Origin of the sequence: Streptomyces sp. NPDC048002 (assembly GCF_040653275.1) — a bacterium.
Classification (GTDB): domain Bacteria; phylum Actinomycetota; class Actinomycetes; order Streptomycetales; family Streptomycetaceae; genus Streptomyces.
The window spans coordinates 78,663-121,694 of the sequence record NZ_JBEZNL010000001.1 but is presented as its reverse complement, the minus strand read 5'-3'; the positions used below and the strand labels follow the sequence as shown (position 1 = coordinate 121,694).

At 72.1% G+C, this 43,032-nt stretch carries 45 protein-coding genes (1 of these 45 cut by a window edge); 31 read left to right on the top strand and 14 right to left on the bottom strand.

From position 1 onward, the window contains the following. The 5 genes from AB0E07_RS00555 to AB0E07_RS00535 form a co-directional block, all read left to right on the top strand. A partial coding sequence (locus AB0E07_RS00555; protein WP_362244825.1) for a TraR/DksA family transcriptional regulator occupies window positions 1-617 on the top strand: 617 nt, incomplete at its 5' end. 61 nt (window positions 618-678) lie between these two features. After that, complete coding sequence (gene lspA, locus AB0E07_RS00550) at window positions 679-1,293, top strand: signal peptidase II (protein WP_362244823.1); 615 nt, start codon at window positions 679-681, stop codon at window positions 1,291-1,293. A 43-nt stretch (window positions 1,294-1,336) separates the two neighbouring features. Next, complete coding sequence (locus AB0E07_RS00545; protein WP_362244821.1) at window positions 1,337-2,281, top strand: RluA family pseudouridine synthase; 945 nt, start codon at window positions 1,337-1,339, stop codon at window positions 2,279-2,281. Then, a complete protein-coding gene (locus AB0E07_RS00540) occupies window positions 2,278-2,748 on the top strand; it encodes a GNAT family N-acetyltransferase (RefSeq protein WP_362244819.1) in 471 nt (156 codons plus the stop codon). The genes AB0E07_RS00545 and AB0E07_RS00540 overlap by 4 nt, the downstream gene beginning before the upstream one ends. Before the next feature lie 88 nt (window positions 2,749-2,836). Continuing rightward, window positions 2,837-4,411 carry a Na+/H+ antiporter gene (locus tag AB0E07_RS00535; protein WP_362245720.1) on the top strand — a complete coding sequence of 525 codons (1,575 nt, stop codon included), beginning with the start codon at window positions 2,837-2,839 and terminating at the stop codon, window positions 4,409-4,411. A gap of 67 nt (window positions 4,412-4,478) precedes the next feature. On the opposite strand, the gene AB0E07_RS00530 is transcribed toward AB0E07_RS00535, so the two are convergent. Further along, on the bottom strand, window positions 4,479-5,591 hold the full coding sequence (locus AB0E07_RS00530) for a mechanosensitive ion channel domain-containing protein (RefSeq protein ID WP_362244817.1): 1,113 nt from the start codon (window positions 5,589-5,591) through the stop codon (window positions 4,479-4,481). Between the two features lie 95 nt (window positions 5,592-5,686). On the opposite strand from AB0E07_RS00530, the gene AB0E07_RS00525 reads away from it, so the two are divergent. Next, a complete protein-coding gene (locus tag AB0E07_RS00525) occupies window positions 5,687-6,259 on the top strand; it encodes a dienelactone hydrolase family protein (RefSeq protein WP_362244814.1) in 573 nt (190 codons plus the stop codon). A 13-nt stretch (window positions 6,260-6,272) separates the two neighbouring features. Here AB0E07_RS00525 and AB0E07_RS00520 read toward each other — a convergent pair whose 3' ends face one another. The 4 genes from AB0E07_RS00520 to AB0E07_RS00505 all read right to left on the bottom strand — a co-directional run bounded on the left by AB0E07_RS00520 (window position 6,273) and on the right by AB0E07_RS00505 (window position 11,087). Continuing rightward, window positions 6,273-7,934 (bottom strand): alkaline phosphatase D family protein, encoded by a 1,662-nt coding sequence (locus tag AB0E07_RS00520; RefSeq protein WP_362244812.1) that lies wholly within the window; start codon window positions 7,932-7,934, stop codon window positions 6,273-6,275. 93 nt (window positions 7,935-8,027) lie between these two features. Continuing rightward, entirely contained in the window at window positions 8,028-8,867 is an 840-nt protein-coding gene (locus tag AB0E07_RS00515; RefSeq protein WP_362244810.1) for a thioredoxin domain-containing protein, read from the bottom strand. An 81-nt stretch (window positions 8,868-8,948) separates the two neighbouring features. Beyond that, on the bottom strand, window positions 8,949-9,644 hold the full coding sequence (locus tag AB0E07_RS00510) for a hypothetical protein (protein ID WP_362244808.1): 696 nt from the start codon (window positions 9,642-9,644) through the stop codon (window positions 8,949-8,951). A 96-nt stretch (window positions 9,645-9,740) separates the two neighbouring features. Further along, entirely contained in the window at window positions 9,741-11,087 is a 1,347-nt protein-coding gene (locus AB0E07_RS00505) for a DUF2252 domain-containing protein (RefSeq protein WP_362244806.1), read from the bottom strand. 181 nt (window positions 11,088-11,268) lie between these two features. Here AB0E07_RS00505 and dnaE point away from each other — a divergent pair, with 181 nt between their 5' ends. After that, window positions 11,269-14,808: a DNA polymerase III subunit alpha gene (dnaE, locus tag AB0E07_RS00500; protein ID WP_362244804.1), complete on the top strand. Its 3,540-nt coding sequence runs from the start codon at window positions 11,269-11,271 to the stop codon at window positions 14,806-14,808. A 105-nt stretch (window positions 14,809-14,913) separates the two neighbouring features. Here dnaE and AB0E07_RS00495 read toward each other — a convergent pair whose 3' ends face one another. Next, the gene (locus AB0E07_RS00495) at window positions 14,914-15,078 is read right to left on the bottom strand and encodes a hypothetical protein (protein ID WP_362244802.1); all 165 of its coding nucleotides are present in this window, start codon (window positions 15,076-15,078) and stop codon (window positions 14,914-14,916) included. 224 nt (window positions 15,079-15,302) lie between these two features. Between AB0E07_RS00495 and AB0E07_RS00490 the strand changes: the two genes are divergently transcribed. From AB0E07_RS00490 to AB0E07_RS00475, 4 genes are all read left to right on the top strand, one after another. Continuing rightward, complete coding sequence (locus AB0E07_RS00490) at window positions 15,303-16,520, top strand: NYN domain-containing protein (protein WP_362244800.1); 1,218 nt, start codon at window positions 15,303-15,305, stop codon at window positions 16,518-16,520. A 107-nt stretch (window positions 16,521-16,627) separates the two neighbouring features. Then, window positions 16,628-17,602 carry an ABC transporter ATP-binding protein gene (locus AB0E07_RS00485; RefSeq protein WP_362244798.1) on the top strand — a complete coding sequence of 325 codons (975 nt, stop codon included), beginning with the start codon at window positions 16,628-16,630 and terminating at the stop codon, window positions 17,600-17,602. 85 nt (window positions 17,603-17,687) lie between these two features. Continuing rightward, window positions 17,688-18,512: an ABC transporter permease gene (locus tag AB0E07_RS00480; RefSeq protein ID WP_362244796.1), complete on the top strand. Its 825-nt coding sequence runs from the start codon at window positions 17,688-17,690 to the stop codon at window positions 18,510-18,512. A gap of 34 nt (window positions 18,513-18,546) precedes the next feature. Next, window positions 18,547-19,242, top strand: a complete 696-nt coding sequence (locus tag AB0E07_RS00475) for an AAA family ATPase (RefSeq protein ID WP_362244794.1) — start codon at window positions 18,547-18,549, stop codon at window positions 19,240-19,242. A gap of 228 nt (window positions 19,243-19,470) precedes the next feature. On the opposite strand, the gene ybaK is transcribed toward AB0E07_RS00475, so the two are convergent. From ybaK to AB0E07_RS00455, 4 genes are all read right to left on the bottom strand, one after another. Then, the gene (ybaK, locus tag AB0E07_RS00470) at window positions 19,471-19,968 is read right to left on the bottom strand and encodes a Cys-tRNA(Pro) deacylase (protein WP_362244792.1); all 498 of its coding nucleotides are present in this window, start codon (window positions 19,966-19,968) and stop codon (window positions 19,471-19,473) included. A gap of 14 nt (window positions 19,969-19,982) precedes the next feature. After that, a complete protein-coding gene (locus AB0E07_RS00465; protein WP_362244790.1) occupies window positions 19,983-20,723 on the bottom strand; it encodes an LON peptidase substrate-binding domain-containing protein in 741 nt (246 codons plus the stop codon). 11 nt (window positions 20,724-20,734) lie between these two features. Continuing rightward, window positions 20,735-21,748, bottom strand: a complete 1,014-nt coding sequence (locus AB0E07_RS00460) for a hypothetical protein (RefSeq protein WP_362244788.1) — start codon at window positions 21,746-21,748, stop codon at window positions 20,735-20,737. Between the two features lie 88 nt (window positions 21,749-21,836). Beyond that, on the bottom strand, window positions 21,837-23,414 hold the full coding sequence (locus AB0E07_RS00455) for an oxidoreductase (RefSeq protein WP_362244786.1): 1,578 nt from the start codon (window positions 23,412-23,414) through the stop codon (window positions 21,837-21,839). Between the two features lie 160 nt (window positions 23,415-23,574). Between AB0E07_RS00455 and hisD the strand changes: the two genes are divergently transcribed. From hisD to AB0E07_RS00405, 10 genes are all read left to right on the top strand, one after another. Then, window positions 23,575-24,900: a histidinol dehydrogenase gene (gene hisD / locus AB0E07_RS00450; protein WP_362244784.1), complete on the top strand. Its 1,326-nt coding sequence runs from the start codon at window positions 23,575-23,577 to the stop codon at window positions 24,898-24,900. After that, window positions 24,897-26,003 (top strand): histidinol-phosphate transaminase, encoded by a 1,107-nt coding sequence (locus tag AB0E07_RS00445; RefSeq protein WP_362244782.1) that lies wholly within the window; start codon window positions 24,897-24,899, stop codon window positions 26,001-26,003. The genes hisD and AB0E07_RS00445 overlap by 4 nt, the downstream gene beginning before the upstream one ends. Further along, window positions 26,000-26,593, top strand: coding sequence for an imidazoleglycerol-phosphate dehydratase HisB (gene hisB, locus AB0E07_RS00440; RefSeq protein WP_030318918.1), 594 nt, complete (start codon window positions 26,000-26,002; stop codon window positions 26,591-26,593). Before AB0E07_RS00445 ends, hisB begins: the two co-directional genes overlap by 4 nt. Continuing rightward, window positions 26,590-26,754 carry a hypothetical protein gene (locus AB0E07_RS00435; RefSeq protein ID WP_362244779.1) on the top strand — a complete coding sequence of 55 codons (165 nt, stop codon included), beginning with the start codon at window positions 26,590-26,592 and terminating at the stop codon, window positions 26,752-26,754. Before hisB ends, AB0E07_RS00435 begins: the two co-directional genes overlap by 4 nt. Next, a complete protein-coding gene (gene hisH / locus AB0E07_RS00430; protein WP_362244777.1) occupies window positions 26,751-27,395 on the top strand; it encodes an imidazole glycerol phosphate synthase subunit HisH in 645 nt (214 codons plus the stop codon). Before AB0E07_RS00435 ends, hisH begins: the two co-directional genes overlap by 4 nt. Further along, complete coding sequence (priA, locus tag AB0E07_RS00425; RefSeq protein WP_362244775.1) at window positions 27,395-28,120, top strand: bifunctional 1-(5-phosphoribosyl)-5-((5-phosphoribosylamino)methylideneamino)imidazole-4-carboxamide isomerase/phosphoribosylanthranilate isomerase PriA; 726 nt, start codon at window positions 27,395-27,397, stop codon at window positions 28,118-28,120. The genes hisH and priA overlap by 1 nt, the downstream gene beginning before the upstream one ends. Next, entirely contained in the window at window positions 28,117-28,518 is a 402-nt protein-coding gene (locus tag AB0E07_RS00420) for a RidA family protein (RefSeq protein ID WP_362244773.1), read from the top strand. The genes priA and AB0E07_RS00420 overlap by 4 nt, the downstream gene beginning before the upstream one ends. After that, window positions 28,515-29,270 (top strand): imidazole glycerol phosphate synthase subunit HisF, encoded by a 756-nt coding sequence (hisF, locus tag AB0E07_RS00415; protein ID WP_362244771.1) that lies wholly within the window; start codon window positions 28,515-28,517, stop codon window positions 29,268-29,270. The genes AB0E07_RS00420 and hisF overlap by 4 nt, the downstream gene beginning before the upstream one ends. A 123-nt stretch (window positions 29,271-29,393) precedes the next feature. Further along, a complete protein-coding gene (locus AB0E07_RS00410) occupies window positions 29,394-29,984 on the top strand; it encodes a helix-turn-helix domain-containing protein (protein WP_362244769.1) in 591 nt (196 codons plus the stop codon). A 24-nt stretch (window positions 29,985-30,008) separates the two neighbouring features. Continuing rightward, window positions 30,009-31,298 (top strand): MFS transporter, encoded by a 1,290-nt coding sequence (locus AB0E07_RS00405; RefSeq protein ID WP_362244767.1) that lies wholly within the window; start codon window positions 30,009-30,011, stop codon window positions 31,296-31,298. A 4-nt stretch (window positions 31,299-31,302) separates the two neighbouring features. Here the strand turns inward: AB0E07_RS00405 and AB0E07_RS00400 are convergent, their stop codons facing one another. Further along, a complete protein-coding gene (locus tag AB0E07_RS00400; RefSeq protein WP_362244765.1) occupies window positions 31,303-31,938 on the bottom strand; it encodes a TIGR03085 family metal-binding protein in 636 nt (211 codons plus the stop codon). Window positions 31,939-32,019: 81 nt separating this feature from the next. Between AB0E07_RS00400 and hisI the strand changes: the two genes are divergently transcribed. The 10 genes from hisI to lgt all read left to right on the top strand — a co-directional run bounded on the left by hisI (window position 32,020) and on the right by lgt (window position 40,749). Beyond that, on the top strand, window positions 32,020-32,409 hold the full coding sequence (gene hisI, locus AB0E07_RS00395) for a phosphoribosyl-AMP cyclohydrolase (protein ID WP_362244763.1): 390 nt from the start codon (window positions 32,020-32,022) through the stop codon (window positions 32,407-32,409). Between the two features lie 11 nt (window positions 32,410-32,420). Beyond that, window positions 32,421-33,899 (top strand): anthranilate synthase component I, encoded by a 1,479-nt coding sequence (locus tag AB0E07_RS00390; RefSeq protein WP_362244761.1) that lies wholly within the window; start codon window positions 32,421-32,423, stop codon window positions 33,897-33,899. 52 nt (window positions 33,900-33,951) lie between these two features. Continuing rightward, window positions 33,952-34,590 carry a TIGR02234 family membrane protein gene (locus tag AB0E07_RS00385; RefSeq protein WP_362244759.1) on the top strand — a complete coding sequence of 213 codons (639 nt, stop codon included), beginning with the start codon at window positions 33,952-33,954 and terminating at the stop codon, window positions 34,588-34,590. A 105-nt stretch (window positions 34,591-34,695) separates the two neighbouring features. Beyond that, window positions 34,696-34,938 carry an HGxxPAAW family protein gene (locus tag AB0E07_RS00380; RefSeq protein ID WP_362244757.1) on the top strand — a complete coding sequence of 81 codons (243 nt, stop codon included), beginning with the start codon at window positions 34,696-34,698 and terminating at the stop codon, window positions 34,936-34,938. 63 nt (window positions 34,939-35,001) lie between these two features. Beyond that, entirely contained in the window at window positions 35,002-35,448 is a 447-nt protein-coding gene (locus AB0E07_RS00375) for a DUF2752 domain-containing protein (RefSeq protein WP_362244755.1), read from the top strand. Between the two features lie 123 nt (window positions 35,449-35,571). Beyond that, on the top strand, window positions 35,572-36,381 hold the full coding sequence (gene trpC / locus AB0E07_RS00370; RefSeq protein WP_362244753.1) for an indole-3-glycerol phosphate synthase TrpC: 810 nt from the start codon (window positions 35,572-35,574) through the stop codon (window positions 36,379-36,381). 299 nt (window positions 36,382-36,680) lie between these two features. After that, window positions 36,681-37,964, top strand: a complete 1,284-nt coding sequence (trpB, locus tag AB0E07_RS00365) for a tryptophan synthase subunit beta (RefSeq protein ID WP_362244751.1) — start codon at window positions 36,681-36,683, stop codon at window positions 37,962-37,964. Next, entirely contained in the window at window positions 37,961-38,779 is an 819-nt protein-coding gene (gene trpA, locus AB0E07_RS00360) for a tryptophan synthase subunit alpha (protein WP_362244749.1), read from the top strand. Before trpB ends, trpA begins: the two co-directional genes overlap by 4 nt. Before the next feature lie 107 nt (window positions 38,780-38,886). Further along, window positions 38,887-39,663, top strand: a complete 777-nt coding sequence (locus AB0E07_RS00355; RefSeq protein ID WP_362244747.1) for a thioredoxin domain-containing protein — start codon at window positions 38,887-38,889, stop codon at window positions 39,661-39,663. 81 nt (window positions 39,664-39,744) lie between these two features. Next, a complete protein-coding gene (gene lgt / locus AB0E07_RS00350; RefSeq protein WP_362244745.1) occupies window positions 39,745-40,749 on the top strand; it encodes a prolipoprotein diacylglyceryl transferase in 1,005 nt (334 codons plus the stop codon). Window positions 40,750-40,819: 70 nt separating this feature from the next. On the opposite strand, the gene AB0E07_RS00345 is transcribed toward lgt, so the two are convergent. The 3 genes in view from AB0E07_RS00345 to rbsK are tightly spaced (each overlapping or abutting the next) and all read right to left on the bottom strand, a layout consistent with a single transcriptional unit that may run on beyond the window. Further along, window positions 40,820-41,632 carry a CoA ester lyase gene (locus AB0E07_RS00345; protein WP_362244743.1) on the bottom strand — a complete coding sequence of 271 codons (813 nt, stop codon included), beginning with the start codon at window positions 41,630-41,632 and terminating at the stop codon, window positions 40,820-40,822. Further along, on the bottom strand, window positions 41,629-42,819 hold the full coding sequence (locus tag AB0E07_RS00340) for a CoA transferase (RefSeq protein ID WP_362244741.1): 1,191 nt from the start codon (window positions 42,817-42,819) through the stop codon (window positions 41,629-41,631). Before AB0E07_RS00340 ends, AB0E07_RS00345 begins: the two co-directional genes overlap by 4 nt. Further along, window positions 42,816-43,032, bottom strand: the final stretch of a protein-coding gene (rbsK, locus tag AB0E07_RS00335; protein ID WP_362244739.1) for a ribokinase. It continues 677 nt past the right edge of the window; only the last 217 of its 894 coding nucleotides appear in the window; its start codon lies beyond the right edge, outside the window; it ends in the stop codon at window positions 42,816-42,818. Before rbsK ends, AB0E07_RS00340 begins: the two co-directional genes overlap by 4 nt.

Here is a 43,032-nt window from a genome sequence, read left to right as displayed (position 1 = left end):
GCACGGCCGAGAAGAGCACGTCGGCCGAGAGAACCACGGCGGCCGGGAAGAGCACGGCGAAGAAGCGCGCGGTCAGGAAGAGCACGGCCAAGAAGGCGGGCGCGGCGCAGGCCGCGGAGCAGACGGGAGCCACGACAGTGGTTGCGAAGAAGACTCCTGGCACGGCCACGGCGGCGAAGTCCGGCGTTCCCCAGGCGCGCGCCTCCGCGACGGCGCAGCCGGGGGAGCTCGCGGTACGGCCCGGTGAGGACCCCTGGACCCCCGAGGAGGTCGCCGAGGCCCGCGCCGAGCTGGAGTCCGAGGAGGCGCGCCTGCGGGCCGAGATCACCTCCTCCGAGCGGGCCCTGTCCGGCCTGATGCGGGACTCGGGGGACGGCGCCGGCGACGATCAGGCCGACACCGGCACGAAGAACATCACGCGCGAGCACGAGCTGGCGCTGGCCGCCAACGCCCAGGAGATGCTCACCCAGACCGAACGGGCCCTGGAGCGGCTGGACGCGGGCACGTACGGTCTCTGCGAGAGCTGCGGCAACCCCATCGGCAAGGCCCGTATGCAGGCGTTCCCGCGCGCGACGCTGTGCGTGGCCTGCAAGCAGAAGCAGGAACGCCGGTACTGAGGGCCCGATCGGGCGTGCCGTACCCTCGTCCTCAGTCAGGTACCTAGGTTGAGGGACTCACGTGGCAGAGGCGGAGCGCATCATCGGTACGCCGGAATCCCCGGACGGGGCTGAGGCCGAGCCGGAGCAGTCATCCGGGCCGAACGGGCAGGGGAACGGCGAGACGCCGGCCGGCGAGGCGCCTCCCCGGGGCAGGCGCCGGATCGCCGTGCTGTTCGCGGTGGCCGCCTTCGCGTACGCCCTCGACCTGATCAGCAAGATGATCGTGGTGGCAGAGCTGGAGCACCACGAGCCCATCGAGATCATCGGGGACTGGCTGAAGTTCGAGGCGATCCGGAACGCCGGCGCCGCCTTCGGCTTCGGCGAGGCCTTCACCGTGATCTTCACGGTGATCGCGGCCGCGGTGATCGTGGTGATCGCCCGGCTCGCCCGCAAGCTCTACAGCCTGCCCTGGGCCATCGCCCTCGGCCTGCTGCTCGGCGGTGCGCTGGGCAACCTCACCGACCGGATCTTCCGGTCCCCGGGTGTCTTCGAGGGCGCGGTCGTGGACTTCATCGCACCCAAGCACTTCGCCGTCTTCAACCTGGCGGACTCGGCGATCGTGTGCGGCGGCATCCTGATCGTGCTGCTGTCCTTCAAGGGGCTCGACCCGGACGGCACCGTCCACAAGGACTGAGCGCGGGTGCGGGACCGGCTCACCCGTCCGGCATACTCGACGGGTGAGCACGATTCCCGAGATCCGTACCCTGCCCGTGCCGGACGGCCTGGAGGGCGAGCGCGTCGACGCCGCCATCTCCCGCATGTTCGGCTTCTCCCGTACCAAGGCCGCGGAGCTCGCCGCGGCGGGCAAGGTGCTGGTCGACGGCACGGTCGTCGGCAAGTCGGAGCGGGTGAGCGGCGGGGCCTGGCTGGAGGTCGAGATGCCGCAGGCGGCCGCGCCGGTGCAGATCGTGGCCGAGCCGGTCGAGGGCATGGAGATCGTGCACGACGACGAGGACGTGGTCGTCATCGTCAAGCCGGTCGGCGTGGCCGCGCATCCGTCGCCGGGCTGGACCGGGCCGACCGTCATCGGCGGGCTCGCCGCCGCCGGGTACCGGATCTCCACCTCCGGTGCCGCCGAGCGGCAGGGCATCGTGCACCGGCTCGACGTCGGCACCTCGGGTCTGATGGTCGTCGCCAAGTCCGAGCGCGCCTACACCTCGCTCAAGCGCCAGTTCAAGGAGCGCACGGTCGACAAGCGGTACCACACGCTCGTCCAGGGGCACCCCGATCCGACCAGCGGCACCATCGACGCGCCCATCGGCCGGCACCCCCAGCACGACTACAAGTGGGCGGTCACCGCCGAGGGCAAGCCGTCCGTCACGCACTACGACCTGATCGAGGCGTTCCGCGCGGCCTCCCTGCTCGACGTGAAGCTGGAGACCGGCCGCACCCACCAGATCCGCGTCCACATGGCCGCCCACCGCCACCCCTGTGTCGGCGACCTGACCTACGGCGCGGACCCCACCCTCGCCAAGCGGCTGAAGCTGACCCGGCAGTGGCTGCACGCCGTCCGGCTCGGCTTCGAGCACCCCGGGGACGGGCAGTGGGCGGAGTTCTCCTGCGAGTACCCCGACGACCTCCAGCAGGCGCTGGACCAGGTGCGCGAGGAGACCTACGGATGACGGTCCCGTCGTACTCCGTGCGTGTCGCCGCCGAGGACGCCGACCGGGCGCTGTGCTTCGCGGTGCGCCGGGAGGTCTTCGTCGGCGAGCAGGGCGTGCCCGAGGAGATCGAGTACGACGCCTACGACGCCGTCGCCGTGCACGTCCTGGCGGTGCGGGAGGACGGAGTGCCGCTCGGCGCGGGCCGTCTGCTGCACGGCGAGGCCGCCTCGGCGAAGGTCGGCGGCGACCCGTCCGTGGGCTCGCTGGGCAGGCTCGCGGTGTCGAAGGAGGCGCGCGGTCTGGGTATCGGTGCCGCGCTGGTGCGGGCCGTCGAGGACGCGGCACGCGCGCGTGGACTCGCCGCGGTCGACCTGCACGCGCAGACCCACGCGCTGGGCTTCTACGAGCGGCTCGGCTACGAGGCGTACGGGCCGGAGTTCCCCGACGCGGGCATCCCGCACCGGGCGATGCGCCGCGCGGTGTAGCCCAGGGCGCCCAAGGCACTGGTGAGGACGGTGCCGTGGCAGGCTTGGGCCCTGCCCTGTGGACGCCGACCTCGCCGGAGCGCCGATCGTGGACCAGCTGGCCCTGTTGTTCGTCCTGTTGCTCGGGGCCGTGGTCAGCGTTCCGGTCGGGGAGCGGCTCGGGCTGCCGTCGCCGGTGCTGATGACCCTGCTGGGGATGGCGCTGGCGCTGCCGACGTTCGTGCCCAATGTCGAGGTGCCGCCCGAGCTGATCCTGCCGCTGCTGTTGCCGCCGCTGCTGTACGCCGCGGTGCGGCGGACCTCCTGGCGGCAGTTCGCGGCCAATGTGCGCCCCATCCTGCTGCTGGCCGTCGCGCTGGTCTTCGTGACCACCCTGTGCGTGGCCGCCGTCGCGGACGCGGTGATCCCCGGTCTGCCGCTCGCCGCCGCCTTCGCGCTCGGCGCCCTGGTCGCGCCGCCCGACCCGGTCGCCGCCACCGCCGTCGCCGGACAGCTCGGGCTGCCGCGCCGGCTGGTGTCCATCCTGGAGGGCGAGGGGCTGTTCAACGACGTCACCGCGATCGTGCTCTACCACGTGGCCATCGCGGCCGTCGTCAGCGGAAGCTTCTCGTTCTGGCAGGCCGGGCTCGACTTCCTGCTCTCCGCCGTGGTGGCGCTGGTCGTCGGGCTCGTCCTGGGCTGGGGGGCCAACCGGCTGATGGGCCTGCTCGGGGACCCGACCCTCCAGATCGGGCTGACCCTGCTGGTCCCCTACGCCTCCTACGTGCTGGCGGAGGAGCTGCACGGTTCCGGGGTGCTGGCCGTGCTGGTCACCGCGCTGTTCCTGGCGGAGTACGCCACCGACGCGGACGACGTGATGACCCGGCTCGCCGGGAGCACGGTCTGGAACGTCGTCGACACGCTCGTCACCGGCGTCGCCTTCGGGCTGATCGGCCTGGAGCTGCACAACGCCGTACGGACCGCCTCGGGGCGCTGGGGCGAGCTGCTGGGCTGGGCGGCGGCGGTGGCGGGCGTCGTGGTGCTGGTGCGGCTGCTGTGGCTGCTGCCGGCGACCTGGCTGACCAAGCGGATGCACGCCCGGCGCGACTACGACGAGGACATCCCGATGACCTGGCGGGAGACCGTCGTGATGTGGTGGTCGGGGATGCGCGGGGTCGCGTCGGTCGCGCTGGCGCTGGCGATCCCGCTGGAGGTGGACGACGGGTCCGCGTTCCCCGACCGCGACGAGATCGTCTTCGTCGCCTTCGGGGTGATCATGGCGACGCTGGTGGTGCAGGGGCTGACGTTGCCGTGGCTGGTCAAGCGGCTCGGGGTGCGGGCGGACACGGCACGGGAGAAGGAGTTCGAGAAGGAGCTGGCGGTGCGCGCGGCGCGGGCGGCCAAGCAGCGGCTCAGGGAGATCGAGGCGGTGGAGGACCTGCCCGACGAGCTGGCCGAGCAGATGATGCGGCGGGCCTTCGAGATCGGGGTTCGGATCTCCCCGGATCTGGGCGACGAGGAGCGCCGGGACGTGCGGCGCACGGTCAAGCGGCTGCGTCGGATCCAGAAGGAGATGCTGAGCGCGGCGCGGCACGAGGTGCTGGCGGCGCGCAGTGAGCCGGGGGCCGACCCGGAGGTGGTGGACCGGGTGCTGCGCCATCTCGACGTGCGCAGTCTGCGGTGAGACCGGCCGCGGGGCGCCGCCCCCGGCCCGACCGGGGTGCCCCGCGGCTCTCAGCGTCCCGCGGCTCTCAGCGCCCCGTGCGCGGCGGCTCGTGGACGCGGCGCGAGGGAGCGCCGTCCGGTGAGCGGAGGGGGCCGGGTACGCCCGGGGGCAGGGCCGCGTCCGCGGTGTTGACCCGGGGGAGGGCGTACGGGTGGTGCTGCGAGAGCCAGGTGATCATCCGCTCGCGGACCGTCACCCGGACCGTCCAGATGTCGTCGGCGTCCTTCGCCGTCACCAGGGCACGCACCTGGACGGTGTTCGGGGTGGAGTCGGTGATCGTGAGGTTGCAGGAGCGGCCGTCCCAGGCGGGGCACTCGCGCAGGATGTCGCGGAGCTGCTCGCGCATCAGGTCCATCGGGGCCGAGTGGTCGAGGTGCCAGTAGACGATGCCGGTCATCTGGGCGCCGCCGCGGGACCAGTTCTCGAACGGTTTCGAGGTGAAGTACGACACCGGCATCGTGATCCGGCGCTCGTCCCAGGTCCGCACCGTCAGGAAGGTCAGGGTGATCTCCTCGACCGTGCCCCACTCCCCGTCCACCACCACGGTGTCGCCGATGCGGACCATGTCGCCGAAGGCGATCTGGAACCCGGCGAACATATTGCTCAGCGTCGACTGCGCGGCCACACCCGCGACGATGCCGATGAGGCCCGCGGAGGCCAGCAGCGAGGCACCGGCCGCCCGCATCGCGGGGAACGTCAGCAGCATCGCGGCCGCCGCGACCACCCCGACGACGGCCGCCACCACCCGGGTGATCAGGGTCACCTGCGTGCGCACCCGCCTGACCCGGGCCGCGTCGCGGGAGGCGCGGGCGTAGCGGCTGTACGTCGTCTCCACGATCGCCGCCGCGATCCGGATGACCAGCCAGGCTGTCGAGCCGATCAGCACCAGCGTCAGCGTCTGGCCGATCCCGATCCGGTGTTCCTCCAGCACCTTCGCCGAGTCGTAGGAGCCCCTCAGCAGGGCCGCGCACAGCACCAGCTGGTAGGGGACCCGGGCCTGGCGCAGCAGACCCCACAGGGGTGTCTCGGAGTGCCGGCGGTCGGCCTTGCTCAGCAGCAGGTCGGTCACCCAGCCGATGAGCAGGGTGAGCAGGACCGAGCCGCCGATCACGATCAGTGGTCGGAGTACGTTCTCCATGCCTTCGAACGTAACCGTGATCCGGGGGTCCTGAACATGTGATCCCCTGAGACGCCGGACACGGCGCCGCCGGACCCGGCTGGCACCATGGCCTCATGAACATCATGCTCTTTCACTCGACCTTCGGTCCGCGCCCCGCGGTGGGCCTGGCGGCGGAGCGGCTGCGCGAGGCCGGACACGAGGTCTGGACGCCGGACCTCTACGGGGGCCGTACGTTCGACACGGTCGAGGAGGGCATGGCCGCCCAGGACGAGATCGGCAAGGACGAACTGCTCAGGCGGGCCGTGCTGGCCGCCGCCCCCTATTCCGAACGGGGCCTGGTCTACGCCGGGTTCTCGCTCGGCGCCTCCATCGCCCAGACCCTCGCCCTCGGTGACGACAAGGCGCGCGGTCTGCTGCTCCTGCACGGCACCTCGGACATCGCGCCGAACGCGTCGGTCGACGACCTGCCGGTGCAGCTGCACGTCGCCGAGCCGGACCCCTACGAGACGGACGACTGGCTGAGCGCCTGGTACCTCCAGATGGGCCGGGCCGGCGCGGACGTGGAGATCTACCGGTACGCCGGGGCCGGTCACCTGTACACCGACCCCGACCTGCCGGACTACGACGCCGAGGCCGCCGAGGCCACCTGGCGGGTGGCGCTCGGCTTCCTCGACTCGCTCGGGTAGCGCAGCGGCCGGATCACACCGGGTCGTAGGTGCGCTCCACCTTCTGGGTACCGGTGCGGGTGCGGTACGAACGGGCCCAGGCCGCCGTGGCGTCGGCCTTGGTGCGGTCGGACAGCACGTAGAAGTCCATCTGAGCGCGGGCCGCGGTGATGTCGAGGACACCGAAGCCGTGCCGGTCGGTGTCGACCCAGTGGACGTGCCGGTTGGCGGCCCTGATGACCGGTGCGGCGATCGCGGAGACCGTGCCCTCGGGGACCTTCACGATGTCGTCGAGGTTGTCGGAGGTCACCGAGGTGACCACGAACTCGGTGGCCGCCGAGGCGGACAGCGGGTACGTACCGGCGTTCACGGGGACGTCGTTGGCCCACGCCATGTGGATGTCGCCGGTCAGGAACACGGTGTTGCGGATGGCGTTCGAGCGCAGGTGGGCGAGGAGTTCACGGCGGTCGTCCGTGTAGCCGTCCCACTGGTCGGTGTTGAGGGCGAGGCCCTCCTTGGGCAGCCCGAGCAGTTCGGCGAGGGGCTTGAGGAGGTCGGCGGTGAGCGAGCCGATGGCGAAGGGCGCGACCATCACCGAGTTGCCGACCAGCCGCCAGGTGGTGTCGGAGGCCGACAGGCCCGCCTTCAGCCAGTCCAGCTGGGCGCGTCCGGTGAGCGTGCGCTCCGGGTCGTCCACGTCGCCGTTGCCGACGGAGACCTGCTGCGAGCGGAAGGACCGCAGGTCCAGCAGGGAGAGGTCGGCGAGCTTCCCGAAGCGCAGCCGCCGGTAGGTGGTGCCGGCGACGGCGGGACGGACCGGCATCCACTCGAAGTAGGCCTGCTTGGCGGCGGCCTGACGGGCCGCATAGGTGCCCTCGGCGCCCTCGGTGTGGTTCTCGGCACCGCCGGACCAGGCGTCGTTGGCGATCTCGTGGTCGTCCCAGATCGCCACGCAGGGCGCGGCCGCGTGCAGCGCCTGGAGATCGGGGTCGGTCTTGTAACGCCCGTGCCGGGTGCGGTAGTCGGCGAGGGTGAGGATCTCGTGGGCCGGGTCGTGGGCCCGTACGACGGTGTCGCGGGTGCCGTACTCGCCGGTGCCGTACTCGTAGATGTAGTCACCCAGGTGCAGCCAGGCGTCGAGGTCGCCGCGGGCCGCGAGATGGCGGTACGCGGAGAAGTGGCCGGCCTCCCAGTTGGCGCAGGAGACCACGCCGAAGCGCAGGCCCGTCACGGCCGCGTCCGCCGCCGGCGCGGTGCGGGTGCGCGCCGCCGGGGAGGTGGTGCCGCCGGCCGAGAAGCGGAACCAGTAGTCGGTGGCGGGCCGCAGCCCGCGGATGTCGGCCTTGACGGTGTGGTCGGCGGCGGCGGTGGCCCGGGTGGAGCCCTGGGCGACGACGTTCGTGAAGGCCCTGTCGGTGGCCACGGCCCAGCCGACCTCGGTGTCCGGACCGAGCCCGGAGCCGGGTATCGCCTCCGGCACCGGGGTCACCCGGGTCCACAGCAGCACGCCGTCGGGCAGCGGGTCGCCGGAGGCCACGCCGTGCAGGAAGGCGGGCGCCCGGTCGGCGGCGCCGGCGGGCAGCGCGGTGGCGAGGGGGCCGGCGAGGACAGCGGTCGCCGCCGCGGCCTTCACGACCGTACGGCGGCGCGGGGAAAGGGTGTTGAGCGGCTCGTTGGATCTGTCTCGTCTGGTCACGAGCCATCAGGTTACTGAGCGGTACGCACGAGAGCGGGCGAACTCGCGAAAGTTCGCCCGCTCTTCGGCTCCGGTTCGGCCGCCGGGGCCGGTTCAGCCCTTCAGGGCCGCGTTCACCAGCGTGGTGTACTCGTCCACCGTCAGCGGCGGGTTGCCCTGCTCGGTGGTGAGCATCTTGCCGTCCATCACGAGGCTCGGGGTGCCGGTGACGTTGTCCTTGTTGGTGTCGAAGGTCTTCGACATGGCCAGCGCCCAGGCGTCGTAGGTGCCGTTCTTCACCGCGTTCTGGAACTTGGTGTTGTTCTTCAGCGCGTCGACGGTGTTCGCGATCTCGATCAGGTAGTCGTCGTCCTTGAACTTGTCGTCCGACTCCTCCGGGTGCCACTTCTCCGAGTACAGCGCCGTCTTGTACTGGAGGAAGGCCTCGCCGCTGACGTTCAGCGCGGCGCCGAGGGCGCTCATCGCGTTCTTGGAGCCCTCGCCGTTGCTGCCGATCTTGCCGTCGCCCAGCTGGTCGCCGTCGAGGAAGGTGCCGCCGACGAACTGGATCTTGTACTTGCCGTCCTCGACGTCCTTGTCGACGGTCGAGCCGACCGTCTGCTCGAAGGAGGCGCAGATCGGGCAGCGCGGGTCCTCGTAGATCTTGAGGGTCTTCTTGGCGCTGTCCTCGCCGATGACGACGGTGGTGCCGTTCGTGCCGGTCGTGTTGGCCGGGGTGACGACCTTCTCGTCCTGCACGGCCTCCCAGTGGCCGGGCTTGTTCGCCTGGACGACGGCGTAGCCGATGCCGCCGGCCGCCGCCAGCACACCGACGACCGAACAGGCCACCACGATCTGCCGCTTGGCCTTGGCCTTCTTCGCCTCGCGCTCACGCTCGGCGCGCAGCCGCTCGCGCGCCGCCGTCTTCGCCGCCTGGCTGTTCCGCTTGCTCATAGCTGTCTTCTCCATGGGGATGCGCACACGTGTGTGTGCGGAATACATACGGGTGGTGGACCGGTCGTCCCGGTGGTGTGCTCAGGCGAGAACGGCCGAGCGGGGCGGTCCACGCCGTCCCAGGGAGTGCACGAGCAGCCGCTCACGGGCGGCCGTGGTACGGCGGCGGGGGTGCGCCGGCCGGCGGACCGAACGGGCCGGCCGGACCGCCACGGCGGCGACCGCGAGCAGCAGCGGCCGGAAGGTGGTGGCCGCGACCGCGCGCAGCAGCTGGGCCAGGGCGCGCTCACCGCGGCGCAGCCAGGCGGCGGCGAGCAGTCCGACGGTGAGGTGCGCGCCCAGCAGCAGCCAGGCAGTCCTGGGGTCGGCGTGGGCGACCAGGGCGGCGAGCCGGTCGGTGCCGGCCTTCTCGCCGGCCGCGGTCAGCGCGGTGCCGACCCGGGTGCCGTCGCCGCACAGCACGTCCAGGCCGACCGAGCGCAGGGGGCCGGTGACCGGACCGCCGGCGGCGCCGTAACAGACGTGCTGGCCGGTGGTGAAGAGGGTGTCCGCGGCCAGCTCCAGCGGGATCAGCAGCGCGGCGATCCGCCCGAAGCCGCGCTCCCGCCCGGCCAGTAGATAAGAGACGGCGAACACCGTGGCGGCGACCAGGGCCACGGTGTTCAGCGGCAGCGGGGCCCGGGACAGCAGCACGTGCGACGCGGTGCTGAGCGTCACGACGAGTGCCGTGAACAGCGCCGCGCGGAGCGCTCGCATCGAAGTCCCGGATATGTCCATAGCGCTGGAGAGTCTGTCACGGAGGGGTGTAAGGGACCCCTAAAGGGTCCCTGTGAACACCCCCGTCGTGAGGGACCCGCCGTCAGGTACCCGTCCTCACAGACCCGGGATCCGGCCGTTGCGGAACAGGTCCACGAAGATCTGGTGGTCGGTGCGGGCGCGGGCGCCGTACCCGTGCGCGAAGTCCACCAGCAGCTCGGCGAAGCCGTCCTCGTCGGCCGCGATGGCGGCGTCGATGGCCCGCTCGGTGGAGAACGGCACCAGGGACTCGCCGGAGGTGTCGTCCGCCGCCGCGTGCATCGTCGCCGTCGCCCGGCCGAGGTCCGCGACGACCCCCGCGATCTCCTCGGTGTCGTCGATGTCACTCCAGTCGAGGTCCACGGCGTACGGCGAGACCTCCGCGACCAGCTGCCCGGCGCCGTCCAGCTCGGTCCAGCCGAGCCACGGGTCCGCGTGCTGCTGGAGGGCGCGCTGGGAGATCACCGTGCGGTGGCCCTCGTGCTGGAAGTAGTCCCGGATCGCCGGGTCGGTGATGTGCCGGGAGACCGCCGGGGTCTGCGCCTGCTTGATGTAGATCACGACGTCGTTCTCCAGGGCGTCGCTGTTGCCCTCCAGCAGGATGTTGTACGAGGGCAGCCCCGCCGAGCCGATACCGATGCCGCGGCGGCCGACGACGTCCTTGACCCGGTAGGAGTCCGGCCGGGCCAGGGACGACTCCGGCAGTGTCTCCAGGTAGCCGTCGAAGGCGGAGAGGACCTTGTAGCGGGTGGCCGCGTCCAGCTCGATGGAGCCGCCGCCCGGGGCGAACCGGCGCTCGAAGTCGCGGATCTCCGTCATCGAGTCCAGCAGCCCGAACCGGGTCAGCGCGCGGGCGTCGCGCAGCGCGTCCAGCAGCGGACCCTCGGCGGTGTCCAGGGTGAACGGCGGCACCTCGTCGCTCTTGGCGCCGGTCGCCAGGGAGTGGATCCGCTCCCGGTACGCGCCCGCGTACACCTGGACCAGGTCGGTGATCTGCTCGTCGCTGAACGCCTTCGCGTACCCGATGAGCGCCACCGAGGCGGCGAAGCGCTTGAGGTCCCAGGTGAAGGGGCCGACGTAGGCCTCGTCGAAGTCGTTGACGTTGAAGATCAGGCGTCCGGTGGAGTCCATGTACGTGCCGAAGTTCTCGGCGTGCAGATCGCCGTGGATCCACACGCGCGAGGTGCGCTCGTCCAGGAACGGGCCGCTGTATATGCGCGAGCCGCCGTCCCCGTTCGCCGTGTCCTGGTCGTGGTAGAAGAGGCACGCCGTACCCCGGTAGAAGGCGAACGCGGAGGCCGCCATCTTCCGGAACTTCACGCGGAACGCGGCCGGGTCGGCGGCCAGGAGCTCGCCGAACGCGGTGTCGAAGACGGCGAGGATCTCCTCGCCGCGCTGCTCGTCGCTGAGCTTCGGGACCGACATCGCTGGGTGCCTCCTGGTGCAGTGCATGTACGACAGCGTCTCTGCCGTCTCCAACGCACGAAGGTACGCGCGAGTGCCCGGCGTGTGTCAGTGCCGAGGCTTAGACTTCGACGCTGTCCCCCAGACTGTCCGCAGCCGGTCGGACATCCGTAGTCGTTCGTTCGCCTTGGAGGCCGCAGCCGTGTCAAAGCCGCCGTTCACGCACCTGCACGTCCACACCCAGTACTCGCTGCTGGACGGTGCCGCGCGGCTCAAGGACATGTTCGACGCGTGCAACGAGATGGGCATGACCCACATCGCCATGTCCGACCACGGCAACCTGCACGGCGCCTATGACTTCTTCCACTCGGCGAAGAAGGCCGGGGTCACCCCGATCATCGGCATCGAGGCGTACGTCGCCCCCGAGTCCCGGCGCAACAAGCGCAAGATCCAGTGGGGCCAGCCGCACCAGAAGCGGGACGACGTCTCCGGCTCCGGCGGTTACACCCACAAGACGATCTGGGCGGCGAACTCCACCGGTCTGCACAACCTCTTCAAGCTGTCCTCGGACGCCTACGCCGAGGGCTGGCTCCAGAAGTGGCCCCGGATGGACAAGGAGACCATCTCCCAGTGGTCCGAGGGGCTCATCGCCTCCACCGGCTGCCCCTCCGGCGAACTCCAGACCCGGCTGCGCCTGGGCCAGTACGACGAGGCCCTGAAGTCGGCCGCCGAGTACCAGGACATCTTCGGCAAGGACCGCTACTTCCTGGAGCTGATGGACCACGGCATCGAGATCGAGCGCCGGGTCCGCGACGGCCTGCTGGAGATCGGCAAGAAGCTCGGCATCCCGCCGCTGGTGACGAACGACTCGCACTACACCTACGCGCACGAGGCGACCGCCCACGACGCGCTGCTGTGCATCCAGACCGGCAAGAACCTCTCCGACCCCGACCGCTTCCGCTTCGACGGCTCCGGGTACTACCTGAAGTCGACGGACGAGATGTACGCCATCGACTCCTCGGACGCCTGGCAGGAGGGCTGCGCCAACACCCTCCTGGTGGCCGAGCAGGTCGACACCTCGGGCATGTTCGTCGAGAAGAACCTCATGCCCAGGTTCGACATCCCCGAGGGGTACACCGAGGTCTCCTGGTTCCGCGAGGAGACCATGCGCGGGATGCACCGCCGCTTCCCGGACGGCATCCCGGACGACCGCATGAAGCAGGTCGAGTACGAGATGGACACCATCATCTCGATGGGCTTCCCGGGCTACTTCCTCGTGGTCGCCGACTTCATCATGTGGGCCAAGAGCCAGGGCATCGCGGTCGGCCCCGGCCGAGGCTCCGCGGCCGGCTCGATCGTCGCCTACGCCATGGGCATCACCGACCTCGACCCCATCCCGCACGGCCTGATCTTCGAGCGCTTCCTCAACCCCGAGCGCATCTCCATGCCCGACGTCGACATCGACTTCGACGAGCGTCGGCGCGTCGAGGTGATCAGGTACGTGACGGAGAAGTACGGCTCCGACAAGGTCGCCATGATCGGCACCTACGGCAAGATCAAGGCCAAGAACGCCATCAAGGACTCCGCGCGCGTCCTGGGCTACCCGTACGCCATGGGCGACCGCCTCACCAAGGCCATGCCCGCCGACGTCCTCGGCAAGGGCATCGACCTCGACGGCATCACCAACCCCTCGCACCCGCGCTACAGCGAGGCCGGCGAGATCCGCGCGATGTACGAGAACGAGCCGGACGTCAAGAAGGTCATCGACACCGCCAAGGGCGTCGAGGGACTGGTCCGGCAGATGGGCGTGCACGCCGCCGGCGTCATCATGTCCAGCGAGCCCATCGTCGACCACGCCCCGATCTGGGTGCGGCACACCGACGGCGTGACCATCACGCAGTGGGACTACCCGCAGTGCGAGTCGCTGGGCCTGCTGAAGATGGACTTCCTCGGCCTGCGCAACCTGACGATCATGGACGACGCCGTCAAGATGGTGAAGTCCAACAAGGGCATCGACCTCGACCTGCTGGCCCTGCCGCTCGACGACCCGACGACCTTCGAACTCCTCCAGCGCGGTGAGACCCTCGGCGTCTTCCAGTTCGACGGCGGCCCCATGCGCTCGCTGCTGCGCCTGATGAAGCCCGACAACTTCGAGGACATCTCCGCCGTCTCCGCGCTCTACCGTCCCGGCCCGATGGGCATGGACTCGCACACCAACTACGCGCTGCGCAAGAACAAGCTCCAGGAGATCACCCCGATCCACAAGGAGCTGGAGGCACCCCTCGAAGAGGTCCTCGCCGTCACCTACGGCCTGATCGTCTACCAGGAGCAGGTGCAGAAGGCCGCCCAGATCATCGCCGGGTACTCGCTCGGCGAGGCCGACATCCTCCGCCGCGTGATGGGCAAGAAGAAGCCCGAGGAGCTGGCGAAGAACTTCACCATCTTCCAGGCCGGCGCCCAGAAGAACGGCTACAGCGACGAGGCCATCCAGGCCCTGTGGGACGTGCTGGTCCCGTTCGCCGGCTACGCCTTCAACAAGGCCCACTCGGCCGCGTACGGACTCGTCTCGTACTGGACCGCCTACCTCAAGGCCAACCACCCCGCCGAGTACATGGCAGCGCTGCTGACCTCCGTCAAGGACGACAAGGACAAGTCGGCGATCTACCTCAACGAGTGCCGCCGCATGGGCATCCGGGTGCTCCCGCCGAACGTCAACGAGTCGGTGCACAACTTCGCCGCCCAGGGCGACGACGTGATCCTCTTCGGCCTGGAGGCCGTCCGCAACGTCGGCTCCAACGTCGTCGAGTCGATCATCAAGAGCCGCAAGGCCAAGGGGAAGTACTCCTCCTTCCCCGACTACCTCGACAAGATCGACGCCGCCGCCTGCAACAAGCGCACCACCGAGTCGCTGATCAAGGCCGGCGCCTTCGACACCCTGGGGCACACCCGCAAGGGCCTGACCGCGCAGTACGAACCGATGATCGACAACGTGGTCGCGGTCAAGCGCAAGGAGGCCGAGGGCCAGTTCGACCTGTTCGGCGGCATGGGCGACGAGCAGAACGACGAGCCCGGCTTCGGACTGGACGTGGAGTTCACCACCGACGAGTGGGACAAGACCTACCTGCTCGCCCAGGAGCGGGAGATGCTCGGCCTCTACGTCTCCGACCACCCGCTCTTCGGCCTGGAGCACGTGCTGTCGGACAAGGCGGACGCGGGCATCTCCCAGCTCACCGGCGGCGAGCACGCGGACGGCGCGGTCGTCACCATCGGCGGCATCATCTCCGGCCTCCAGCGCAAGATGACCAAGCAGGGCAACGCCTGGGCCATCGCCACCGTCGAGGACCTCGCCGGGTCCATCGAGTGCATGTTCTTCCCCGCGACCTACCAGCTCGTCTCGACGCAGCTCGTCGAGGACGCGGTCGTGTTCGTCAAGGGCCGCCTGGACAAGCGCGAGGACGTGCCGCGGCTGGTCGCCATGGAACTCCAGGTCCCGGACCTGTCCAACGCCGGCACCAACGCCCCGGTCGTCCTGACCATCCCCGCGGTCAAGGTCACCCCGCCGATGGTCAGCCGCCTCGGTGAGATCCTCAGCCACCACAAGGGCGACAGCGAGGTCCGCATCAAGCTCCAGGGCCCGACCAGGACGACGGTCCTGCGCCTGGACCGGCACCGGGTCAAGCCCGACCCGGCGCTCTTCGGCGACCTGAAGGTGCTGCTCGGCCCGTCCTGCCTGGCCGGCTGAGCGGCCGCCGCCACGCACAGGGCGGCACGTACGAGAGGGGCGCATCCGTTCGCGGGTGCGCCCCTCGTCCTGTGCCTGGGCTTCAAAAGGCCCGTTATGAAGATGTCAGTTGTGACCGAACTTCTTCTGCTTGCCCTTGCGCGCGATGTCGCCCGGAGTCACCTGGGACATCCGCTGCTCGGCCTGCGCCTCCATCGAGGACTGCTGGGCCTGCTGCGCCCCGCGCTCGGACTGCGGCTGCTTTCGGTCACGGTTCTTGTTCTTGGCCATGGTGATCTGCCTCCTGAGGGGGATCTAGGGGCCAGGGCCGCGACCAGACTCACATAGGCTGACATCGGGCGCATTTCGTATCATTACCGACCGTGACCAGGGCAGTTCGAGCCGGGTACCCCCAAACGCCACGCCGAAGATCGAGTTCCGGCCGTTAACCTTCGCGCGGTCGGGCAGACTCGAAGGAAGCCCGAAGCAAACCTCCCGGAAAGAGGGTGGATCGCGTGGACCGCTGCATCGTCCTGGTGGACGCCGGGTATCTGCTCGGGGCCGCCGCCTCCCTCCTGGCCGGGGAGCCCTCCCGGTCCCGGATCACCGTCGACCACACCGCCCTCATCCAGGGCCTGCGGGAACGGGCCGAGTCGGACACCGAACGCCCGCTGCTGCGCATCTACTGGTTCGACGGCGCGCCCGACCGCGTCCCGCAGCCCGAGCACCGCCGGCTGCGCGTGATGCCCCGGGTGACCGTACGGCTCGGCGCGCTGACCCGCAGCGACGGACGCTGGGCCCAGAAGGGCGTCGACGCCGCGATGCACGCGGAGCTGACCGAACTCGCCCGCAACCGGGCCTGCTCGGACATCGTCCTGGTCACCGGGGACGGCGACCTGCTGCCCGGCATGATGGCCGCCAAGGAGCACGGGGTCGCCGTGCACCTGTGGGCCGTGCAGGCCGCCGACGGCGACTACAACCAGTCCGAGGACCTCGTCGCCGAGGCAGACGAACGCCGGGTGCTGGACCGCACCTGGATCACCAAGGCCGTACGCGCCAAGGAGTTCGGCGGGGTCTGCGCGCCGCCGCCCGCGCCGCGGCCCGAGATCGCCGCGATCCTCTCCGCGCCACTGCCCGACTCCGCGCTCGCCGCGCCCGAACGGCCCACCGAGGAGCGCGAGCACCGCCAGCCCGACGTGGCGGCGGAGAACGGCGCGCCCGAGCGGGTGCCGGCGCCGAAGGGCGTACCCACGCCGAAGGACCTGGCCGCCCTGCGCGGCCCCGGGGCGCAGCCCGCCCCCCACCCCGCCGGGGCGACCCTGCGCTGGTCCTCCGACAAGGGCTGGGTGGACCGGCCCGGCACCGCCGCCGAGCCGCACGACATCGCCACCATGCCGACGCTCGCCCAGCTCACCACGGCGGAGCAGCGGTGGGCGGACCGCGAGGAGGACATCACCACCGTCGGGGGTGACCCCTACGAGGTCGGGCAGGTGTTCGCCCGCCGGTGGATGGAGCGCCTCGGCGACCAGAGCCATCTGCAGAAGCTCTCGGGCATGTACCCGCGCGTCCCGCACCGCATCGACGGCGAACTGCTGCGGTACGCGGCCCGGTTCGGGCTGCTCGCGCACAAGGACGACCAGATCGACGAGCACGACCGCTACGCGATCCGGGCCGGGTTCTGGCGGGAGATCGATGTACGGACGGCCGCCGAACACGCACCCGCGGGGGAGTGAAACGGCACATACCCCGCCCCCAGGGGCGGGCCCGGCCTCGCGACCCCGTAGTCTCATCCCTTGTGAGTACGCGCGCGACACCGGCACTTCGGCCCTGTGGGGATGTCGTGTGCGCCGTGCGCGGGCTGACCAAGACCTATCCGGCGGTACGGGCGCGGCGCGGCACGCCGGCCACCCCCGAGGTACGGGCCACCGACGACGTGTGCCTGGACATCCGGCGCGGTGAGATCTTCGGGCTGCTCGGACCGAACGGCGCCGGCAAGACCACGCTGGTACGGCAGCTCACCGGGCTGATGCGGCCCGACCGCGGCAGTGTGGAGATCCTCGGCCACGACATCGTGCGGCACCCGGAGCGGGCCGCGCGGATCCTCGCCTACCTCGGCCAGGAGTCGACCGCCCTCGACGAGCTGACCGTCTCCCTCGCCGCCGAGACCACCGGCCGCCTGCGCGGCCTGGAGGTGCGCGCGGCGCGGGCCGAGCGGGACGCGGTGCTGGAGGAGCTGGGCCTGACCGAGCTGGCCGGGCGGCCCCTGAAGAAGCTGTCCGGCGGACAGCGGCGGCTGGCCTGCTTCGCCGCCGCGCTCGTCGGCGCCCGCCCGCTGCTCGTGCTGGACGAGCCCACCACCGGTATGGACCCGGTGGCGCGGCGCGCCGTCTGGTCCGCCGTCGACCGGCGGCGGGCCGAGCACGGCACGACGGTGCTCCTCGTCACCCACAACGTCATCGAGGCCGAGACCGTCCTCGACCGGGTCGCCGTGCTCGACCGCGGCCGGGTCATCGCCTGCGACACGCCCGCCGGGCTGAAGGAAACGGTCGCCGGGGAGGTCCGGGTCGACCTGGTGTGGCGGGAGACGCCGCCGCTGCACGTGCCCGAGGTGGCCGCGCTCCAGGACCGGGTCATCGAGTCGGGCCGCCGCTGGACGCTGCGGCTGGCGCCCGAGGAGGCCCGCGCGGTCGTCGCCACCGTCACCGGCGGGGCCGCCTTCTCCGCCCTCGACGACTTCACCCTCGCCACCCCCAGCCTGGAGGACGTCTACCTGGCGCTGGGCGGGGCCGCGCGGCAGGGACTGGTGAAGGCTTGAGCGTCACTGGGCCGGGTTTGAGTACAAACAGCGTCGCATTCGTACGGAACGGGACTGCCGCCGCAGCGAAGAGGAGCAGCGCCACGTGAGTGTCGTACCCGCCGAGATCCTGCCGGGCCGTGTGCGGGCCGCGGACGAGTCGCCCGTCACGGACGCGGCCGAGCTCGGGCCGCGGGCCCGGCTGTGGCCGTCGCTGTGCGCCGTGTACCGGGCGCAGCTCTCGCGCGCGCGGGTGGCCCGGATTCCGCTGCTCTTCGTGGCGACCTTCCAGTCCGTCGGGATCATGATCCTGATGCGGGGGGTCGTGGACGGTGGGGACGAGGCGCGAGCCGTCGTGGCCGGTTCCTCGGTGCTCGTGGTCGCCTTCGTCGCCCTGAACCTGCTCGCGCAGTACTTCGGGCAGCTGCGGGCCAGCGGCGGGCTCGACCACTACGCGACGCTGCCGGTGCCGCCCGCCGCCGTGGTGCTCGGGGCGGCCGGCGCGTACGCCTCCTTCACCGTGCCCGGGACCGTGGTCACGGCCGTGTTCGGGTGCGTGCTCTTCGGACTGCCGCTGACGCACCTGTGGGTGCTGGTCGCGGTGATCCCGCTGGCCGGGGCGGCGCTCGCCGGGCTCGGCGCCGCGCTGGGGCTGCTCGCCCCGCGGCCCGAACTCGCGACCGTGCTGGGTCAGCTGGGCATGTCCGCGGCGCTGCTGCTGGGCGTGCTGCCCGCGGAGCGGTTGCCCGAGGCGGTGCGGTTCGCCCGGGACCTGCTGCCCTCCACCTACGGCGTGGAGGCGTTCTCCCGCACCTTCGGGGAGCGGCCGGACTGGGCCCTCGTCCTCGGTGACCTCGCCGTGTGCGGGGTGGTGGGCGTCGTCTCGCTCGCCGCGGCCACCTGGGCGTACCGTCGGGCGGCCGTCCGGTGACGCGTCACACGGGTGGGCCTGGCACGATGTCAGGGTGACCGCACCGTTGACTCCGCCTCCTCCGCCGCGTGACCAGTCCGCCAACACGGCGTGGCAGCAGCCTCCCGTGCCCGGCGGCGGGCTCGGGCCCCATCCCTCCCACTGGCCCGCGCCCGCGTACGGGGACGACGGGCCCGGGATGCGGACCGAGCTGCGGGAGGCCGCCGTGGTCGCGGTCGCCGTGGCGGCGGCCGGGTTGCTGCTCGGGGTGCTGTGGTCCTGGCTGGCGCCGCGGGTACCGCTCGTCGGGGACGTGGTCGACGGGGGCTGGGTCGTCTACATCAAGGACACCGAGGGGGAGCAGGCCATCGGTGTCGAGGGGACCTTCACGCTGCTGGCGCTCGCCTTCGGGGCGGTGAGCGCGCTGGTGGTGTTCCTCGTGCGGCGGCGCGGGGGTGTGCCGCTGGTGGTGGCGCTGGCCGTCGGGGGGTTCCTGGGGTCGTTGCTGGCCTGGCGGGTCGGAGTGTGGCTCGGTCCCTCGCAGGACGTCATCGCGCGGGCTCAGGAGGTCGGCAAGGGGGTGACGTTCTCGGCGCCGCTGGAGCTCAACGCGGAGGGGACGTGGCTGGTGTGGTCCATCGTGGCGCTCGTGGTGCATCTGGGGCTGACGGGGTTGTTCGGGCCTCGGGATCCCGATCCCTATGAGCAGCAGTACGGGGGGAAGGACGGGTACGGGGCGCCTTCGGCTTAGCGGGGCTTCTCTCGCCCCCGCCGCCCCTTCCCGTCCCGAACCCGGGGGCTGCCGCCCCCGGACCCCCGCTTCGGCCCCGAAAGGGCCTTGTCCTCAAGCGCCGGACGGGCTGCTAGGCGGGGCGTCTGCCGTGGTTGGCTTTGCGCTTTTTCAGGCGCCATTTGCGTTTGCGCGTCTTCTTCGACATGTTCCCTCTGCTTAACCGACAAAGGGGGGTTCGTCGAGGGGCTACGCGCGGCCGATGGGGGCCAGGGTCGCCGTGGTGAGCGTGGCCAGGTCGGTGGGGGAGAGTTCGATCTCCAGGCCGCGGCGGCCCGCCGAGACGCAGATCGTCGCGTGGGCGGTCGCCGAGACGTCCAGGACCGTGGGGAGCCTCTTGCGCTGGCCCAGCGGGGAGATGCCGCCCCGGACGTAACCGGTGGTGCGTTCCGCCAGGGTCGGGTCGGCCATCACCGCGCGCTTGCCGCCCGCCGCCGTCGCCAGCGCCTTCAGGTCCAGCTGCCCCGCCACCGGGACCACCGCCACCGTCAGCTTGCCGTCCACCTCCGCCACCAGGGTCTTGAAGACCCGGTCGGGGGAGACGCCCATCGCCTGCGCCGCCTCCTCGCCGTAGGAGGGGTGCGACGGGTCGTGCTCGTAGGCGTGGGTGGTGAACGGGACCCCCGCCGCCGTCAGGGCGACCGTCGCCGGAGTGCCCCCGGGCTGCGCCTTCTGCTTCTTCGCCATCCTGTGCTCCTCGCTCAGTTCAGACTCGTCGGCGTACGCGTCAGGTCCGCGGCCGGCAGGGAGGGCAGGTTACGGATGATCGACGTCTCCGCGCGCAGCAGTTTCAGTTCGTCGCGCAGCCGGGACGCGGTGTCGGGGGCCTGGAGCAGGCGCTGTTTGGTGGGGGTGTCCAGCATCATCGCCGCCGCGACCAGGTAGGACACCACCGACGGCTCGTCGGGCAGCTCCGCGCCCGTCGACAGCGAGCGCTCCCGTGCCCCGGCCAGCCGCTTCTGGTACTTCCGGAAGGCCCGCAGCACGCCCTCGGCCAGGGCACCCGCCTCCTCGCCCGGCTCCTCCGGCAGCTCCTCCAGCTCCGCCGTCAGGAACTCGCCCGTGGCGTCCACCGAGATCAGCCGCACCCGGGTCGTGCCGGTCGCCAGCACCTCGAAGGTGCCGTCCGCCCGCTCCCGGATCGTCGCCGCGTCCGCGACGCACCCCGTCGCGTGGAAGGACTTGATCGGCTCCGGGCCGAAGCCCGCGCCCGGCCCGCGCTGCGGCAGCGCCGTCGGATCGGGCATGCCGGGCGCGCTCGGGGCCACCTCGTGGCCGTCGCGGATCGCCACGACCGCGAAGCGGCGCGGCTCGTCGTCGGGCAGCTTCGACAGGGTGCGCATCATCGCGCGGTAGCGCTCCTCGAAGATGTTCAGAGGCAGCACCAACCCCGGGAAGAGCACGGAGTTCAGGGGGAAGAGCGGAAGCCGGACGGTGGTCACGACGCAAGAGCCTAATGGTCCTCGGACCGGTCACGTCCGAGGTGCCCGGGGATCGGACGCCCGGACGGCTTCCGCAGCTCGGCCCGCACCCGCAGACAGTGCCCGAGCGGGTCGTCCGAGAACCGGTCCCAGGGGAACGACGTGGCGTACGGGCCGGTCAGCCGCAGCTGCTCCAGGGCGTCCGAGGAGCGCTCCAGCCGCACCAGTACGTAGGTGAGCAGGTTGCGCAGCTCCGCGGGCCAGGGGTCAGCCGCGGGCAGCAGGGCGGAGAGCGCCGCCGCCCGGTCCGCGGCCGCGTCCAGCTGGGCCCGGGGCAGCTCGGGACCGCAGCCGTCGGTGAGGTAGGCGAACACCGCCCGCACCGGCAGCGCCTGGACGAGGGAGTCGGCCGGCGCGTCCTGCGCGGCGCGGTCGGCGAAGTCCAGGCACTCCTGGTGCGAGCCGTGCCAGGAGGACGCCAGGTAGCGCAAGGCCGCCACATGGCAGCCGTAGTGGTGGGGGGCCCGGCGCATGGCCGCCTCCCACAGTTCCTCGACGTACTTGGGTCCCGCCTGGGAGCCGCGGGCGTGGTCCAGGGCGATCCGCCAGGGCACCGGGTCGCGGTCGTCGCCGTGGGCCGCCGCCGTGACCAGGGGGCTCACCCCGCGCAGCAGCTCCGCGCGGGCCGGTGACAGCCAGGCCCGGTCCACCCGCAGCTGGGCGTCGACCAGCAGGCGGTCCGGGTCGCGCGGGGCGGCGGCCCGCCAGGACTCGAACCACTCCGGGCGGGCGTGCGCGAAGGCGGCGAGCCGGGCGGTGTAGCGGTCGCGGTGCTCCCACTCGCCGGCCGCGCGGGTGGCGGCGAGCAGCGCGGCGGCCGGCGCGTACTCGCCGCGCGCGGCGGAGACCAGCGCCGGGCCCAGCCGTGCGTCGGGCGCGTCGAGCAGCACCTCGTCGTCGGTGGGGGGACCGGAGGTGGGGGGTGCGGTCCTTGCCATCCGCGAACCGCGGAGGAACGGCAGCAGCAGAGCCATGGTGTCGACCATTGAAAAGCCGCGCGCCGAAACGGCGCCAGGGTCTCCGGCCAACTCGGGGAAAGTTGTACGGTCCTCGGTCAAGGAACGGCAAAAAGCTTCAGCCCCGGCGGAGCAGCCGGGTCGCCCCCGCAGCCACCGTCGTGGCCAGGATCCAGCCCAGCAGGATCATGGCCGCCGCCAGCCACTGCCAGCCCCCCTTGAGCTGCCAGAAGCCCACCTGGCCCAGGTCGATCACCGGGAGCAGCAGGTCCAGGGCGAACAGCGTCGGGTTCCACTCCGGATGCTCGCCGCGCTCGATGGGCGGATGACCGGCGTGCGCGAAGGCCACCGAGCCGGCCGCCCACAGCACCGCCATCCACACCGCGGCCCGGCCCGGCCGGTACCCGTAGGCGACCGTCCAGTCCTGCGCGTACCCCCAGAACTTGGCGGCGACCGGCAGGCTCTCCCGGCGCCGGCGCTGCTTGGCGAGGAGCACCTCGCGGGCGTCCTCGTCCTCGCCGCCCGCCCGGAGCACGGTGGCGAGCCGCTCGTAGGGCTCGGGGTTGTACTCGGCGGTCGCAGCGGACACCCAGGCCAGCCGCTCGGCCAGCGGGAACGGGCCGCGCGGCACCAGGTTCTCGTAGGCGAAGCCGCCCATGTGCAGCCGGCCGGGGCCCGGCCAGGCGTCCGCCCGGTCCATCAGGTTGACGATCCGGGCGCCCGACAGCACGACCGTGCCGCGTGCCGGGCGCTCCCCGAGGAAGCGCAGCTCCGGGGTCTGGACGCGGCGCAGCGACAGTTCCTGCTCGTCGGTGAGGGTGAAACGGGCCCGCTCCATGTCGACGGCGTCGCCGAACCGTCCGTCGTCCAGGCGGACCCCGCCCTCGCACTCGAAGCGCTGGATCCGGGTGCCGCGGGCCGGGGTGGTACCGCTGAGCATCGGGTTCCCGAGGCCGGCCGGGGTCAGGTACAGCGAGCGCTCCACGGTCAGCTGCGGGGCGTTGAGGGCCCGCCGCGTGTAGGGGTTGGCCAGCCGGGCCCCGCGCAGGCTCAGCGAGACGCCGATCTTGGCGCCGCGCAGACTCAGCTCGCCGTGCGACTCCAGCAGCTCGGCCTGGAGGTCCTGGCCCACCGACATGCCGTCCGCCGCGATCGAGCGCCCGCTGCGGTCGCGGTACACGACGGCCTGGTTGAGCAGCAGGTCGGTGCCGATGCGGGCGTCGGTCAGCCGGATGCCGTTGTGGAAGCGGCAGCGCGGCAGGTGCAGATCGCCCTCGGTGTGCACCCGGGCCGCCTCCAGGCGCGGCACCGAGCAGTCCACCAGCCGTACGGTCGTGAACCGGGCCTCGGGCAGCAGGACCTCCCGCTCGAACCGGCAGCCGCGCAGCTCGACGTACGGATCGACCGTGCCGCCCGCCAGGTCCAGTACCCCGCTGATCCGGACCCCGACCAGCTTCAGGGCCGCCACCCGGCCGGCCAGCGCGGGCGGCCCGTCCAGCAGCAGCCAGCACACGATGCGGGCCCGCACGGTCCGCTCCGGCCCCCACGGATGCCCGCCGTGCGGATCGTCGACGACCGTGTCGCCGCTGCTCAGGTCGTACACGGTGCCGTTGCGGAAGGCCTGCCACATGCCGGCCTCGGCGGCGGTCAGGTCGTCCGGCAGGTCCCCGTCCCGGATGCCGGCCCCCTCGGTCACGGTGTTCCCTCTCCCCCCGGTCGCTCTGCGCTTGTCGTACAGCCGTGATGCCCGCTCTGTGACGGAGGGAACGCTAGTGGTGAACGGGATCTTCCACGTTCTGTATCAGCCATTGATACGCGCGGACGGTGCCCGATCCCGGTCTGAGAGAATTGACGGCGTGATCTCCCGAATCGACCTGCGCGGCGACGCCCTTCCCCAGGGACCCGCCCTGCGCGACCTGCTGCCCCGAGCCGACTTCGACGTCTCGGCCGCCCTGGAGAAGGTGCGTCCGATCTGCGAGGCCGTGCATCATCGGGGCGACGCGGCGCTGATCGACTTCGCCGAGAAGTTCGACGGGGTCAGGCTGGAGCAGGTCCGGGTGCCCGAGGAGGCCCTGGCCGAGGCGCTGGCGGAACTCGACCCGGCCGTCCGCGCGGCCCTGGAGGAGTCCATCCGGCGGGCCCGGCTGGTCCACCGCGAGCAGCGCCGCTCCCCCCACACCACCCAGGTCGTCCCCGGCGGCTCGGTGACCGAGAAGTGGGTCCCCGTCGACCGCGTCGGCCTGTACGCGCCCGGAGGCCGGTCCGTCTACCCGTCCTCCGTGATCATGAACGTGGTGCCCGCGCAGGAGGCCGGCGTCGAGTCCCTCGCGCTCGCCTCCCCGGCGCAGGCCGAGTTCGGCGGTCTGCCGCACCCGACGATCCTCGCCGCCTGCGCGCTGCTCGGTGTGACCGAGGTCTACGCCGCCGGCGGCGCGACCGCGGTGGCGATGTTCGCGTACGGCACCGAGTCCTGCCCGCCCGCCGACATGGTCACCGGGCCCGGCAACATCTGGGTCGCCGCGGCCAAGCGCTACTTCACCGGGAAGATCGGCATCGACGCCGAGGCCGGCCCGACCGAGATCGCGGTCCTGGCCGACGCCACCGCCGACCCCGTGCACGTCGCCGCCGACCTGATCAGCCAGGCCGAGCACGACCCGCTGGCCGCCGCCGTCCTGGTCACCGACTCCGTGGAACTCGCGGACGCGGTCGCCAAGGAGCTGGAGCCGCAGGTCGCGGCGACCAAGCACATCGACGACCGGATCGTCCCGGCACTCGCGGGCAGGCAGTCCGCGATCGTCCTCGTCGACGGCATCGAGGAGGGCCTGCGGGTGGTCGACGCCTACGGCGCCGAGCACCTGGAGATCCAGACGGCCGACGCGGCCGCCGTGGCCGACCGGGTCCGCAACGCCGGCGCGATCTTCGTCGGCCCCTGGGCGCCGGTCTCCCTCGGCGACTACGCCGCCGGGTCCAACCACGTCCTGCCGACCGGCGGCTGCGCCTGCCACTCCTCGGGCCTGTCCGTGCAGTCCTTCCTGCGCGGCATCCACATCGTCGACTACACCGAGGACGCGCTGGCCGACGTCGCCCATCACGTGGTGACGCTCGCGGAGGCGGAGGACCTCCCGGCGCACGGCGCGGCGATCAAGGCACGGTTCGACTGGAAGGTTCCCGAGGGCAAGTGACCGGCATCGACGATCTCCCCGTACGGGACGAGCTGCGCGGCAAGTCCCCCTACGGCGCGCCCCAGCTGGACGTGCCGGTACGGCTGAACACCAACGAGAACCCCTACCCGCTGCCCGAGGCGCTGGTCGAGCGGATCACCGAGCGGGTCCGCGAGGCCGCCCGCCGGCTCAACCGCTATCCGGACCGGGACGCGGTCGAGCTGCGCACCCGGCTCGCCGAGTACCTGACGAAGACCTCCGGCCACCGGGTCGGCCCGGCGAACGTCTGGGCCGCCAACGGCTCCAACGAGGTCATCCAGCAGCTGCTCCAGACCTTCGGCGGGCCCGGCCGCACGGCCATCGGCTTCGAGCCCTCGTACTCGATGCACGCGCTGATCTCGCGGGGCACCGGCACGGGCTGGATCTCCGGTCCGCGGGGCGACGACTTCACCATCGACGTGGACGCCGCCCGGCGGGCGATCGCCGAACACCGGCCGGACGTCGTCTTCGTCACCACCCCCAACAACCCCACGGGCAACGCCGTCCCGCCCGAGACCGTCCTCGCGCTGTTCGAGGCCGCGCAGGCGGCGAAGCCGTCGATGGTGGTGGTCGACGAGGCGTACATCGAGTTCAGCCACGGCGACTCGCTGCTGCCGCTGCTCGAAGGACGGCCGAATCTCGTCATCTCCCGCACGATGTCGAAGGCGTTCGGCGCGGCCGGCCTGCGCCTCGGCTACCTGGCCGCCGACCCGGCCGTGGTCGACGCGGTGCAGCTGGTCCGGCTGCCCTACCACCTGTCGGCCGTCACCCAGGCGACCGCGCTGGCCGCCCTGGAGCACACCGACACCCTGCTCGGCTACGTCGAGCAGCTGAAGACCGAGCGGGACCGCCTGGTGAGGGAACTGCTGGCGATCGGCTACGAGGTGACCTCCTCGGACGCCAACTTCGTGCAGTTCGGCCGGTTCGACGACACCCAGGCCGCCTGGCGGAGCATCCTCGACCGGGGCGTCCTGGTCCGGGACAACGGCGTACCGGGCTGGCTGCGGGTCACCGCCGGCACCCCCGAAGAGAACGACGCGTTCCTCGACGCGGTCCGTGAACTCAAGAAGGAGCAGAACGCATGAACCGCGTAGGACGCGTGGAGCGCGTGACGAAGGAGACCTCCGTCCTCGTCGAGATCGATCTCGACGGATCCGGCAAGGTCGACGTGTCGACCGGCGTCGGCTTCTACGACCACATGCTCGACCAGCTCGGCCGGCACGGTCTGTTCGACCTCACGGTGAAGACCGAGGGCGATCTGCACATCGACTCGCACCACACCATCGAGGACACCGCCCTCGCCCTCGGCGCCGCCTTCAAGCAGGCCCTCGGCGACAAGGTCGGCATCTACCGCTTCGGCAACTGCACGGTCCCGCTGGACGAGTCCCTCGCCCAGGTCACCGTCGACCTCTCCGGCCGCCCGTACCTCGTGCACACCGAGCCCGAGAAGATGGCGCCGATGATCGGCGAGTACGACACCACCATGACCCGGCACATCCTGGAGTCCTTCGTGGCCCAGGCGCAGATCGCGCTGCACGTGCACGTGCCCTACGGGCGCAACGCGCACCACATCGTGGAGTGCCAGTTCAAGGCCCTCGCCCGCGCCCTGCGCTACGCCTCCGAGCGCGACCCGCGCGCGGCCGGCATCCTCCCTTCGACGAAGGGCGCCCTGTGAACGGCCTGTCCACGGTCCTGATCGTCGTCGGCCTCTTCCTGGCCGGCGGCATCTACTCCTTCGTGAAGCAGGACATGCCCCGGAGCCTGGTCGTCCTGCTCTCCATCGGCGCCACGATGTGCCTGGTCGCCGGTGTGATGCGGCTGGAGGTGTGGAGTTGAGCGCGTCCGCGAAGAAGGTCGTCGTCTTCGACTACGGCTTCGGCAACGTCCGGTCCGCCGAGCGCGCCCTCGCCCGCACGGGCGCCGAGGTCGAGATAACGCGTGACTTCGACCGGGCCCTGAACGCCGACGGGCTGCTGGTCCCGGGTGTCGGCGCCTTCGCCGCCTGTATGACGGGCCTGCGCGAGGCGCGCGGCGACTGGATCATCGACCGCCGCCTCTCCGGCGGACGCCCGGTGATGGGCATCTGCGTCGGGATGCAGATCCTCTTCGCCCGCGGCATCGAGCACGGGGTGGAGAGCGAGGGCCTCGACGAGTGGCCCGGCTCCGTCGAGCCGCTCCAGGCGGACATCGTGCCCCACATGGGCTGGAACACCGTCGAGGCGCCGGCCGACTCCGAGCTGTTCGCCGGCCTGGACGCGGACGCCCGCTTCTACTTCGTGCACTCCTACGCGGTCCACGACTGGACCCTGGAGACCAGGAACGCGGCGATGCGGGCGCCCAAGGTCACCTGGTCGACGCACGGCGAGCCCTTCGTGGCCGCCGTGGAGAACGGCGCCCTGTGGGCCACCCAGTTCCACCCCGAGAAGTCCGGCGACGCCGGAGCGCAGCTGCTGAACAACTGGATCGGAACCCTCTGATGGCTTCGAAGCTCGAACTCCTCCCCGCCGTCGACGTCCGTGACGGACAGGCGGTCCGCCTGGTCCACGGCGAGTCCGGCACCGAGACCTCCTACGGCTCCCCGCTGGAGGCGGCCCTGGCCTGGCAGCGCTCCGGCGCCGAGTGGCTGCACCTGGTCGACCTGGACGCCGCCTTCGGCACCGGCGACAACCGCGCGCTGATCGCCGAGGTCGCCAAGGCCATGGACATCAAGGTCGAGCTGTCCGGCGGCATCCGCGACGACGACACCCTCGCCGCCGCCCTCGCCACCGGCTGCACCCGGGTGAACCTGGGCACGGCCGCGCTGGAGACCCCGGAGTGGGTCGCCAAGGTCATCGCCGAGCACGGCGACAAGATCGCCGTCGGTCTCGACGTACGCGGCACGACCCTGCGCGGCCGCGGCTGGACCCGGGACGGCGGCGACCTCTACGAGACGCTGGAGCGCCTCAACGGCGAGGGCTGCGCCCGCTACGTGGTCACCGACATCGCCAAGGACGGCACCCTCCAGGGCCCCAACCTGGAGCTGCTGAGGAACGTCTGCGCGGCGACCGACCGCCCGGTCGTGGCCTCCGGCGGCGTGTCGTCGCTGGACGACCTGCGCGCGATCTCCGAGCTGGTACCCCTCGGTGTCGAGGGCGCCATCGTCGGGAAGGCGCTGTACGCCAAGGCGTTCACCCTGGAAGAGGCCCTGGAGGCTGTGTCGTGACCGATGCCGTGCGGCGGGTGCAGAGCGGATCTCCCTGGGAGGAGTCCTTCGGTTTCGCACGCGCCGTCGCGGCGGGCGACCGTGTCCTGGTGGGGGGCACGACAGCGTTCAAGGGCCAGGTGCTGTACGGCGAGGGCGACCCGTACGAGCAGGCCAGGGTCGCCTTCGCCAGTGCGGTGGAGGCGATCGGCGAGTTCGGGCTCGACATCGGGTCCGTGCTCCGCACCAGGATGTACCTCGGCCATTCGCGGGACGTCGACGAGGTCGGCCGGGCCCATCGGGAGATCTTCGGCGCGGTGCGCCCGGTCTCCACGCTGCTGGTCGTGGAGGGCTTCGTCGACCCGCGCATCCTGGTCGAAGTGGAACTAGAGGCATACAGAGGAGCCGTGGATTCATGACCCTGGCGGTCCGAGTCATCCCCTGCCTGGACGTGGACAACGGCCGGGTCGTCAAGGGCGTCAACTTCCAGAACCTGCGCGACGCGGGCGACCCCGTCGAGATGGCGAAGGTGTACGACGCCGAGGGCGCCGACGAGTTGACGTTCCTGGACATCACCGCGTCGTCCGGCAACCGCGAGACCACCTACGACGTGGTGCGCCGCACCGCCGAGCAGGTCTTCATCCCGCTGACCGTCGGCGGCGGCGTGCGCACCGCCGAGGACGTCGACAAGCTGCTGCGGGCCGGCGCCGACAAGGTGGGCGTCAACACCGCGGCCATCGCCCGCCCCGAGCTGATCCGCGAGATCGCCGAGCGGTTCGGCCGGCAGGTGCTGGTGCTCTCGGTGGACGCGCGGCGCACCGCGACCGGCGGCTTCGAGGTGACGACGCACGGCGGCCGCAAGGGCACCGGCATCGACGCGGTCGAGTGGGCGCACCGGGCGGCGGAGCTGGGCGCGGGGGAGATCCTGCTCAACTCGATGGACGCGGACGGCACCAAGGACGGCTACGACATCGAGATGATCGAGGCCGTTCGCAAGCACGTGACCGTGCCCGTCATCGCCTCCGGCGGCGCCGGCAAGCTCGACGACTTCGCCCCGGCGGTCGGCGCGGGCGCCGACGCGGTGCTGGCGGCCTCGGTGTTCCACTTCGGCGACCTGCGCATCGGCCAGGTCAAGCAGGCACTGAAGGACGCGGGACACCCCGTGCGATGAGCCCGGAGCACCGAGCCCCGGCCGCCCGGCGGCCGGGGTTTTTCCATGGGCGCGCGGAGTTGCGAAAAATTCATTGCGCAATTTTTATTGCGCAACATTCCTTTCCTGTCTAGCGTGCGGGGCGTGACGGACAACGAGAGGGACCGGCGAATCACCGACGTCGGCACGCTGAAGGCCCTCGCGCATCCCCTGCGCATGAAGCTCTACCGACTGCTGCTGCTCGCCGGCACCGCGACCGCCTCACAGCTCTCCGGCCAGGTCGACGAGGCGGTCTCGCTGGTCAGCTACCACCTGCGCAAGCTCGGTGAGCACGGCCTGATCGAGGAGGCCGAGACGGCCGGCGGGGACGGCCGGGAGCGCTGGTGGCGGCCCGCCAGTGACGGAGTCTCCGTCCGCAGCGCCGACTTCGAGGACGCCCCCGAGAAGGTCGCCGCCCATGTCGCCGCCTCGCGGCTCTTCCAGGAGCAGCGCGCCGAGATGTACCGCGCCTACCTCGACCAGCGCGCCGGATGGGGCACCGACTGGACCACCGCCGCCATGGACTCGGAGACGACGGCACGGCTGACCTCCGGCGAACTGACCGAACTGATGGGCGAACTGCACGACGTGCTGAGGAAGTACGACGCCCTGGGGCGCGCCCGTGAGGCGGCCGGCGAGACCGAGGGGCGCGAGCACGTGGCCCTGCACCTGTACGGCTTCCCGTTCCGCGTCTGATCCGCCTCCGAGAGGACCGCCTCCGTGACCGCCACGCTCCCGGCCCCGGCCGAGGCCCCGCCCCGCCCCGCCCACCGCGACGGCAACGTGCTGCGCTGGCTCGCCGCCTACACCGCCTCGATGATCGGCGACAGCGTCTACTACATCGCCCTGTCCTGGGCGGCCGTCCAGGCGGGCACGCCCTCGCAGGCCGGACTCGTCATGGCGGTGAGCGCCGTGCCCCGGGCGCTGCTGATGCTGGGCGGGGGAGTCCTCGCGGACCGGCTCGGACCGCGCCGGGTGGTCGTCGGCAGCGACGCGGTGCGCTGCGCGGCGGCGTTCGCGGTGGCGGCGCTGCTGTTCCTCACCGGCCCGGGGCTGTGGCCGCTGGCCGTGCTCGCGCTGGTCTTCGGGGCGGTCGACGCGGTGTTCATGCCCGCCGTGGGGGCGCTTCCCGCGCGGGTGACCACCCGCGACCAGCTCACCCGGGTGCAGGGCATGCGGGGGCTGGCGATCCGCTTCGCGAGCGTGGTCGGCGGCCCGCTCGGCGGCCTGGCCGTGGCCCTCGGCGGCGCCACCGGCGCGTTCGCCCTGGCCGGGCTGCTCATCGCGCTCTCGGTCCCCCTGCTGGTGTCCGTACGAGTACGGGCCCTGCCCGCCGCAGACGCGCCGGACGCGGGGGACACGTCCTCCGCCTCCGCCTCCGCGGACGGGGTGCGGGGAGGGACTGCCTGGCGGGACCTCGTTGGAGGACTGCGCTACATCCGCCGGCACCGGGTGCTCGGTCCGCTGATGCTGGCCATAGCCCTCGGTGACCTCGGATTCGTCGGGCCGCTCAACGTCGGGCTGACCCTGCTCGCCGACGAGCGGGGCTGGGGCGCCGCCGGGATGGGCTGGGTGCTCGCCGGGTTCGGAGTCGGCGCCGGTGCCGTCTCCCTGCTGCTGACCGTGCGCGGGCACCTGCCGCACGCCGGACGGGTGGCGGGCTGCGCCATCATCGCCGGGTCGGTCGCCATCGGCGCGCTGGCCTTCGTCCCCGCGGTGGCCGGCGCCGCCGGGATCGCCGTACTCGTCGGACTGCTCGCGGGGCTCAGCGGGGCCGTCGCCGGCGCCCTGCTCCAGACCCAGGCCGACCCCGCCCTGCTGGGCCGGGTCACCGCGGTCTCCGGCCTGGTCAGCCTCGGTTTCGCCCCGCTCAGCATGCCGCTGTCCGCCGCCGCCGTCGGCGTCTGGGGCACCGGCCCGGTCTTCGTGGTGAGCGCCGCGGTGTGCGGGCTCGGCGGGGTGATCGCGCTGGGCGTGCGCGACCTGCGCCGCGCCGAGCTGCCGAGGTGATCCCTCAGATGCCCAGTTGCTTGCCCGAGTGCAGCTTGGTGATGGCGTCCTTCTCGCCCGTCAGCTCCACGTCGGCCGCGTCCTGCCGGCCGTAGAGGAAGAGCAGCAGCTCCGACGGCTCACCCGTGGCCGTCACCACCGGCGCGCCGCGCTGCGCGACCGCCGTCTGCCCGTCCGGGCGGCGCAGCACCAGCCCCGTCGGCGTGCCGCGCCCCATCAGGCGCGCGGTGCGCTCCAGCCGGGACCACAGGGCGTCCTGGAACACCGGGTCGAGCTCGCGCGGCGTCCAGTCGGGGCGGGCCCGGCGGACGTCCTCGGTGTGGACGTAGAACTCCACCGTGTTCGACATCTCGTCGACCTGCTTCAGCGAGAACGGCGAGAACCGCGGCGGGCCGGTGCGGATGAGCTGGATCAGTTCCTCGTAGGGCTTGTCCGTGAACTCGCCCATCACCCGCTCCAGGCGGGCGGCGAGCGGCTTGATCAGGATGCCGCCGGCCGCGTCCGGGCGGCGCTCGCGCACCACGACGTGCGCGGCGAGATCACGGGTGGTCCAGCCCTCGCACAGGGTCGGGGCCTCGGGCCCCTCCGCCTCCAGGAGGTCGGCCAGCAGGAGTCGTTCACGCTTGGCGAAAGTCGACATGCCGTCAGCCTACGACCGACGTCCGGGTCCGCACAGTGGACGGCGGCCGAGCGGACCCCCGCCGCGCGGCACAATGGCACCATGACCAGCGCGCCCCGTCAGAGCAGCCCCCTGGACCCCGAGATCGCCGCCCGCCTCAGGCGCAGCGCCGACGGGCTCCTGCCCGCCATCGCCCAGCAGTACGACACCGGAGAGGTGCTCATGCTCGGCTGGATGGACGACGAGGCGCTGCACCGCACCCTGACCACCGGCCGCTGCACCTACTGGTCGCGCAGCCGCCAGGAGTACTGGGTCAAGGGCGACACCTCCGGCCACTTCCAGTGGGTCAGGTCCGTCGCCCTGGACTGCGACGCCGACACCGTGCTCGTCCAGGTCGACCAGGTCGGCGCGGCCTGCCACACCGGCGCGCGCACCTGCTTCGACGAGGACGTCCTGCTCAAGGATTCCGGCGTCCCGGCCGGAGATCAGTAAGGTCACCGGCCATGGACCTCGAGACCTTCCGCAAGCTCGCCGCCGACCGGCGCGTCATCCCGGTCACCCGCAAGCTCCTCGCCGACGGCGACACGCCCGTCGCGCTCTACCGCAAGCTCGCCGCCGAGCGCCCCGGCACCTTTCTGCTGGAGTCCGCGGAGAACGGCCGGTCCTGGTCCCGGTACTCCTTCGTGGGCGTCCGCTCCGCCGCCACCCTCACCGAGCGGGACGGGCAGGCGCACTGGCTCGGCGCCCCGCCCGTCGGCGTCCCCACCGACGGCGACCCGCTCGCCGCCCTGCGCGCCACCATCGAGGCCCTGCACACCCCGCACCAGGGGGACCTGCCGCCCTTCACCGGCGGCATGGTCGGCTACCTCGGCTACGACATCGTGCGCCGCCTGGAGAAGATCGGTCCCGGCGAGCGCGACGATCTGAGGCTGCCCGAGCTGACCATGCTGCTGACCAGCGACCTCGCGGTGATGGACCACTGGGAGGGCTCGGTCCTGCTGATCGCCAACGCGATCAACCACAACGACCTCGACACCGGGGTCGACGAGGCCCACGCGGACGCCGTGGCCCGCCTGGACGCCATGCAGGCCGATCTCTCCCGCGCGGTCGCCCAGCCCCCGGCCGTCCTGCCGCCGTCCGAACTCCCCGAGTACACCGCCCTGTGGGGCGGCACCGACTTCCACGCGGCCGTCGAGGACGTCAAGGAGCGCATCCGGGCCGGCGAGGCCTTCCAGGTCGTCCCCTCCCAGCGCTTCGAGACGCCGTGCACGGCGAGCGCCCTGGACGTCTACCGGGTGCTGCGCGCCACCAACCCCTCGCCGTACATGTACCTCTTCCGCTTCGACGGCTTCGACGTCGTCGGCTCCTCCCCGGAGGCGCTGGTCAAGGTCGAGGACGGACGGGCGATGGTCCACCCCATCGCCGGCACCCGGTGGCGCGGCGCCACCCCGCAGGAGGACCAGGCCCTCGCCGACGACCTGCTCGCCGACCCCAAGGAGCGGGCCGAGCACCTCATGCTCGTCGACCTCGGGCGCAACGACCTCGGCCGGGTCTGCGAGCCCGGCTCGGTCGAGGTCGTCGACTTCATGTCCATCGAGCGCTACTCGCACGTGATGCACATCGTCTCCACCGTCACCGGCCAGGTCGCCGAGGGCCGTACCGCCTTCGACGTCCTCACCGCCTGCTTCCCCGCCGGCACCCTCTCCGGCGCGCCCAAGCCCCGCGCCATGCAGATCATCGACGAACTGGAGCCCTCCCGGCGCGGGCTCTACGGCGGCTGCGTCGGCTATCTCGACTTCGCCGGCGACTCCGACACCGCCATCGCCATCCGCACCGCCCTGCTGCGCGACGGCACGGCCTTCGTCCAGGCCGGCGCCGGAATCGTCGCCGACTCCGACCCGGTCGCCGAGGACCAGGAGTGCCGCAACAAGGCGGCGGCGGTGCTGCGCGCGGTGCACACGGCGAACCGGCTGGGGCAATAGGGCGCTTCTCATACGAACCCCGGGTGACGGTTCGCCCGGGGTTCAGGCGATAGTGGAGTACGTGACTGCTGTACCTCACCCCCGTTCCGAAGCCGCGGGACCCGCGCGGGCCGGCCGGCTCAGCCTCGCCGTGGCGCTGTTCGCCGGCGCGCTCGGCGCGGCCGTGGCGCTGCTGGCCACCCGACAGAACTGGTCGCAGGGCACCGCCACGGTGGCCGGCGGCGGCTTCCCGCTCACCGCGACGGGCAGCGACGTCACGGGCGTGCCCGCGTCGCTCGCCATAGTGGGCCTCGCCGCGCTGGTGGCCGTCTTCGCCGTACGCCGCCTCGGCCGGGTCCTGGTCGCGGCGCTCCTCGCCCTCTCCGGCGCCGGAACCGTCGCCGCCGCGCTGCTCGGCGCCGGTGACAGTTCCGCCCTGGACGAGAAGGCCGCCCAAACCACCGGCGACACCGCGGCCACGGTCGCCGCCCTCAGCCACACGGCCTGGCCGTACGTCGCGGCCGTCGGCGGAGCCCTGATGCTGCTCGCCGGACTGCTGGCCCTGCGCTACGCCTCGGTGTGGCCGGCGATGTCCAGCCGGTACGAGCGCTCGGGCGCGCCGAAGCCCCGCAAGGCGCCCACCGTGGACCCCGACCGTCCCGAGGACCTCTGGAAGGCACTGGACCGGGGCGAGGACCCGACCGGCGCGTAGCCCCTGCCCGGAAGGCCACCCGCGGTCATCACGCGTATGCCCATGCGGGACAATGGGAGTGAGCGTCCGGCTCAGAGACTTACACACAGCAACGAGGAGCAAGTCATGGCGGGCAGCAGCCACGGTCACACCCCGGCCGCCTGGACCGGTGTCACAATCGCCTTCATCGGTTTCTGCATCGCGGGCGCCTTCATGGTCCTGGCCAGCCCGGCGGGCTTCTGGCTCGGCATGGGCGTCGTCGTCCTCGGCGGCGTCGTCGGCTGGCTGATGAAGGGCATGGGCCTCGGCGCGTCCAAGGACTCCGGCAAGCCCCTGCGCACGAACGAGGCGGCCACCGTCGAGGGCTGACGCGCGGACACATCCTCGTCGAGGGGCGGCCCCGGGCCGCCCCTCACGCGTTCTCCGGGCACAATGCGAGGCGTGAACAGCGACAGCCGGAGCGTGACACGGCCCGGCCCGACCACCGCTCTGCGACGGCTCGCCGCGCCCGCCGGGGTCCTCGCGGCCGTGGCCGGGGCCTTCGCCTACGTCGGCACCGTGGACCCGAACGAACCCGGCCACTACCCGGTCTGTCCGCTCCTGCGGTTCACCGGCGTGTACTGCCCGGGCTGCGGCGGACTGCGCAGCGCCCACGCCTTCGCGCACGGCGACCTGACGGCGGCCCTCCAGAGCAACGCCGTCGCCGTACTGGGCTATCTGGCCTTCGCCGCGCTGTGGACCGTCTGGGTGGTCCGCGCGGCGCGCGGACGGCCGCTCCGGCTCTCCCCGGGAACCGCGCAGCTGTGGACGCTCGGCGCGTTGCTGCTGGTCTTCACCGTTGTCCGGAACCTGCCCTTCGGCGGCTGGCTCCATCCTTGATCAATGGACGAACGTCCAGGTAGTGGGACCGCCGTCAACCGGATGCGAGGCCTACGCCCTCCTGCGGATACCATCGCAGTGACCACCCGTTTTCGTCACCGCATCGGGAAGGGGGCCGCTCGCGTGAGTGTGCTCGACGAGATCATCGACGGAGTCCGTGCCGACCTCGCGGAGCGGCAGGCGCGCGTCAGCCTCGACGAGCTCAAGGAGCGCGCGGCCAAGGCTCCCGCGGCCAAGGACGGCGTAGCGGCGCTCAAGGGCGACGGCGTCAAGGTGATCTGCGAGGTCAAGCGCTCCAGCCCGTCCAAGGGCGCGCTGGCCGCGATCGCCGACCCCGCCGGACTCGCCGCCGACTACGAGGCGGGCGGCGCGGCCGTCATCTCCGTACTGACCGAGCAGCGGCGCTTCGGCGGCTCGCTGGCCGACCTGGAGGCGGTCCGCGCGCGCGTGGACATCCCCGTGCTCCGCAAGGACTTCATCGTCACCTCGTACCAGCTGTGGGAGGCCCGCGCCTACGGCGCCGACCTCGCGCTGCTGATCGTCGCCGCCCTCGACCAGCCGGCCCTGGAGTCGCTGATCGAGCGCGCGGTGTCCATCGGCCTGACCCCGCTGGTCGAGGTCCACGACGAGGACGAGGTGGAGCGCGCCGTCGACGCCGGCGCCCGGATCATCGGCGTCAACGCGCGCAACCTCAAGACGCTGGAGGTCGACCGCGGCACCTTCGAGCGCGTCGCGCCCGAGATCCCGGCCGACGTCGTCAAGATCGCCGAGTCCGGCGTCCGCGGCCCGCACGACCTCATCGCCTACGCCAACGCCGGCGCCGACGCGGTCCTGGTCGGCGAGTCCCTGGTCACCGGCCGCGACCCGAAGTCGGCAGTGGCCGACCTGGTGGCGGCAGGCGAACACCCGGCACTCCGCCACGGCCGTAGCTGACCACCCGCTAGGCTTGCCCCGATGACTCTGACCATGACGACCGTGGACCGGTACGCCCGCCTTGCGCGCGGCTGCCGCCCGAGGGGCTGCCGAGCCCCTGCGAGGCGTGTCCACGGCCGTCGTGTGCGGTACGTCATCGGCGACGAACCGGGCCAGGTCAACGGCATGCGATGGCAGCAGCGCCCCGCCAGGGGCGCGGGGAACTGCGCGATCGGCCACAGCGGGTCCGCAGTCGACTGACAACCCACGCCCCCACGGCGAACAGTGCTGTCCACACACACTCACCGTGAGGTTTCCGCATGCCCAGCGAGTTCTTCATCCCCGACCCCGAGGGTCAAGTACCCAGCACCGAAGGCTACTTCGGCGCTTTCGGCGGCAAGTTCATCCCGGAGGCCCTCGTCGCCGCCGTGGACGAGGTCGCCGTCGAGTACGACAAGGCCAAGCACGACCCCGAGTTCGCCCGCGAACTCGACGAACTGCTCGTCCACTACACCGGCCGCCCCTCGTCGCTGACCGAGGTCCCGCGGTTCGCCGCGGAGGCCGGCGGCGCCCGGATCTTCCTCAAGCGCGAGGACCTGAACCACACCGGCTCGCACAAGATCAACAACGTGCTCGGTCAGGCCCTGCTCACCAAGCGCATGGGCAAGACCCGGGTCATCGCCGAGACCGGCGCCGGCCAGCACGGTGTCGCGACGGCCACGGCCTGCGCGCTGTTCGGCCTCGACTGCACCATCTACATGGGCGAGATCGACACCCAGCGCCAGGCCCTCAACGTGGCCCGGATGCGCATGCTCGGCGCCGAGGTCATCGCCGTGAAGTCCGGCAGCCGCACGCTGAAGGACGCCATCAACGAGGCCTTCCGCGACTGGGTCGCCAACGTCGACCGCACCCACTACCTCTTCGGCACGGTCGCCGGACCCCACCCCTTCCCGGCCATGGTCCGCGACTTCCACCGGGTGATCGGCGTGGAGGCCCGCCGCCAGCTCCTGGAGCGGGCCGGACGCCTGCCCGACGCGGCCGTCGCCTGCGTCGGCGGCGGCTCCAACGCCATCGGCCTCTTCCACGCCTTCATCCCCGACGCCGGCGTCCGGCTCATCGGCTGCGAGCCCGCCGGGCACGGCGTGGCGACCGGCGAGCACGCGGCCACGCTGACCGCGGGCGAGCCCGGCATCCTGCACGGCTCGCGGTCCTACGTCCTCCAGGACGACGAGGGCCAGATCACCGAGCCGTACTCGATCTCGGCCGGTCTGGACTACCCCGGCATCGGGCCCGAGCACTCCTACCTCAAGGACAGCGGCCGCGCCGAGTACCGCGCGGTCACCGACGACGCGGCGATGCAGGCCCTGCGCCTGCTGTCCCGCACCGAGGGCATCATCCCGGCGATCGAGAGCGCGCACGCGCTGGCCGGCGCCCTGGAGGTCGGCCGCGAACTGGGCCCGGACGGGCTGATCGTGGTCAACCTGTCCGGCCGCGGCGACAAGGACATGGACACCGCCGCCCGCTACTTCGGGCTGTACGACACCGACGCCGAGGTCGCGGCGAACGCCGCCGACACCGCCGAGATCGCGGGGGACGCCAAGTGAGCGGGAACATCCAGCTGCTGTCCGACACCCTCGCCGCCGCGAAGGCCGAGGGGCGTGCCGCGCTCATCGCCTACCTCCCGGCCGGGTTCCCGACCGTGGACGGCGGCATCGAGGCGATCAAGGCCGCCTTCGACGGCGGCGCCGACGTCGTCGAGGTCGGTCTGCCGCACAGCGACCCGGTCCTCGACGGCCCGGTCATCCAGACCGCCGACGACATCGCCCTGCGCGGCGGGGTACGGATCGCGGACGTGATGCGGACGGTCCGCGAGACCTTCGGGGCCACCGGGAAGCCGGTGCTCGTGATGACCTACTGGAACCCCATCGACCGCTACGGCGTCGAGCGGTTCACCGCCGAACTCGCCGAGGCGGGCGGCGCCGGGTGCATCCTGCCCGACCTGCCCGTGCAGGAGTCGGCGCTGTGGCGGGAGCACGCCGAGAAGCACGGGCTCGCGACCGTGTTCGTGGTGGCGCCCAGCAGCAAGGACGAACGGCTCGCCCGGATCACCGAGGCGGGCAGCGGCTTCGTCTACGCGGCCTCGCTGATGGGCGTGACCGGGACCCGCGAGTCGGTCGGCGCGCAGGCGCAGGACCTGGTCGAGCGGACCCGGGCCACCGGAAGCGCCCTGCCCGTCTGCGTCGGTCTCGGTGTGTCCAACGCCGTGCAGGCGGCCGAGGTCGCCAGGTTCGCCGACGGAGTCATCGTCGGCTCGGCCTTCGTGAAGCGGATGCTGGACGCGCCGGACGACGCGGCCGGCGTCGAGGCCGTCCGGGAACTCGCCGCCGACCTGGCCAAGGGCGTGCGCGGCGGGGCGTAGCGAGCGGAACGTCCCGTTTTCGGACGGGACATTTCCTCCCGATCACTCGAACGGGTGGACCTGGGACCGGGGAGGCGCTGGGCGCCTCCCCGGTTCGTTTCCGGGGTGTGAGCGAGAAGAACCGTGAGGGAAAGCGCACCGCCCGGGACCGGATGGCGGCAGAGCGAGAGAAGCAGAAGACCGCGGAGAAGCGCCGGCGGACGCTGATCGTCGGCGCGAGCGTCGTCTGCGTGCTGGGACTCGCGGCGGTGATCGGCGTGATCGCCGCCAACGCAGGCAAGGACGACGGCAGCGACTCCGCCGGACCGGTCGTGGCGCCCTCGGGCGCCGAGGGCGAGGACAGCCTGACCATCCCGGTCGGCGAGGCGGACGCCGCGTCCACCCTCGTCGTCTGGGAGGACTTCCGCTGCCCGGCCTGCAAGTCCTTCGAGGACACCTACCGCTCGACCATCCACGAGCTGACGGACGCCGGCCAGCTCCGGGTGGAGTACCGCCTCGCGACGATCATCGACGGCAACCTGGGCGGCACCGGCTCCCGCAACGCCGCCAACGCCGCGGCCTGCGCCCAGGACGCCGGGAAGTTCGTCGAGTACCACGACGTGCTCTACCAGAACCAGCCCACCGAGACCGACGACGCCTTCGCGGACAATGCCAAGCTCTTCGAGCTGGCCGCCAAGGTCGACGGACTCGACACGCCCGCGTTCCGCACCTGTGTGGAGGAGGGCACCCACAACAGCTGGGTGGCGAAGTCCAACGACGCCTTCCGCAGCGGTGGCTTCACCGGCACGCCGACCGTCCTGCTCGACGGCAAGAACATCTACCAGGACCAGTCGATGACGCCGCAGAAGCTGAAGCAGCAGGTGCAGGAGGCGGCCCAGGGATGAGAAGCGCGGGCGCCCCGTTATGGAGCCGTAGCCGGGCCGCCCGACGCGTGTGCCGCCCGGCAGGGTAGCGTCGACCCTGCCATGGAACTTGCCTTCATTCCCAGTCCGTCGCGCGGCGTGATCCACCTCGGCCCCATTCCGCTGCGAGGCTACGCGTTCTGCATCATCATCGGCGTCTTCGTCGCCGTCTGGCTCGGCAACAAGCGCTGGATCGCCCGCGGCGGCCGGGCCGGCACGGTGGCCGACATCGCGGTGTGGGCCGTCCCGTTCGGCCTGATCGGCGGACGCCTCTACCACGTGATCACGGACTACGAGCTGTACTTCAGCGAGGGCCGTGACTGGGTGGACGCCTTCAAGATCTGGGAGGGCGGCCTCGGCATCTGGGGTGCCATCGCGCTCGGCGCGCTGGGCGCGTGGATCGGCTGCCGGCGCCGGGGCATCCCGCTGCCCGCGTACGCCGACGCCGTCGCCCCGGGCATCGCCCTGGCCCAGGCCCTCGGCCGCTGGGGCAACTGGTTCAACCAGGAGCTGTACGGCCGGGCCACCGATCTGCCGTGGGCCGTGGAGATCACCTCCTCCTCGGACGGCCGGGAGCCGGGCACCTACCACCCGACGTTCCTGTACGAGTCGCTGTGGTGCGTCGGTGTCGCGTTCCTCGTCATCTGGGCGGACCGGCGCTTCAAGCTCGGCCACGGGCGGGCGTTCGCGCTGTACGTCGCCTCGTACTGCGCGGGCCGGTTCTGGATCGAGTACATGCGGGTCGACGAGGCCCACCACATCCTCGGTCTGCGGCTGAACAACTGGACCGCCCTCGTGGTGTTCCTGCTGGCGGTGCTGTACATCGTGATCTCGGCGAAGAAGCGGCCCGGCCGGGAGGCCGTGGTGGAGCCGGGCGCCCTCGACTCCGCCGACGGCGACGAGGACACCGCCAAGGACACCGCGAAGGACGCCGCGAAGGACGCCGCCGAGCCGGCCGACGACACCGATTCCGACGCGGAGCCCGCGGGCGCCGACGGCTCGGACGAGGAGTCCTCGGCGGCGAAGGACGAGGCGAGCAACGGGGCCGGGTCGGCGAAGAAGGGCTGACCGTTCCGCCGTACGACGGTGAGGGCGCCCGGGGCTTCCCCGGGCGCCCTTCGTCGCTCCGGTCGTCCCGTCAGCCGCGGCGGGCGGCCAGGGACAGCGTGCGCTGGGCCGCCGCCACCACCGCCGCGTCGACGAACGTGCCGTCCTTCAGCGCCTGGGCGCCCCCGTGGGCGGCGGCCGCCTTCACGATCGACTCCGCGCGTTCCAGCTCCTCCTCCGTGGGCAGGTAGGCCCGCTCGATCACCGGGAGCTGGCGCGGATGGATCGCCGCCCGGCCGAGGAAGCCCAGGGCACGGCCGTGGGCGCAGCTCGCGGCCAGCCCGGCGAGGTCCCGCACGTCCGGGTGGACCGACTGGGCCGGGGGCGCGAGACCGGCCGCCCGCGCCGCGACGACCACCCGGGAGCGCGGCCAGTCCAGCCCCGCGTCGTCCTGTACACCCAGGTCGGCCCGGAGGTCCGCCTCGCCGAGCGCGATGCCGTTCAGGGCGGGGTGGGCCCTGGCCACGGCGTAGGCGTTCTCGACCGCCAGCGCCGATTCGAGCAGCGCGTACAGGGGCTGGTCGGTGCTCCGGGCGACCCGTCGCACCTGGTCGGGGGTGTTGACCTTGGACAGCCGCAGACCTCCGACTCCGGGGAGTCCGGCCATGGCCCTGAGGTCGGCGGAGGCGAGCGGTCCGTCCAGGGCGTTGACCCGGACATGGACCGGGACCGGACGAGGCTCGGAGAGGAACTCGGCGGTCGCCGCCCGCGCGTACTCCTTGCGGTCGGGCGCCACCGCGTCCTCCAGGTCGACCACCACCACGTCCGCGCCCGCCAGCAGCGCCTTGGCGATGATCTCGGGGCGGTCGCCGGGGGCGTAGAGCCAGGTCAGCGGGGTGGTCATACGGCACCCTCCGAGCGCAGGGCGGCCAGCTCCGCCGGGGTCAGGCCCAGTTCGGTGAGGACCTCGTCGGTGTCGGCGCCGTGCGCGCGGCCGGTCCAGCGGATCGCGCCGGGGGTCGCGGACAGCCGGAAGAGGACGTTCTGCATGCGCAGCGGGCCGAGGTCCGGGTCGTCGACGGTGGTGATCGTGTCGAGCGCCTGGTACTGCGGGTCCGTCATCACCTCCCGGATGTCCTGCACCGGGGCGACCGCCGCCTCCGCCTTCTCGAAGGCCGCGATCACCTCCTCGCGGTCCCGCTCGGCGATCCAGCCGCCGACCGCCGCGTCGAGGACGTCCGCGTGCCGGGCCCGGTCCGCGCCCGTGGCGAACCACGGTTCCTCGATCAGGTCCTCCCTGCCGACCAGGCGCATCACGCGTTCCGCCACCGACTGGGCCGAGGTGGAGACGGCGACCCAGCCGCCGTCCGCGGTGCGGTAGGTGTTGCGCGGGGCGTTGTTGGCGGAGCGGTTGCCGGTGCGCTGCTGGACGTAGCCGAGCTGGTCGTACCAGGTGGGCTGGGGGCCGAGGACCGACAGCATCGGTTCGATCAGGGAGAGGTCCACGACCTGGCCCTCGCCGGTGCGGTCGCGGGCGGCGAGGGCGGTGAGGACGGCGTACGCCGTGGCCAGTCCGGCGATCGAGTCGGCGAGGCCGAACGGCGGGAGGGTCGGGGGCGCGTCGGGTTCGCCGGTCAGCGCGGCGAACCCGCTCATCGCCTCGGCGAGGGTGCCGAAGCCGGGGCGGTGGGCGTAGGGGCCGAACTGGCCGAAGCCGGTGACGCGGGTGAGGACCAGCCGGGGGTTGACGGCGGACAGCTCGGGCCAGCCGAGGTCCCACTTCTCCAGGGTGCCGGGGCGGAAGTTCTCGATGATCACGTCCGCGGTGGCGGCCAGCCGGAGCAGGGTGGCGCGGCCGCCCGGGGTCGACAGGTTCAGGGTGACGGTCCGCTTGTTGCGGCCCAGGTGCTTCCACCACAGGCCGATGCCGTCCTTCGCCGGGCCGTGGCCGCGGGACGGGTCCGGCCGGTCCGGGTGCTCGATCTTGATGACCTCGGCGCCGAAGTCGCCGAGCGCCGTGGCGGCGAGCGGCCCGGCGAACAGGGTGGCGAGGTCCAGGACGCGAAGACCGCTGAGGGGGGTTTCGTTCATGACGTGTACCGGGCCTCGATCTCGGGGCGGTAGGGCATCGACTCCGACGCCCCGGCGCGCTGCACCGACAGGGAGGCGGCGGCCGCGGCCCAGGCCAGCGCCTCGGGCATGGGCCGGCCCTCGGTGATCGCCACCGCGAGCGTGCCCGCGAAGGTGTCCCCGGCCCCGGTGGTGTCCAGCGCGGTGACCCGGGGCGCGGGAACGGTGACGGGT

Coding starts and splice junctions, on each gene's coding strand:
- AB0E07_RS00340 (WP_362244741.1), bottom strand. CDS start 42,819: ATGAACGAAACCCCCCTCAGCGGTCTTCGCGTCCTGGACCTCGCCACC.
- AB0E07_RS00400 (WP_362244765.1), bottom strand. CDS start 31,938: ATGTCGACTTTCGCCAAGCGTGAACGACTCCTGCTGGCCGACCTCCTG.
- hisF (WP_362244771.1), top strand. CDS start 28,515: ATGACCCTGGCGGTCCGAGTCATCCCCTGCCTGGACGTGGACAACGGC.
- lgt (WP_362244745.1), top strand. CDS start 39,745: ATGGAACTTGCCTTCATTCCCAGTCCGTCGCGCGGCGTGATCCACCTC.
- AB0E07_RS00515 (WP_362244810.1), bottom strand. CDS start 8,867: ATGAGCAAGCGGAACAGCCAGGCGGCGAAGACGGCGGCGCGCGAGCGG.
- AB0E07_RS00390 (WP_362244761.1), top strand. CDS start 32,421: ATGGACCTCGAGACCTTCCGCAAGCTCGCCGCCGACCGGCGCGTCATC.
- AB0E07_RS00510 (WP_362244808.1), bottom strand. CDS start 9,644: ATGGACATATCCGGGACTTCGATGCGAGCGCTCCGCGCGGCGCTGTTC.
- AB0E07_RS00495 (WP_362244802.1), bottom strand. CDS start 15,078: ATGGCCAAGAACAAGAACCGTGACCGAAAGCAGCCGCAGTCCGAGCGC.
- AB0E07_RS00380 (WP_362244757.1), top strand. CDS start 34,696: ATGGCGGGCAGCAGCCACGGTCACACCCCGGCCGCCTGGACCGGTGTC.
- trpB (WP_362244751.1), top strand. CDS start 36,681: ATGCCCAGCGAGTTCTTCATCCCCGACCCCGAGGGTCAAGTACCCAGC.
- AB0E07_RS00530 (WP_362244817.1), bottom strand. CDS start 5,591: ATGGAGAACGTACTCCGACCACTGATCGTGATCGGCGGCTCGGTCCTG.
- AB0E07_RS00460 (WP_362244788.1), bottom strand. CDS start 21,748: ATGGTCGACACCATGGCTCTGCTGCTGCCGTTCCTCCGCGGTTCGCGG.
- AB0E07_RS00505 (WP_362244806.1), bottom strand. CDS start 11,087: ATGTCGGTCCCGAAGCTCAGCGACGAGCAGCGCGGCGAGGAGATCCTC.
- ybaK (WP_362244792.1), bottom strand. CDS start 19,968: ATGGCGAAGAAGCAGAAGGCGCAGCCCGGGGGCACTCCGGCGACGGTC.
- AB0E07_RS00345 (WP_362244743.1), bottom strand. CDS start 41,632: ATGACCACCCCGCTGACCTGGCTCTACGCCCCCGGCGACCGCCCCGAG.
- priA (WP_362244775.1), top strand. CDS start 27,395: ATGGCTTCGAAGCTCGAACTCCTCCCCGCCGTCGACGTCCGTGACGGA.
- hisI (WP_362244763.1), top strand. CDS start 32,020: ATGACCAGCGCGCCCCGTCAGAGCAGCCCCCTGGACCCCGAGATCGCC.
- AB0E07_RS00525 (WP_362244814.1), top strand. CDS start 5,687: ATGAACATCATGCTCTTTCACTCGACCTTCGGTCCGCGCCCCGCGGTG.
- AB0E07_RS00375 (WP_362244755.1), top strand. CDS start 35,002: ATGCGAGGCGTGAACAGCGACAGCCGGAGCGTGACACGGCCCGGCCCG.
- hisB (WP_030318918.1), top strand. CDS start 26,000: ATGAACCGCGTAGGACGCGTGGAGCGCGTGACGAAGGAGACCTCCGTC.
- AB0E07_RS00540 (WP_362244819.1), top strand. CDS start 2,278: ATGACGGTCCCGTCGTACTCCGTGCGTGTCGCCGCCGAGGACGCCGAC.